The sequence below is a fragment of the Pseudomonas sp. FP2300 genome (assembly GCF_030687595.1).
Lineage (GTDB): Bacteria > Pseudomonadota > Gammaproteobacteria > Pseudomonadales > Pseudomonadaceae > Aquipseudomonas > Aquipseudomonas bijieensis.
In genome coordinates this window covers 6,578,230-6,634,409 of the sequence record NZ_CP117440.1, presented here as the reverse complement: position 1 = coordinate 6,634,409, position 56,180 = coordinate 6,578,230, and the positions used below count along the sequence as shown (strand labels likewise).

52 protein-coding genes and 4 pseudogenes (2 of these 56 only partly in view) are annotated in these 56,180 nt (G+C 61.8%); 33 read left to right on the top strand and 23 right to left on the bottom strand.

Annotated features, from left to right (window positions below):
• Positions 1-766, bottom strand: the 5' portion of a protein-coding gene (locus PSH86_RS29675) for a phospholipase D family protein (protein WP_109752707.1). It extends 800 nt beyond the left edge of the window; only the first 766 of its 1,566 coding nucleotides appear in the window; it begins with the start codon at positions 764-766; the stop codon falls past the left edge of the window.
• 61 nt (positions 767-827) lie between these two features.
• Positions 828-2,261: a PLP-dependent aminotransferase family protein gene (locus PSH86_RS29670; RefSeq protein ID WP_109752706.1), complete on the bottom strand. Its 1,434-nt coding sequence runs from the start codon at positions 2,259-2,261 to the stop codon at positions 828-830.
• A 179-nt stretch (positions 2,262-2,440) separates the two neighbouring features.
• Here PSH86_RS29670 and PSH86_RS29665 point away from each other — a divergent pair, with 179 nt between their 5' ends.
• The gene (locus PSH86_RS29665) at positions 2,441-2,686 is read left to right on the top strand and encodes a DUF1127 domain-containing protein (protein ID WP_134926397.1); all 246 of its coding nucleotides are present in this window, start codon (positions 2,441-2,443) and stop codon (positions 2,684-2,686) included.
• A gap of 133 nt (positions 2,687-2,819) precedes the next feature.
• Here the strand turns inward: PSH86_RS29665 and PSH86_RS29660 are convergent, their stop codons facing one another.
• On the bottom strand, positions 2,820-4,133 hold the full coding sequence (locus PSH86_RS29660; RefSeq protein ID WP_109752704.1) for an FAD-binding oxidoreductase: 1,314 nt from the start codon (positions 4,131-4,133) through the stop codon (positions 2,820-2,822).
• Between the two features lie 145 nt (positions 4,134-4,278).
• Here PSH86_RS29660 and PSH86_RS29655 point away from each other — a divergent pair, with 145 nt between their 5' ends.
• Positions 4,279-4,632, top strand: a complete 354-nt coding sequence (locus PSH86_RS29655) for a YkgJ family cysteine cluster protein (protein WP_109752703.1) — start codon at positions 4,279-4,281, stop codon at positions 4,630-4,632.
• Between the two features lie 120 nt (positions 4,633-4,752).
• On the opposite strand, the gene PSH86_RS29650 is transcribed toward PSH86_RS29655, so the two are convergent.
• Positions 4,753-5,241, bottom strand: coding sequence for an Lrp/AsnC ligand binding domain-containing protein (locus PSH86_RS29650; RefSeq protein WP_003206849.1), 489 nt, complete (start codon positions 5,239-5,241; stop codon positions 4,753-4,755).
• A 155-nt stretch (positions 5,242-5,396) separates the two neighbouring features.
• Here PSH86_RS29650 and dadA point away from each other — a divergent pair, with 155 nt between their 5' ends.
• From dadA to PSH86_RS29620, 6 genes are all read left to right on the top strand, one after another.
• Positions 5,397-6,701, top strand: a complete 1,305-nt coding sequence (dadA, locus tag PSH86_RS29645; protein ID WP_305486768.1) for a D-amino acid dehydrogenase — start codon at positions 5,397-5,399, stop codon at positions 6,699-6,701.
• Positions 6,673-7,026 carry a RidA family protein gene (locus PSH86_RS29640; protein ID WP_109752699.1) on the top strand — a complete coding sequence of 118 codons (354 nt, stop codon included), beginning with the start codon at positions 6,673-6,675 and terminating at the stop codon, positions 7,024-7,026. The genes dadA and PSH86_RS29640 overlap by 29 nt, the downstream gene beginning before the upstream one ends.
• A 95-nt stretch (positions 7,027-7,121) precedes the next feature.
• Positions 7,122-8,195: an alanine racemase gene (alr, locus tag PSH86_RS29635; protein ID WP_116833740.1), complete on the top strand. Its 1,074-nt coding sequence runs from the start codon at positions 7,122-7,124 to the stop codon at positions 8,193-8,195.
• A gap of 128 nt (positions 8,196-8,323) precedes the next feature.
• Positions 8,324-8,872, top strand: a complete 549-nt coding sequence (locus tag PSH86_RS29630) for a cupin domain-containing protein (protein ID WP_109752694.1) — start codon at positions 8,324-8,326, stop codon at positions 8,870-8,872.
• A gap of 182 nt (positions 8,873-9,054) precedes the next feature.
• Positions 9,055-9,468, top strand: a complete 414-nt coding sequence (locus PSH86_RS29625; RefSeq protein WP_003206840.1) for a cytochrome c5 family protein — start codon at positions 9,055-9,057, stop codon at positions 9,466-9,468.
• Between the two features lie 136 nt (positions 9,469-9,604).
• Positions 9,605-11,527, top strand: coding sequence for an acetyl-CoA hydrolase/transferase C-terminal domain-containing protein (locus tag PSH86_RS29620; RefSeq protein WP_232199868.1), 1,923 nt, complete (start codon positions 9,605-9,607; stop codon positions 11,525-11,527).
• A gap of 108 nt (positions 11,528-11,635) precedes the next feature.
• On the opposite strand, the gene PSH86_RS29615 is transcribed toward PSH86_RS29620, so the two are convergent.
• Positions 11,636-12,208: a xanthine phosphoribosyltransferase gene (locus tag PSH86_RS29615; protein ID WP_109752690.1), complete on the bottom strand. Its 573-nt coding sequence runs from the start codon at positions 12,206-12,208 to the stop codon at positions 11,636-11,638.
• A 69-nt stretch (positions 12,209-12,277) separates the two neighbouring features.
• Complete coding sequence (gene rep, locus PSH86_RS29610; protein ID WP_109752688.1) at positions 12,278-14,287, bottom strand: DNA helicase Rep; 2,010 nt, start codon at positions 14,285-14,287, stop codon at positions 12,278-12,280.
• Positions 14,288-14,559: 272 nt separating this feature from the next.
• Here rep and PSH86_RS29605 point away from each other — a divergent pair, with 272 nt between their 5' ends.
• Positions 14,560-16,230, top strand: coding sequence for a bifunctional diguanylate cyclase/phosphodiesterase (locus PSH86_RS29605; RefSeq protein ID WP_109752686.1), 1,671 nt, complete (start codon positions 14,560-14,562; stop codon positions 16,228-16,230).
• Between the two features lie 108 nt (positions 16,231-16,338).
• On the opposite strand, the gene PSH86_RS29600 is transcribed toward PSH86_RS29605, so the two are convergent.
• Positions 16,339-17,733 carry a NorM family multidrug efflux MATE transporter gene (locus PSH86_RS29600; protein WP_212801616.1) on the bottom strand — a complete coding sequence of 465 codons (1,395 nt, stop codon included), beginning with the start codon at positions 17,731-17,733 and terminating at the stop codon, positions 16,339-16,341.
• A 158-nt stretch (positions 17,734-17,891) separates the two neighbouring features.
• Here PSH86_RS29600 and PSH86_RS29595 point away from each other — a divergent pair, with 158 nt between their 5' ends.
• From PSH86_RS29595 to PSH86_RS29585, 4 genes and pseudogenes are all read left to right on the top strand, one after another.
• Positions 17,892-18,812, top strand: coding sequence for a LysR substrate-binding domain-containing protein (locus PSH86_RS29595; RefSeq protein WP_109752684.1), 921 nt, complete (start codon positions 17,892-17,894; stop codon positions 18,810-18,812).
• Between the two features lie 187 nt (positions 18,813-18,999).
• Positions 19,000-20,073 (top strand): annotated as a pseudogene (locus PSH86_RS30780) (Cache 3/Cache 2 fusion domain-containing protein); the annotation flags it as partial.
• A gap of 42 nt (positions 20,074-20,115) precedes the next feature.
• Entirely contained in the window at positions 20,116-20,976 is an 861-nt protein-coding gene (locus PSH86_RS30775) for a methyl-accepting chemotaxis protein (RefSeq protein WP_370873841.1), read from the top strand.
• A 426-nt stretch (positions 20,977-21,402) separates the two neighbouring features.
• On the top strand, positions 21,403-22,617 hold the full coding sequence (locus PSH86_RS29585; RefSeq protein WP_305486761.1) for an aldose 1-epimerase family protein: 1,215 nt from the start codon (positions 21,403-21,405) through the stop codon (positions 22,615-22,617).
• A 6-nt stretch (positions 22,618-22,623) separates the two neighbouring features.
• Here PSH86_RS29585 and PSH86_RS29580 read toward each other — a convergent pair whose 3' ends face one another.
• Positions 22,624-24,117: a YifB family Mg chelatase-like AAA ATPase gene (locus PSH86_RS29580; RefSeq protein ID WP_116833738.1), complete on the bottom strand. Its 1,494-nt coding sequence runs from the start codon at positions 24,115-24,117 to the stop codon at positions 22,624-22,626.
• A gap of 261 nt (positions 24,118-24,378) precedes the next feature.
• On the opposite strand from PSH86_RS29580, the gene PSH86_RS29575 reads away from it, so the two are divergent.
• Positions 24,379-25,650, top strand: a complete 1,272-nt coding sequence (locus PSH86_RS29575) for a sensor histidine kinase (RefSeq protein ID WP_116833737.1) — start codon at positions 24,379-24,381, stop codon at positions 25,648-25,650.
• 7 nt (positions 25,651-25,657) lie between these two features.
• On the opposite strand, the gene PSH86_RS29570 is transcribed toward PSH86_RS29575, so the two are convergent.
• Genes PSH86_RS29570 through PSH86_RS29560 form a run of 3 tightly spaced genes read right to left on the bottom strand, consistent with a single transcriptional unit; the run spans position 25,658 to position 29,265 of the window.
• On the bottom strand, positions 25,658-27,292 hold the full coding sequence (locus tag PSH86_RS29570) for a GMC family oxidoreductase (RefSeq protein WP_109752674.1): 1,635 nt from the start codon (positions 27,290-27,292) through the stop codon (positions 25,658-25,660).
• Complete coding sequence (locus tag PSH86_RS29565) at positions 27,289-27,837, bottom strand: sugar dehydrogenase complex small subunit (protein WP_109752672.1); 549 nt, start codon at positions 27,835-27,837, stop codon at positions 27,289-27,291. Before PSH86_RS29565 ends, PSH86_RS29570 begins: the two co-directional genes overlap by 4 nt.
• Positions 27,838-27,840: 3 nt before the next feature.
• The gene (locus PSH86_RS29560; RefSeq protein ID WP_305486757.1) at positions 27,841-29,265 is read right to left on the bottom strand and encodes a cytochrome c; all 1,425 of its coding nucleotides are present in this window, start codon (positions 29,263-29,265) and stop codon (positions 27,841-27,843) included.
• Positions 29,266-29,550: 285 nt separating this feature from the next.
• Between PSH86_RS29560 and PSH86_RS30770 the strand changes: the two are divergent.
• Positions 29,551-30,423: pseudogene (locus PSH86_RS30770) on the top strand (MCP four helix bundle domain-containing protein); the annotation flags it as partial.
• A 42-nt stretch (positions 30,424-30,465) separates the two neighbouring features.
• A complete protein-coding gene (locus PSH86_RS30765; RefSeq protein WP_370873840.1) occupies positions 30,466-31,329 on the top strand; it encodes a methyl-accepting chemotaxis protein in 864 nt (287 codons plus the stop codon).
• 53 nt (positions 31,330-31,382) lie between these two features.
• Here the strand turns inward: PSH86_RS30765 and PSH86_RS29550 are convergent, their stop codons facing one another.
• Positions 31,383-31,643, bottom strand: a complete 261-nt coding sequence (locus PSH86_RS29550; RefSeq protein ID WP_060740084.1) for an accessory factor UbiK family protein — start codon at positions 31,641-31,643, stop codon at positions 31,383-31,385.
• Positions 31,644-32,056: 413 nt separating this feature from the next.
• Between PSH86_RS29550 and glnK the strand changes: the two genes are divergently transcribed.
• The 4 genes from glnK (at position 32,057) to sutA (ending at position 34,827) form a co-directional block, all read left to right on the top strand.
• Positions 32,057-32,395 carry a P-II family nitrogen regulator gene (gene glnK, locus PSH86_RS29545; protein WP_002555808.1) on the top strand — a complete coding sequence of 113 codons (339 nt, stop codon included), beginning with the start codon at positions 32,057-32,059 and terminating at the stop codon, positions 32,393-32,395.
• A 33-nt stretch (positions 32,396-32,428) separates the two neighbouring features.
• Entirely contained in the window at positions 32,429-33,763 is a 1,335-nt protein-coding gene (locus PSH86_RS29540; protein WP_025216105.1) for an ammonium transporter, read from the top strand.
• A 212-nt stretch (positions 33,764-33,975) separates the two neighbouring features.
• On the top strand, positions 33,976-34,401 hold the full coding sequence (locus PSH86_RS29535; RefSeq protein WP_109752956.1) for a secondary thiamine-phosphate synthase enzyme YjbQ: 426 nt from the start codon (positions 33,976-33,978) through the stop codon (positions 34,399-34,401).
• A 102-nt stretch (positions 34,402-34,503) separates the two neighbouring features.
• Complete coding sequence (sutA, locus tag PSH86_RS29530; protein ID WP_003206813.1) at positions 34,504-34,827, top strand: transcriptional regulator SutA; 324 nt, start codon at positions 34,504-34,506, stop codon at positions 34,825-34,827.
• Positions 34,828-35,023: 196 nt separating this feature from the next.
• Here the strand turns inward: sutA and PSH86_RS29525 are convergent, their stop codons facing one another.
• The 6 genes from PSH86_RS29525 to PSH86_RS29500 are packed head-to-tail and all read right to left on the bottom strand — an operon-like array spanning position 35,024 to position 39,625.
• Positions 35,024-35,728, bottom strand: coding sequence for an HAD family hydrolase (locus PSH86_RS29525; RefSeq protein WP_109752664.1), 705 nt, complete (start codon positions 35,726-35,728; stop codon positions 35,024-35,026).
• Positions 35,725-36,624 (bottom strand): tyrosine recombinase XerC, encoded by a 900-nt coding sequence (gene xerC, locus PSH86_RS29520; RefSeq protein ID WP_109752662.1) that lies wholly within the window; start codon positions 36,622-36,624, stop codon positions 35,725-35,727. Before xerC ends, PSH86_RS29525 begins: the two co-directional genes overlap by 4 nt.
• Before the next feature lie 2 nt (positions 36,625-36,626).
• Entirely contained in the window at positions 36,627-37,349 is a 723-nt protein-coding gene (locus PSH86_RS29515) for a DUF484 family protein (protein WP_109752660.1), read from the bottom strand.
• Between the two features lie 13 nt (positions 37,350-37,362).
• Complete coding sequence (dapF, locus tag PSH86_RS29510; protein WP_109752658.1) at positions 37,363-38,193, bottom strand: diaminopimelate epimerase; 831 nt, start codon at positions 38,191-38,193, stop codon at positions 37,363-37,365.
• A gap of 4 nt (positions 38,194-38,197) precedes the next feature.
• Positions 38,198-39,445 carry a diaminopimelate decarboxylase gene (gene lysA / locus PSH86_RS29505; protein ID WP_109752657.1) on the bottom strand — a complete coding sequence of 416 codons (1,248 nt, stop codon included), beginning with the start codon at positions 39,443-39,445 and terminating at the stop codon, positions 38,198-38,200.
• A gap of 9 nt (positions 39,446-39,454) precedes the next feature.
• A complete protein-coding gene (locus PSH86_RS29500; RefSeq protein ID WP_109752655.1) occupies positions 39,455-39,625 on the bottom strand; it encodes a lipoprotein in 171 nt (56 codons plus the stop codon).
• A 184-nt stretch (positions 39,626-39,809) separates the two neighbouring features.
• On the opposite strand from PSH86_RS29500, the gene cyaY reads away from it, so the two are divergent.
• The 3 genes from cyaY (at position 39,810) to rnk (ending at position 41,085) form a co-directional block, all read left to right on the top strand.
• Positions 39,810-40,142, top strand: coding sequence for an iron donor protein CyaY (gene cyaY, locus PSH86_RS29495; protein WP_109752653.1), 333 nt, complete (start codon positions 39,810-39,812; stop codon positions 40,140-40,142).
• Between the two features lie 4 nt (positions 40,143-40,146).
• Positions 40,147-40,365 carry a DUF1289 domain-containing protein gene (locus PSH86_RS29490; RefSeq protein ID WP_305486743.1) on the top strand — a complete coding sequence of 73 codons (219 nt, stop codon included), beginning with the start codon at positions 40,147-40,149 and terminating at the stop codon, positions 40,363-40,365.
• Between the two features lie 309 nt (positions 40,366-40,674).
• Positions 40,675-41,085, top strand: coding sequence for a nucleoside diphosphate kinase regulator (gene rnk, locus PSH86_RS29485; protein WP_109752647.1), 411 nt, complete (start codon positions 40,675-40,677; stop codon positions 41,083-41,085).
• A gap of 11 nt (positions 41,086-41,096) precedes the next feature.
• Here the strand turns inward: rnk and PSH86_RS29480 are convergent, their stop codons facing one another.
• From PSH86_RS29480 to PSH86_RS29470, 3 genes are all read right to left on the bottom strand, one after another.
• Positions 41,097-43,940 carry a class I adenylate cyclase gene (locus tag PSH86_RS29480; RefSeq protein WP_116833732.1) on the bottom strand — a complete coding sequence of 948 codons (2,844 nt, stop codon included), beginning with the start codon at positions 43,938-43,940 and terminating at the stop codon, positions 41,097-41,099.
• A 167-nt stretch (positions 43,941-44,107) separates the two neighbouring features.
• Complete coding sequence (locus PSH86_RS29475; protein WP_060740096.1) at positions 44,108-44,356, bottom strand: TIGR02647 family protein; 249 nt, start codon at positions 44,354-44,356, stop codon at positions 44,108-44,110.
• Positions 44,357-44,622: 266 nt separating this feature from the next.
• Positions 44,623-44,907, bottom strand: a complete 285-nt coding sequence (locus PSH86_RS29470; RefSeq protein WP_109752643.1) for a hypothetical protein — start codon at positions 44,905-44,907, stop codon at positions 44,623-44,625.
• Between the two features lie 124 nt (positions 44,908-45,031).
• On the opposite strand from PSH86_RS29470, the gene PSH86_RS29465 reads away from it, so the two are divergent.
• On the top strand, positions 45,032-45,691 hold the full coding sequence (locus PSH86_RS29465; RefSeq protein ID WP_109752641.1) for a glutathione S-transferase family protein: 660 nt from the start codon (positions 45,032-45,034) through the stop codon (positions 45,689-45,691).
• Between the two features lie 128 nt (positions 45,692-45,819).
• Here the strand turns inward: PSH86_RS29465 and argH are convergent, their stop codons facing one another.
• Positions 45,820-47,214, bottom strand: a complete 1,395-nt coding sequence (argH, locus tag PSH86_RS29460) for an argininosuccinate lyase (RefSeq protein WP_109752639.1) — start codon at positions 47,212-47,214, stop codon at positions 45,820-45,822.
• A 315-nt stretch (positions 47,215-47,529) separates the two neighbouring features.
• Here argH and PSH86_RS29455 point away from each other — a divergent pair.
• The 8 genes and pseudogenes from PSH86_RS29455 to PSH86_RS29420 all read left to right on the top strand — a co-directional run.
• Positions 47,530-47,679, top strand: a pseudogene (locus tag PSH86_RS29455) (sensor histidine kinase); the annotation flags it as partial.
• Entirely contained in the window at positions 47,676-48,422 is a 747-nt protein-coding gene (locus PSH86_RS29450) for a LytTR family DNA-binding domain-containing protein (protein ID WP_109752637.1), read from the top strand. The pseudogene PSH86_RS29455 and the gene PSH86_RS29450, both read left to right, overlap by 4 nt.
• A 137-nt stretch (positions 48,423-48,559) precedes the next feature.
• Positions 48,560-49,501, top strand: a complete 942-nt coding sequence (gene hemC, locus PSH86_RS29445) for a hydroxymethylbilane synthase (protein WP_109752635.1) — start codon at positions 48,560-48,562, stop codon at positions 49,499-49,501.
• Positions 49,498-50,196, top strand: a pseudogene (locus PSH86_RS29440) (uroporphyrinogen-III synthase); the annotation flags it as partial. The gene hemC and the pseudogene PSH86_RS29440, both read left to right, overlap by 4 nt.
• Before the next feature lie 84 nt (positions 50,197-50,280).
• On the top strand, positions 50,281-51,420 hold the full coding sequence (locus PSH86_RS29435; RefSeq protein WP_305490395.1) for a uroporphyrinogen-III C-methyltransferase: 1,140 nt from the start codon (positions 50,281-50,283) through the stop codon (positions 51,418-51,420).
• Positions 51,417-52,670, top strand: coding sequence for a heme biosynthesis protein HemY (locus PSH86_RS29430; RefSeq protein ID WP_109752631.1), 1,254 nt, complete (start codon positions 51,417-51,419; stop codon positions 52,668-52,670). The genes PSH86_RS29435 and PSH86_RS29430 overlap by 4 nt, the downstream gene beginning before the upstream one ends.
• 302 nt (positions 52,671-52,972) lie before the next feature.
• Positions 52,973-53,515, top strand: a complete 543-nt coding sequence (locus tag PSH86_RS29425; RefSeq protein ID WP_305486733.1) for a disulfide bond formation protein B — start codon at positions 52,973-52,975, stop codon at positions 53,513-53,515.
• Between the two features lie 174 nt (positions 53,516-53,689).
• A complete protein-coding gene (locus PSH86_RS29420; protein WP_003206770.1) occupies positions 53,690-54,148 on the top strand; it encodes an Rsd/AlgQ family anti-sigma factor in 459 nt (152 codons plus the stop codon).
• 61 nt (positions 54,149-54,209) lie between these two features.
• On the opposite strand, the gene PSH86_RS29415 is transcribed toward PSH86_RS29420, so the two are convergent.
• On the bottom strand, positions 54,210-54,875 hold the full coding sequence (locus PSH86_RS29415; protein ID WP_109752626.1) for an FKBP-type peptidyl-prolyl cis-trans isomerase: 666 nt from the start codon (positions 54,873-54,875) through the stop codon (positions 54,210-54,212).
• Positions 54,876-55,066: 191 nt separating this feature from the next.
• Here PSH86_RS29415 and PSH86_RS29410 point away from each other — a divergent pair, with 191 nt between their 5' ends.
• A protein-coding gene (locus PSH86_RS29410; protein WP_305486728.1) for an AlgP family protein crosses the window boundary here: on the top strand, positions 55,067-56,180 show its 5' portion. It continues 53 nt past the right edge of the window; only the first 1,114 of its 1,167 coding nucleotides appear in the window; it begins with the start codon at positions 55,067-55,069; its stop codon lies beyond the right edge, outside the window.

Below are 56,180 nucleotides of genomic sequence, written 5' to 3'. Positions count from 1 at the left end.
GGGACTCTTGCAGGCGCAGGCGGCTGTTGGCCAGGTCCTTGGGCGTGGGGCGAGGAGACAGAAACTGTTCGATGGGCTTGCTCAGGGCGCTGTTCCAATATTGGTCGAAACTGTGCCCCAGTTGTTCGGCTACCGGCCCGACGCCGAGCAGGTCGATGTCGGTAAAGTTCAGGTTGGGTTCGGCGTCGAAATACTCATCGCCCAGATTGCGGCCGCCGACGATGGCCATGCTGTTGTCCGCCAGCCACAGCTTGTTGTGCATCCGTCGATGCTGCAACGACAGGTTGAACAGGCGCCCGAGGCTACGAGTCACGCCGGTGGCGCGGCCCAGGTGCAGGGGGTTGAACAGGCGAATCTGGATCCGCGGGTGCGCGGCGAGGGTCGCGATAATCTGATCCTGGCCGTCGCTGGTGGTGTCGTCCAGCAGGATGCGCACGCGCACGCCCCGGTCGGCGGCCTTGAGCAGTTCATCCACCAGCATCCGCGTGCTGATACCGTCGTGGACGATGTAATACTGCAGGTCCAGGCTGCTTTGGGCATGACGGATCAGCTCGGCCCGGGCGGTGAAGGCTTCGGTGCTGTCGGAGAGCAACCGAAAGCCGGAACGGCCTTCATGGGGCGCGGCTTGGGCCTGGACCGAGCGGCCGAATGAGGATTCGGCGGCTGGCAACGCTTGGGAAGGCTCGCGGCTGATATCAAAACTGGCGCAGCCGCCCAGCAGCGAGGCGACTAACAAAAGCGAAGGCAGGATCGATCTGGATCTCACGTAGGAGCGTTCCGCTTGTTTGCGTTGATCGGCTGTTGGGTACTGCTTCCCTGGATAAAGCTCAGACGACGTCGCGCTGGGTTTCGTTCAACAACGCGATGGCAGCGGCGCCCACTTTGCGTACGGCCTCTTCGATCTGCGCCGTTGGCTTGGCAGCGTAGTTCATCCGCAGACAGTTGCGGTACTTGCCCGATGCCGAAAAGATGCTGCCGACTGCGACCTGCACGCCTCGGTCCAGCAGGACCCGATTGAGCTTCAATGTGTCGAAGCCTTCCGGCAACTCGACCCACAGCATGAAGCTGCCCCGCGGGCGACTGGCACGGGTGCCCGACGGAAAGTAGCGGCTGACCCAATCGATCATCACGTCGCGATTGCGCTGGTATTGCGTGCGCATCCGGCGCAAATGGGGTTCGAAATGTCCGCCCTTGAGAAATTCGGCAATGGCAATCTGCGGCTGTGGCGCGGTGGAGCCGGTGCTGATGTATTTCATGTGCAGCACCCGCTCCAGATACCGGCCCGGCGCGACCCAGCCAATTCGCAGGCCTGGGGCCAGGGTCTTGGAAAAAGAACTGCAGAGCAGGACGCGGCCGTCTTCATCGAAGGACTTGATGGTGCGTGGGCGAGGGTAGGTGTAGGCCAATTCTCCATACACATCATCCTCGATGATCGCCACGTCGAAACGCTGTGCCAGGTTCAGCAGCGCGCGTTTATTAGCGTCGGGCATGATGTAGCCCAGCGGGTTGTTACAGCTGGGGGTCAACTGTATGGCCTTGATGGGCCATTGCTCCAGCGCCAGTTCCAGTGCGTCCAGGCTGATGCCGGTGAGCGGGTCGGTGGGGATCTCCAAAGCCTTCATGCCCAGGCCCTTGAGAGTTTGCATGGCTCCATGAAAGCTGGGTGAGTCCACCGCGACGATATCGCCTTGTTCGCAGGTGGCGCGGATGCTGACCGACAGGGCCTCATGACAGCCGGTGGTGACGATCAAATCGTTGGGGCCCAGTTGGCAGCCGGAATCCAGCGACAGGCGGGCGATCTGTTCGCGCAACGCGAGGTTGCCGTAGATGTTGTCGTAATACAGGCCAGGCATGTCTTGTCGGCGGCTGATCTGCGCCAGGCTGCGTAGCAGCGGTTTCATGGTCGGCGAATTGATATCCGGCATGCCGCGTCCCAGTTGCACCACGTCCGGGCGGGGTACGGCGCGGATCAGTTCCAGCACCTGGTCCCACTGGGAAATATCCACTGGACGCTGGGCCGGACGGCCTACCACCGGCAGGTCTGGCAGTTCGCGACCCACAGGTACGAAATAGCCGGACTTGGGTCTCGGCATTGCCAGCCCGCTGTCTTCCAGCACGCGATAGGCCTGCTGCACCGTACTCAAGCTGACCCCATGTTCCGTGCTCAATGCCCGCACTGAGGGCAGCCGGTCGCCGGGACGGTAGAAGCCCTGTTCGATGCGGGTGCCGAGCAGTTCGGCGAGGTTCACGTAGAGGGTCATGGTGCACTCCCGATGAGATGGACAACTGCAACCGATACAGTTGGGTTGGAAAATGACGATTCAGTGGCGCAGAAACCGAATCTGTATGCTTATAAAATAAATAGGTTGAATCTGTATTGCTTTTGACTGTCCGCGCATCATGAAACCTCTGGCTACCCAAGTAAACAGGAGCGATCAAAATGAACGGCTTGAGCGATGTGCGGCTGACGTTACACAGTCAGGAACTGGCGGCAGGGCAGGAGAATGGGCTGCGCGACGCAATGTTGCGCAATGCGCCGTCCGACCTGAGCCGCTGGGCCCTGTTCTGGCATCGTCTGCATACACGCAAAGCCTTGTTGGAACTTACACCCGAACAGTTGCGTGATATCGGGCTGAGCCGGGAGCAGGCGCGGGAGGAGGGGTTGAAACCGTTCTGGCGGCTTTGAAGCGGTGTGGGGCCTGAGATTGCTATCGCGGGCAAGCCTTGCTCCCACAGATTTGCTTGCTCCCACAGATATGAACGTGACCTGTGGGAGCAAGGCTTGCTCGCGATAGCGTCGTCAGTCGTGGTGAAGCTCTTTAAACCAACTCTTTCAACCGATGCCACAACATCCCCAGTGCCAACAGCGGCGATCGCAGGTGCTTGCCGCCGGGGAAAGTCATGTGCGGGACCCGCGCGAACAGATCGAAGCCACTGCTGTGCTGTCCGCTGATCGCTTCGGCCAACAATTTGCCGGCCAGGTGCGTGGCGTTCACGCCATGGCCGGAATAAGCCTGGGCGTAATACACATTGGGCTGGTCCTTGAGCCGGCCGATCTGCGGCAAACGGTTGGCACCGATGCCGATCATCCCGCCCCATTGATAATCGATTTTCACCTGCGCCAACTGCGGGAATACCTTGAGCATCTTCGGACGCATGTAGGCGCCAATGTCCTGCGGGTCCCGGCCGGAATAGTGGCAGGCCCCGCCGAACAACAGGCGTCGATCCGCCGAAAGCCGGTAGTAGTCCAACGCCACGCGTTGATCGCAGACCGCCATGTTCTGTGGCAATAACGCCTGTGCCTGGGCTTGGCTCAAGGGTTCGGTGGCGATGATGTAGCTGCCGGCCGGCAGCACTTTGCCGCCCAGTTGCGGATTGAGTCCATTGAGGTAGGCGTTGCAGCCCAGTACCAGCGTCTTGGCGCGAACCGAACCCTGCTGGGTGTGCACCTTCACTTCAGGGCCGTAGTCGATACGCGTGACTGCCGATTGCTCGAACAGCCTGACTCCCAGTTGCTGCGCGGCGGCGGCTTCGCCCAGGGCCAGGTTCAGCGGATGCAGATGGCCCGAGCCCATGTCGATCAACCCGCCGACGTAGCGATCCGAACCCACGACGCTGTGCATTTCGTCGGCTTGCAGCAGCCGGGTCTGGTGGCGATAGCCCAGGCTGCGCAGCTCTTCGGCATCTTCGGCGAAGCCTTCCAGGTCGCTGGGCTTGTTGGCGAGGTCGCAGTAACCCCAAGTGAGGTCGCAAGGAATCTGAAAACGCTCGACACGTTGTCGGACGATTTCCACGGCCTCAAGGCCCATGAGCTTCATCTGGCGTACGCCGTCGGCACCAATGATCGGCTCGAACTGATCGAGACCATGGCCGACGCCGCGAATCAGTTGACCGCCGTTACGCCCGCTGGCGCCCCAGCCGATCCTGTGCGCCTCTAGCAGCACTACGCTCAGGCCGCGCTCGGCCAGTTCGATCGCCGTGTTCAACCCGGAAAACCCACCACCCACGACGCAGACATCCGTCACCAACTCCCCCTGCAATACCGGATGGTCCGGTTGCGGCAGGCTGCTGGCGGCGTAATAAGAGGCGGCGTGCGCGTGGCTCGGGACAGGTTGCTGAACACGGGCGTTCATGTGCGTAATCCTGATTATTGTGTTTGAGAAATTTTACGGAGCATAAGCCGGGGATTCCTCCCTGGGCAACACCGGTCGGTTGGCGCTGTCTGGCCCGTGGCTTTTAAGGCAAAATCCCGGACCATCTTTCCCGGTAGCCGCCTCGATGAGCTGCAACAGTCAAAAAATCCGCACGCTTCGCCAGCAGATTCCCACGTTCGAGTGCGTGCCGGGCTGCCATGACTGCTGTGGTCCGGTGACCACCTCGCCCGAGGAAATGGCCCGCTTGCCCCGCAAGACTCGCGCCGAACAGGACGCGGCCATGGACGCGCTCGACTGCGTGCACTTGGGCCCCAACGGTTGCACCGTGTATGACGAGCGACCGCTGATCTGTCGGCTGTTCGGCACCACGGCGACCCTGCCATGCCCCAATGGGCGGCGGCCGGTGGAACTGATTCATCCGCGGGTCGAGCAGCAGATTCATGAATACATGGCCAGCAACCGGCAGGTGTTGGTCTAGCAGGCAGCGATACCGAGTCGCGGCCTTCGCGAGCAAGCCCGCTCCCACAATGGATCTCTGTGTGGGGGCGAGCCTGCTCGCGAAAGCGGCCGTCCAGATAACCATTGCCTTAAGCCAGGCTCAATCCGGAATCGGCAGGTTCAAGCTCTCCTTCACCTCTTCCATGACGATATAGCTCTTGGATTCGCGCACATGGGGCAGCTTGAGCAGGATGTCTCCCAGTAGCTTGCGGTACGAAGCCATCTCGGAAATCCGTGCTTTCACCAGATAATCGAAATCCCCTGACACCAGGTGACATTCCAGCACGTGAGGCAGCTTCAGCACTGCGCGCCGGAATTCTTCGAACGTATCGCCGGATTTGTAATCGAGGCTGATCTCGACAAACACCAGCAGGCTACCCTTCAAATGTTGCGGGTTGAGCCGGGCGTTGTAGCCCATGATGATGCCCTCGCGCTCCAGGCGCCGTACCCGCTCGGTGCAAGGCGTGGTGGAAAGGCCGACCTTTTCTCCCAGCTCGGTGAAGGAGATTCGTCCGTCCGCCTGAAGGATGCGCAGGATGTTGCGGTCGATCTTGTCCAGCTCGCGTTTGGTCTGGGTGTTGGTACGCACAGGGGATGCGCCTCCGTAAAAAGGGTTATTGCCGAGAATTCTCGCCAAATATAGGCATTTATATAGTGAAAAGCACTGGCTAATCTTTCTTACACTGCGCCCATCTGAGCTATGTACAACAAACGTCAGCGGTTATCCGCGATGAGGGCATCAACATGCGCGTTCTGGTATTGGGTAGCGGCGTCATCGGTACCGTCAGTGCTTACTATCTGGCCCGGGCCGGATTCGAAGTGGTGGTGGTCGACCGTCAGCCAGCGCCTGCGATGGAAACCAGTTTCGCCAATGCCGGCCAGGTGTCGCCGGGGTATGCCTCGCCGTGGGCCGCGCCGGGCGTACCGCTCAAGGCCATCAAATGGCTGCTGCAGCGCCATGCGCCGCTGGCGATCAAGGCCACTGCCGACATTGACCAATACCTGTGGATGGCACAGATGCTGCGCAATTGCACCGCCAGCCGCTATGCCATCAACAAGGAGCGCATGGTGCGCCTGTCCGAGTACAGCCGTGATTGCCTGGACGAGCTGCGCGCCGAAACCGGCATTGCCTACGAAGGCCGCAGCCTGGGGACCACACAGTTGTTCCGCACCCAGGCCCAGCTCGATGGCGCGGCGAAAGACATCGCGGTGTTGAAAGAGTCCGGTGTACCGTTCGAAGTGCTCGACCGTGCGGGCATCGCCCGGGTCGAACCGGCCCTGGCCAATGTCACCGACATCCTGGCTGGCGCCTTGCGCCTGCCCAACGACCAGACTGGCGATTGCCAGATGTTCACCACGCGCCTGGCGGAAATGGCGACGAAGCTGGGTGTGCAATTTCGCTTCGGCCAGGATATCCAGCGCCTGGACTTCGCCGGTGACCGCATCAACGGTGTCTGGATCGACGGCAAGCTGGAAACCGCCGACCGCTATGTGCTCGCCCTGGGCAGCTATTCGCCGCAATTGCTCAAGCCCCTCGGGATCCGCGCACCGGTGTATCCGCTCAAGGGTTACTCCCTGACCGTGCCGATCACCAATCCGGCGATGGCGCCGACTTCGACCATCCTCGACGAAACCTACAAGGTCGCGATCACCCGGTTCGACAACCGCATTCGGGTGGGCGGCATGGCGGAAATCGCCGGTTTTGACCTGTCTCTCAACCCGCGTCGGCGCGAAACCCTGGAGATGATCGTCAACGACCTTTATCCTCAGGGCGGCAATCTGGCCGAGGCGAGTTTCTGGACCGGCCTGCGCCCGACCACCCCGGACGGCACGCCGATCGTGGGTGCCACGTCCTTCAAGAATCTGTTCCTGAACACCGGTCACGGCACCCTCGGGTGGACCATGGCCTGTGGTTCCGGTCGCCTGTTGGCCGACCTGATGGCGAAGAAAAAACCGCAGATCAGCGCCGAAGGCCTCGATATTTCCCGTTATGGCAGCAAACACCAGGAGTCTGCAAAACATGTCAATCCAGCGCCAGCTCACCAATGACCGCATGAGCCAGGTTGTCGTGCACAACGGCACCGTTTACCTGGCGGGGCAGGTCGGCGACGACATGAGCGCCGGTATCGAGCAGCAGACCCGTGAGACCCTGGCCAACATCGAGCGCTTGCTGGACTTGGCCGGGACCGACAAGAACCGTCTGTTGTCGGTGACGATCTACCTGAAAGACATCGAGGCGCACTTCGAAGGCATGAACGCCGTCTGGGACAAATGGTTGCCCAAAGGCGTCGCCCCGGCCCGCGCCACGGTGCAAGCCAAGCTGTGCGAGCCGGAGATTCTGGTGGAGCTGTCCGTCGTGGCTGCGCTGCCGTAATACCGGCCAAACGATCCCTCTCCCGGCGCTGTTGGTGGTTATGCTGTCAGCCGGCGCCGGTTTTTTATTCAATGACCGCCTAGAAGTCTGCCGCCATGCGTCCAGCCCGTGCCCTGATCGACCTTCAAGCCCTGCGTCACAATTACCAATTGGCCCGCGAAGTCACCGGGGCCAAGGCCTTGGCGGTGATCAAGGCCGACGCCTACGGGCACGGTGCGGTGCGTTGCGCCGAGGCGCTGCAGGAAACGGCGGACGGGTTCGCCGTGGCCTGCATCGAAGAAGCCCTGGAACTGCGGGCCGCCGGGATCCGTGGGCCGATCCTGCTGCTGGAAGGGTTCTTCGAAGCCGATGAACTGCCGCTGATCGTCGAGCACGATTTCTGGTGCGTGGTGCATTCGTTGTGGCAGCTCGAAGCGATTGAAAAAGCCGCGCTGAGCCAGCCGATCACTGTCTGGCTCAAGCTCGATTCGGGCATGCACCGGGTTGGCCTGCATCCGGCGGACTACCAGGCCGCCTACCGTCGTCTGCTCGCCAGTGGCAAGGTGGCGAAGATTGTCTTGATGAGCCACTTCGCCCGTGCCGATGAACTGCACGACCCCAGCAGCACCGAGCAACTGGCGATATTCGACAAAGCCCGCCAGGGCCTGGTGGCGCAGATCAGCCTGCGCAACTCACCAGCGGTGCTGGGCTGGCCGCAGATACCCAGTGACTGGGTGCGCCCGGGCATCATGCTCTACGGTGCCACGCCCTTTGACGAGCCCAATGCCGTCGCCTCGCGCCTGCAACCGGTGATGACCCTGGAGTCGAAGATCATCAGTGTGCGCGAATTGCCCGCCGGCGAACCGGTGGGCTATGGTGCCCGTTTTGTGACCACGCAACCGACCCGGGTTGGCGTGGTCGCCATGGGCTATGCCGACGGCTACCCACGCCAGGCCCCCACCGGTACTCCGGTGCTGGTGGAGGGGCAGCGCAGCCAGTTGGTCGGGCGGGTGTCGATGGACATGCTGGCTGTCGACTTGACCCATATCCCCCAGGCCGGGCTCGGCTCGACTGTGGAGTTGTGGGGCAAGAACATCCTCGCCAGTGACGTCGCCAAGGCCGCCGACACGATTCCCTATCAGATTTTCTGCAATCTGCGGCGGGTGCCACGGCTCTATTCCGGGCATTGACGCACGGCGCGCGCTACCGAAAGTCGCTTCACCGCACAGGATTCGGGTCAAAGTGTTGTAAATACTGAACGCTGTCGCCATGATAACGCTCACTTTCCACACAACCTGATTCCCTGGAGGCTCCAGCATTGGACGTCGGTGAACGACTGCAAGCCATTCGTAAACTCAAAGGCCTTTCCCAGCGTGAACTCGCCAAGCGCGCGGGCGTCACCAACAGCACTATTTCGATGATCGAGAAGAACAGCGTCAGCCCCTCGATCAGCTCGCTGCGTAAGGTCCTTGGCGGGATTCCCATGTCCATGGTCGAGTTTTTCTCCGAAGAAATCCTTCAGGAGAAACCGACCCAGATCGTCTACAAAGCCAACGAACTGATCGACATCTCCGACGGCGCCGTGACCATGAAGCTGGTGGGCAGGGCACACCCGAGCCGGGCGATTGCCTTTCTCAACGAAATCTATCCGCCGGGCGCCGACACGGGTGAAGAGATGCTCACCCATGAGGGCGAGGAAACCGGGATCCTGGTGGAAGGGCGGCTGGAGCTGGTGGTCGGTGTCGAGACCTTCGTACTCGAAGCTGGCGACAGCTACTATTTCGAAAGCACCAAGCCCCACCGTTTCCGTAATCCGTTCGATGTGCCGGCGCGACTGATCAGCGCAGCCACACCGGCCAATTTCTAGAAAAAGGGCGCCAGGCCCGCCGGGCAAAGGCACACGGAGAATGTGCCGACATTGCAAACAAGACCCTTACGACTTTGGGGTTGTTTCAGTGTGACGGGCTTACCGCTATACTTGCGCCCGCCTGCAAACCGTGGCCGCAGGCGTGACTAGCCACCATTGAGGGTGTACGCGTGAACCTAATTATGAAAATGCTGGCTGCACCAGCAACCGTATTGGCCCTATGGGCAGTCAGTGCCCAAGCGGCGACCACCGACGAAATCGCCAAGCGCCTTGAACCGGTCGGCCAGGTCTGCGTTCAGGGGAAAGAATGCAAGGGCATGGAAGTTGCCACTGCCGCTGGCGGCGCGGGTGGTGCCAAGAAGCCGGCTGATGTGATTGCGAAACACTGCAACGCTTGCCATGGCACGGGCCTGCTGGGTGCGCCGAAAATCGGTGACAAGGCTGCCTGGAAAGAGCGCGCCGATCACCAGGGCGGTCTCGACGGCATCCTGGCCAAGGCCATCACCGGCATTAACTCCATGCCGCCAAAAGGCACCTGCGCCGATTGCTCGGATGACGACCTCAAGGGCGCCATCAAAGAGATGTCTGGCCTGTAATACGCCGACATCCTTCACAAAAAAGCCGCTTACGAGCGGCTTTTTTGCGTCCGCTGTTTTGCCAGGGCTGTTCATCGCAACCAAGACGCGGCAAGCTCGGTCCAACCCACATTCATGGAATGTCCAGGAGGGTCCGATGGTGCAGTTGTGTTCAATCGAACAGGCGGTGGATGACGTGCTCCAGCGCCTGCCCGCGCATATTCACCTCGGCATGCCCCTGGGGCTGGGCAAACCCAATCTGTTCGCCAACGCGTTGTACCGGCGCATCGCCCAACTGCCCGAGCGACAGCTGACGATCTACACCGCCCTGAGCCTGGGCCGGCCGAACCTGGGCGATGGTTTGCAGAAGCGCTTCCTCGAACCCTTTATCGAACGGGTCTTCGGTGATTACCCCGAACTGGATTACCTGGCCGACCTGCACCACGACAGCCTGCCGGCCAATATACGGGTCGAGCAGTTCTTCATGCAGCCCGGCAGCCTGTTGCACAGCGCGTCGGCCCAGCAGAACTACGTCAGCAGCAACTACAGCCACGCGGCCCGGGACATCAACGCGGCCGGCTTGAACCTGGTGGCGCAGTTGCTGGCGAGCGACCCACAGCACCCGGATCGCCTGAGCCTGAGCTGCAACCCGGACATCACCCTGGATCTGCTGCCGATGATCGCCAAGCGCCGGGCGGCCGGGGAGACCATCCTCCTGGTCGGCCAGGTACATAACGATTTGCCCTACATGCCGGGCGACGCGGAAGTCGGCATCGACACTTTCGACCTGCTGATCGACGAGAAGGACAATCACACATTGTTCTCTACACCGAACATGCCGGTGGGCTTCCAGGATCATCTGATCGGCCTGCACGCCAGTACCCTGGTGCGCGACGGCGGAACGCTGCAGATCGGCATCGGCTCCATGGGTGATGCATTGACGGCGGCCCTGCTGGCGCGCCAGGCCGATAACGCTGGTTACCAGGCGTTGCTGGCGGACCTGAACCTTAGCCAGTGGGCGCAACTGATCGAGCGCGAGGGCGGCGTCGAGCCGTTTGCCAAAGGGCTGTACGGTTGCAGCGAAATGTTCGTCAACGGTTTGCTGGTACTGGCCGAGGCGGGGATCATCCGGCGCAAGGTCTACCCCGACGAACCGACCCAGGAACGGGCCAACGCCGGGACCCTGGACGAGGCGGCGCAACCTGACGGCATCTGCATACACGGCGGATTCTTCCTCGGCCCGCAAAGTTTTTACGACCGTCTGCGCGAGTTGCCGCAAAGCCGTCGTCTCGAATTCAACATGACCCGCATCAGTTACATCAACGAGTTGTATGGCCAGGAGCAACTCAAGCGCCTGCAGCGCCTCGATGCCCGTTTCATCAACACGGTCTTCACCATGACCCTGCTGGGGGCCGGGGTGGCCGATCAGTTGGAAGATGGGCGGGTGCTCAGCGGCGTGGGCGGGCAGTACAACTTCGTCGCCCAGGGTCATGCGCTGGAGGGCGGGCGTTCGATCCTGCTCCTTCGCAGTTGGCGTGAGGCCGGAGGCGAGATCAGCTCGAACATCGTCTGGGAGTACGGCCATTGCACGATTCCCCGGCACCTGCGCGACATTGTGGTGACCGAGTACGGCATTGCCGACCTGCGGGGCAAGACCGATGCCGCGGTGATCGAGGCGCTACTGAACATCAGCGATTCACGTTTCCAGCCGGGATTGATCGAACAGGCGCAAAAAGCCGGCAAGTTGCCGAAGGATTTCCGTCTCGACCCACGATTCGCGGACAACACCTCGGAACGTTTACAGGCCATCCAGGCGCGGCACCCGAATCTATTTCCGGAGTACCCGCTCGGGTGTGATTTCGACGCGATAGAGCGGGACCTGTTGCGGGCACTGAACTGGCTCAAGAGCAAGTTCAAGCTCACCGAGATTCTGGAGTTGGGCAAGGCGGCGCTGGATGCGCCGCAGCCCTGGGAGTTTGCCGGGCATCTGGAGCGGATGCAGTTGACCAATCCCGAAGGACTGAAGGAGGAGTTGTTCCAGCGGTTGTTGCTTGCCGGGCTCAAGGCCACCGCGCCTTAACGGTGCGCACATTCCACTGTGGGAGCGAGCCTGCTCGCGATAGCGGTCTGTCGGGCACATTGATGTGACAGACAAATCGCTATCGCGAGCAGGCTCGCTCCCACAAGGTTATTCGATGAAGGTGACGACACCGTCCGCCAGGGACTTCACCCGAGCCAACGATTCAACACGGTAGCCCTGGGCATCCAGTTCCGCGCGCCCCCCCTGGAACGACTTCTCGATCACGATCCCCAGCCCGGCCACGGTGGCGCCGGCCTGCTTGATGATGGAGATCAGCGCCTGGGAGGCTTTGCCGTTGGCGAGGAAGTCATCGATGATCAGCACCCGGTCGCTGCTGGTCAGGTGGCGCGGGCTGATGGCGACGGTGCTTTCGGTTTTCTTGGTGAACGAATACACGGTGGCCGACAGCAGGTTCTCCGTCAGGGTCAGGGACTGTTGCTTGCGAGCGAAGATCACCGGCACGCCGAGGTTCAGCCCGGTCATGATCGCCGGGGCAATGCCCGAGGCTTCGATGGTGACGATCTTGGTGATGCCCGAGTCCTTGAACAGCGCCGCGAATTCATCGCCGATCAGCTTCATCAACTGCGGGTCGATCTGGTGGTTGAGGAACGCGTCGACTTTCAGAACCTGGTCGGAAAGCACGATGCCTTGCTCGCGAATTTTCTGGTGCAGGGCTTCCATGAAGCCTCCTCTGGTGACGTCTTCAGCGTCTGGATTGGGTAAAAAGCGTGGTGGAAAAAGTAGTCGATTCTAGCGCTTTAACATCGCGCGTATATCCGCCAGGGCGCTGTTGCCGCGCACGACTTTGACTTCCGTCGGCGTGTCGTCGTTGCCTTCCCAGGCCAGGTCGTCCGGCGGCAGTTCATCGAGAAAGCGGCTCGGGGCGCAGTCGATCACTTCGCCGTATTGCTTGCGCTTGGCGGCGAAGGTGAAGGCCAGTGTCTGGCGCGCCCGGGTAATCCCGACGTAGGCCAGGCGCCGTTCTTCTTCGATGGTGTCGGCCTCGATGCTGGAGCGGTGTGGCAGGATCTCCTCTTCCATGCCCATGATGAACACATAGGGGAACTCCAGGCCCTTGGAGGCGTGCAGCGTCATCATTTGCACGCCTTCGGCGCCGTCTTCCTCTTCCTGCTGGCGCTCGAGCATGTCCCGCAGTACGAGTTTGCCGATGGCGTCCTCGACCGTCATGTCGCCGTCTTCGTCTTTTTCCAGGGTGTTCTTCAACGCCTCGATCAGGAACCAGACGTTGCCCATGCGGTAATCGGCAGCCTTGTCGCTGGAGCTGTTGGTGCGCAGCCAGTTCTCGTAGTCGATGTCCATCACCATGCTGCGCAGTGCCGAGATCGGATCTTCCCCGGCGCACTGCTCGCGGACCTTGTCCATGAAGCGCTTGAAGCGCGCCAGGCGATCGGTGAAGCGGCTGTCCAGATGCTCGCCCAGGCCGATTTCGTCGGTGGCGGCGTACATCGAGATCTTGCGCTCGGTGGCGTAGTTACCGAGCTTTTCCAGGGTGGTCGAACCGATTTCCCGGCGCGGCACGTTGATCACCCGCAGGAAGGCGTTGTCGTCGTCCGGGTTCACGATCAGGCGGAAGTAGGCCATCAGGTCCTTCACTTCCTGGCGTCCGAAAAAGCTGTTGCCCCCCGACAGGCGATAAGGGATCTGGTGATGCTGCAGCTTCAGCTCGATCAGCTTGGCCTGGTAGTTGCCGCGATACAGGATCGCAAAATCGCTGTACGGCCGGTCGGTGCGCAGGTGCAGGCTGAGGATTTCCATGGCCACGCGCTCGGCTTCGGCGTCTTCGTTGCGGCAACGGATCACGCGGATCTCGTCACCGTGGCCCATTTCGCTCCACAGTTGCTTTTCGAACTCGTGGGGGTTGTTGGAAATCAGCACGTTGGCACAGCGCAGGATGCGGCTGGTGGAGCGGTAGTTCTGCTCCAGCATCACCACTTTGAGCGATGGATAGTCTTCCTTGAGCAGCATCAGGTTTTCCGGCCGCGCGCCGCGCCAGGCATAGATCGACTGGTCGTCGTCGCCTACCACGGTGAACTGGTTGCGTTTGCCGATCAGTAGCTTCACCAGCAGGTACTGGCTGGCGTTGGTGTCCTGGTATTCGTCCACCAGCAGGTAGCGGACCTTGTTCTGCCATTTTTCGAGGATGTCGGCGTGGTCCTGGAACAGCTTGACCGGCAACAGGATCAGGTCGTCGAAATCCACCGCGTTGAACGCCTTGAGCGTGCGCTGGTAGTGGGTGTAGACGATGGCGGCGGTCTGCTCCTTGGGGTTGCGGGCGTTTTCCAGGGCTTCTGGCGGCAGGATCAGGTCGTTTTTCCAGGCGCCGATCATGTTCTTGATCTCGTCCACGCCGTCGTCGCCCGAGTATTCCTTCTGCATGATGTCGGTCATCAGGGCCTTGACATCGGTCTCGTCGAAAATCGAGAAGCCCGGTTTGTAGCCCAGTCGCGCGTGTTCCTTGCGGATGATGTTCAGGCCCAGGTTGTGGAAGGTACAAACCGTCAAGCCACGGCCCTCACCGGCGCGCAGCAGGCCGCCGACCCGCTCCTTCATTTCCCGGGCGGCCTTGTTGGTGAAGGTCATGGCGACGATGTACTGGGCGCGGATGCCACAATTCTGGATCAGGTGCGCGATCTTGCGGGTGATTACGCTGGTCTTGCCGGAGCCTGCGCCGGCGAGCACCAAAAGAGGGCCGCCGACATAGTTCACGGCTTCTTGCTGCCGGGGATTGAGTCGGGACATGACAGAGTCAGGGATTCGTTTGCGAAATGGGCCGGCATTTTAACAGGCTCAGAGAATTGTGCTGCTCTGTCCGACTTGTGACGCACACCGCATTGTCATTTGCCGCTTCTGCTACTTTCACGCAGGATGTGGGGCCAATTGCGTCCAGCACAGGATTTCGAGTGGAAAAAACCACCGAAAGCGCGTGTTTGAGAACCATTGGCATTGGTCATTGCCCATCGGCGCGTCATAATGCCCGGCGCCTACCACCTTGCAGAGTCTAGGGAGTCAGCTTGTCAACGCCTGTCGAACCCTTGCGTTTGCTGTTATTGGCCCAAGAGCCTGCGTGGTCAGCAATATTGCGCGAGTGCCTGGCGCCCATGGGGCCCTCGGTCGTGTTGATCAGCGCCCCGAGCTGGGAGTCAGTCAGCAGCCTGTTCGAAGATAACCGCAACGCGGTACTGCTGACCGTTGCGGCGTTACAACCGGCGCCGGGCCGTTGCAGCCTGCCCACTATCCTGTTGCTTGAGCACGAACCGGCGCTGGCCCCCGACGGCGTCAGCGACTGGTTGGTGCGTGATGCCCTCGACACCGCGACCCTGCGTCGTTGCCTGCGCCATGTGCGCGAACGTGGCGTGCTGGAAAACACCTTGCAGCGCCTTGCCGAACAGGACCCGTTGACGGGCATTGCCAATCGCCAGGGTTTCCAGACGCTGCTGGCGGCACGTCTGGCGGAAAACGATGGCCGGGGCCTGGCCCTCGGTCACCTGGACCTGGACAACTTCCGTCACGCCAACGACGCCCTTGGCCATCAGGCCGGTGATCGCTTGATCCTGCAAGTGGTGTCGCGACTCAAGAGCTCGCTCGAGGCCGGCGATCAATTGGCGCGCTTGGGCAGCGATGAATTCGCCCTGCTGATCGACACCCGCCGCGCGCCACAACGGGCCGAGTGGATGGCCGAGCGCATTACCGAAGCCTTGGCCGAGCCCTATTGGGTGGACGGTGAAAGCCTGCTGATCGGTTGCAGCCTGGGCGTTGCCCACGCTCGTGCCCAGGCCGGCGCCGATCCGCTGATGTGGCACGCCCACATCGCCATGCAGCAGGCCAAGAGCACCCAGGGCTGCACCTTTCATATCTTCAACGAGCGCATCAACCGCAACGCCCGCAGCCTCGCCGACCTGGAAAGCGAACTGCGCCGGGCACTGCGCCGTGACGAGTTGGAGCTGCATTACCAGCCACGGCTGAACCTCGATGGCGGCCACATTGTCGGCCTCGAAGCGTTGGTGCGCTGGCGTCATGGCGAACGCGGATTGTTGCCACCGAGTGAGTTCGTGCCGCTGGCCGAACAGAGCGGCCTGATCGTGCCACTGGGCTACTGGGTGATTTCCCGGGCGCTGCGGGACATGCAGGCCCTGCGCGAACGGGGGCTGGCGCCGTTGCACATGGCAGTCAACCTGTCGTTCCGGCAGTTCCAGGACAGCCAGTTGCTGCCGACCCTGAGCCGACTGATTGCCGAACGGGGGGTCGAGGCGCAATGGCTGGAATTCGAACTCACCGAAACCGCCGTCATGCGCCGCAGCGAGCTAGTCAAGCAGACCATGGATGCCCTGGGTCGCCTGGGGGTGCGCTTCTCCCTGGACGACTTCGGCACCGGGTTCTCCTCGTTCGTGCACCTCAACAGCCTGCCCATCGCCTTGCTCAAGATCGACAAGAGCTTCGTCGGCGGCATGGAGCAGCGCGAAGAGAATCGCAAGCTGGTGCACGCCATGATCAACCTGGCCCACAACCTCAACCTGGAGGTGGTGGCTGAAGGCGTGGAAACCCGGGAGCAACTGGACCTGCTGCGCGGCTTTGGTTGCGACCAGGTACAGGGCTTCCTGATCAGCAAGCCGTTGCCGCTGCCTGAATTGGTTGAATACCTGACATTCGATGGCAATCAGCAGTCCACACTGGAAATGAGCTAATACAAATTCCTGTGGGAGCGAGCCTGCTCGCGATAGCGGTAGACCAGTCGGCAGCTATATTGACTGACACATCGCCATCGCGAGCAGGCTCGCTCCCACAAGGGATGCTCATTCAGTCTGAACGACCTCGAAACGTTGCTGCCCAGGCTCACTGCGAATCATCCGTTTCATTTTCCATTCAAACGCCGCTGTCAGGCTCACGGCCGCGCAGGCCAGCCCCAGGGCCAGGCCCCACCAGACGCCGGTCGGCCCCCAGTTGAGGTGAAACGCCATCCACCACGCCGCCGGCGCGCCAATCAGCCAATAGCACCCCAGGCCTACCAGGAAGGTGGTCTTGGCGTCCTTGAGTCCGCGGATGCAGCCCATGGCAATGGTTTGCGTGCCGTCGAACAGCTCGAACCATGCCGCCACGGCCAGCAGGCTCACGGCCAGGTTGATCACGTCGCGGAACGCCGGGTCGTCGTGGTCCAGGAACAGGCCGACCAATTGATGGGGCAGCAACCAGAACACCATGGCGAACGCCAGCATGGCCGCCGCGCCAAAGCCAATCCCGACCCGACCGGCCAGGCGCGCCATCGGCAACTGCCCGGCGCCGTAGTGTTGGCCGATGCGCATGGTGATGGCGTAGGACATCCCCGCCGGCACCATGAACGCCACCGAGACGATTTGCAGGGCGATCTGGTGGGCGGCCAACGGTGTGCTGCCCATGGTGCCCATGCACAGCGCGGCGAACGCAAACAGCCCGACTTCCACCGCGTACGTGCCGCCAATCGGCAGGCCCAGGCGCCACAGTTCCTTGAGGTATTGGCGATTGGGCCGCGACAGGCCGTCGAGCAGGGGGTAGGCACGGTAGGCCGGGTGCCGATGGATGTGCCAGGCCAGTGCCAGGGCCATGCAGTTGGCGACGATGGCCGTGACCAGGCCGATCCCCATCAAGCCGAGTTTCGGCAGGCCGAACATGCCGGTGATGAGCGCGTAGTTGAGCAGGAAGTTGGCCACCGTGCCGCCGAGGCTGATCACCATGACCGGTGTGGCCCGGCCAATGGCGCTGGTGAAGCCGCGCAGGGCCATGAAGCTCAGATAGCCGGGCAGGGCGAACGGCAGCGCCAGCAGGAACTGTCCGGCGGAGAGTACGTTGGTTTCGGTCTGGCCGAACATCAGCAGTACGGGCTTGAGGTTCCACAGCAGCAACCCGGCCATCAGCGCCATCAGCCAGGCCAGCCACAGCCCGGCCTGGGTCAGCCGGGTCGCGCCTTCGACATCGCCCGCGCCCTGGCGGATCGCGACCAGGGTGCCCACCGCGGCGATCACGCCAATGCAGAAGATCGACACGAACGAATAGGTGGCCGCCCCGAGCCCGCCGCCGGCCAGGGCTTCGGGGCTCAGGCGCGCCATCATCACGGTGTCGGTGAGCACCATCAGCATGTGCGCCAACTGTGAGGCAATCAACGGCCCCGCCAGCCGCAGGATGGCCCAGAGTTCGGTACGCACAGGATGCCGCATGATCATCACGCTCCATGTTCAAACAAGGCAGTAAAGCGACGATTCTCGGCGCTCTCGGCCGATTGCACAAAAGGATAAAAAAGATCGCTGGCATGATTAAAACTCATGCTGGATGGGTTTCTGGTAGGGTTGGCAAACAACGCCATGGAGCTTTTGCGATGTCTCGTCGTCTTCCGCCTCTTTATGCGCTGCGGGCATTCGAAGCCGCGGCGCGCTACAGCTCGTTCACCCGGGCCGCTGAAGAGCTGTCGATCACCCAGAGCGCGGTCAGCCGGCACATTCGCACGCTGGAAGATCACTTTGCCTGCCGGCTGTTCCAGCGCAGCGGGCGCAACCTGCAACTGACCGAGGCGGCGCGGTTGCTGTTGCCGGGGGTACGTGAGGGCTTCATGGCGCTGGAGCGGGCCTGTCATACCTTGCATGGCGAGGATGGCATCCTGCGCATGAAAGCGCCTTCCACACTGACCATGCGCTGGTTGTTGGCGCGCCTGAGTCGCTTCCGGCATTTGCAGCCCGGCAACGAGGTGCAGCTGACCAGTGCCTGGATGGACATCGACTCGGTGGACTTCAACGTCGAGCCCTTCGATTGCGCCGTATTGCTGGGCAACGGGCACTTTCCCGCCGACTGGGAGGCCAGTTTGCTGTTTCCCGAGGAGTTGATCCCGGTGGGCGCGCCGAACCTGTTGAATGACCAGCCCTGGGATGTGGCGCGGTTGGCCAGCGCTGAATTGCTGCACCCCACGCCGGATCGCCGGGACTGGCGCAACTGGCTGCAACGCATGGGCCTGTCCGACAAGGTTTCGCTCAAGGGGGGACAGGTGTTCGATACCCTGGAGCTGGGCATGATCGCGGCGGCACGCGGCTATGGTGTTTCCATGGGCGACCTGCTGATGGTGGCCGAGGATGTCGCCCAGGGGCGCCTGAGCTTGCCATGGCCGACCGCAGTCGCCAGCGGTGAACACTATTACCTGGTCTGGCCAAAAACCCGTCCGGGTGGTGAACGTTTGCGCCGGCTCAGCGACTTCCTTCAGGGTGAAGTAAAGGCCATGCAATTACCCGACGTCGAGCGCCTGGGCTGAAACGTTGTAGTTGGCGTGATAGCCGCTTGGCATTAATCCTTGCGAACCGCTCAAGTATTTGGCTTTGCCGCCGAATCCGTGAGCATGGAACCTTCGTGCAGAAAGGGCCAACTTTCACCTCACCCGAATAGAATGCCGAGCGTGCGAGCGTGATCAGGATGATCCGGTCTCTCGGCCAGGAGCCGTCATGTCTCAACCCCGTGCCCGGATCGCCTCACAGCTAGGCCTTGCCCTCGCTGTGATATTGGCGATCGTGATCTCCGGCAGTACCGTTTTCGCCCTGCGTTCGCTGGACACTGCCAACCTCGCCACCCGTGAAGAGCACCTGGCCAGCGAAGCGCGTCTGATGGCCGATCAGCTCAATACGTTCCACAGTACCTTGCGCGAGAGTACTCAACGGTTGGCCGGCCTGTTCGAAAAGCGCTTCAGCGCCGGCCTGAGCGTGCATCCGGACCAGCCGGTGACGGTGGCGGGCGTACAAACCCCCGGCTTGAGCCTGGGCGGCGAAGTGTTGAACAACAACTTCAAGGAAGTGGATGACTTCAAAGCGATGACCGCCGGGGTTGCCACGGTTTTCGTGCGCAGCGGCGACGATTTCATCCGCGTCAGTACCTCAGTCAGCAAACAGGACGGTACGCGGGCCATCGGTACCGTGCTCGACCGTGCCGGCCCTGCCTACGGTCCGGTGATCAGCGGGCAGAGCTACATCGGTCGAGCCCTGCTTTTCGGACGCTTCTACATGTCGCAGTACACGCCCGTACGCGACAGCAGCGGCAAGATCATTGCCGTGTTGTACGTAGGCTTCGACTACACCGACGCGCAGAATGCGCAGTTCGAGAACCTCAAGCGCTTCCGCATCGGCCAGACCGGTTCGCTGGCCTTGCTGGATGAACAGAACAAATGGCTGGTGCCGCCGGCCGGCGTGCAGGCGCTGGACCAGGCGAGCGCGACCATCGTTGGGCTGGTCAAGAAACCGGGCAAGGGGGCGTTCTGGACCGATACCGCCGAAGATTTCTACAGCGTTGCCGTACCGTTCGAGGGCGGGCCGTGGGCGGTGGTGGCGAGCATGCCGAAAGCCGAGATCCGCGCCGTGACCTGGAGCGTCGGTACTCAGCTGGCCATTGGCAGCCTGCTGGCGATGTTGTTGGCGGTGGGCTCGGCGATGTGGCTGTTGCGCAGCAAACTGGCGCCACTCGGCGATCTGGTTCGCCAGGCCGAAGCCTTGGGCGCTGGCGACCTGAGCGTGCGCTTGAATGTGTCGAGTCATGATGAGATCGGTCAGTTGGCCCGTGCCTTCAACCAGATGAGCCAGGCCTTGTCGACCATGGTCGAGCACATCCGCAAGGCCTCCCAGGAGGTCAACAGCCGCGCCCAGGCGCTGTCCGGATTGTCCAGTGGGGCGTATGAAGGCATGGAGCAGCAGTCCGGCGAAATCACCAGCATGGCCGGCGCGGTGGAAGAGTTCAGTGCGACCTCATTGAACATTGCCGACAACATGGGCAACACCGAGCGCCTGGCCCAGGAAAACGCCCAGCAAACCCGCATTGGCCGGACCTCTATGGATGAAGCGTCGTCGTCCCTGGAACAGATCGCCGGTGCGCTGAACAGCACCGCCACGGTCATCAATACCTTGGGCCAGCGTTCGCAGGAAATCGGCGGTATCGTTGGCGTTATCACCTCGATCGCCGAGCAGACCAACCTGCTGGCCTTGAACGCCGCCATCGAAGCCGCCCGCGCAGGCGAGCAGGGCCGTGGTTTTGCCGTGGTGGCCGATGAAGTCCGCAGCCTGGCATCTCGCACCCGCCAGGCCACCGACGAAATTTCCAGCATGATCAACAGCATCCAGCAGGAAACCGGCAATGCCATCAGCACGATGGAGCAGGGCAACCTGTTGATGCAGGAAGGCCTGTCGCGTAACGCCAACGTGGCCTCGGCCCTGGCGCGCATCGACGAGCAAAGTCGCTCGGCCGGCCAGCAATTTGCGGCGATTACCACCGCCACCCAGGAACAAAGCAGTACTGCGACCTTGCTCAGCAGTAACCTGCAAAGCATCGCCATGGCCAACAGCGAACAGCGGCAAGTGGTCTCGAACCTGGCACTCACCGCCAAGGAACTGGAAAAACTGGCCCAGGACCTGCGCCAAGAGGTCGATCGGTTCCGCTGAGGCTTCCAGCACCGCCGTCACGAGCAAGCTCACCCACAACCCCTGTGGGAGCGAGCTTGCTCGCGATTGGGCGAGCATTTATCACCGTCCTCTCAGCCCACCACAGCACCTCAAGCCAACCCATCCCCTGTGGCGAGGGAGCTTGCTCCCGCTCGGCTGCGCAGCAGTCGTAAAACCAGACAACGCGGTTTGCCTGCCAGCATGCTGGGGGCCTGCTGCGCAGGCCAGCGGGAGCAAGCTCCCTCGCCACAGGTTGTCCGGCTGACATCCTCTCAACCTGACCCACCGCCATCGCGAGCAAGCTCGCTCCCACAGAACTGCCGATCCTGTAGCGTGCCTTTTTTAAGGGTATTGCTGTTTTTAAGCTTGCTGAAACGTTTCTTCAAGACTATAAAAACCGCACAACTCCAATAAAAGGTCGCGTCCATGACTCCGCTCAAACTCCTCGTTACCCTTGGCGCCTTGGGCGCTGCCTCCCATGCGATGGCGTGGGATTACGTCCTGCTGGATACCGATAAAGCCGCCCAACCCTGGCAAATCACCAGCCAGCAACTCGGCGTGAACACCGGCAAGCCCTTTTCCGTGACGATGCGCACCTTGCATGGTGGCCGGCAGGAAGGCGTCAGTGTGGTCGACATCGACAACGGCACCCTGAAGCTTTCAGTCGTCCCGACCCGTGGCATGAATGTGCTGCAGGCGTCGGTCGGTGACGTGCGCATGGGCTGGGACTCGCCCGTCAAGGAAGTGGTCAACCCGGCGTTCATCGAGCTCAACGGCCGAGGCGGGTTGGGGTGGCTCGAAGGCTTCAACGAACTGGTCACCCGCTGCGGCTACGAATGGGTCGGGCATCCCGGCATGGACAATGGCGAGCTGCTGACCCTGCATGGTCGCGCCGCCAATATTCCGGCCAACAAAGTCACCTTGCACATCGATGAAAAACCGCCCTATGCCATCACCCTGCGGGGCGAGTTGAAGGAGCAGGCGTTCAAGAAGGTCGATTTCTCGGTGCAGACCGAACTGGTCACCGAGCCCGGCAGTGTGACGTTCGCGCTCAACGACACGCTGACCAACAACGGCGATTACCCTAAGGAATACCAAGCGCTCTACCACAGCAATTTCAGCACGCCGTTCCTGGAGCAGGGCGCTCGTTTCGCGGCACCGGTCAAGCAGGTCTCGCCGTTCAACGACAAGGCCAAGGGCGACTTGCCCGATTGGCAAACCTACCGGGCCCCGACCAAGGATTACGACGAAACCGTCTATAACGTCGTGCCCTACGCCGACGCCAAGGGCGACACCCTTACCGTGCTGCACAACAAGGCCGGCAGCCTCGGGGTATCGGTGGGCTTCAACACCAGCACGCTTCCCGTGTTCTCCCTGTGGAAAAACACCGATACCCAGGGCCAGGGCTACGTGACCGGGCTGGAGCCAGGCACCAGTTTTTCCTATAACCGCCGGTATCAGCGACCACTGGGCCTGGTTCCCATGATCGCGCCGAAAGAGCACAAGCAGTTCCAGATCCACTACAGCCTGCTGGCGGATAAGGGCGCCGTGGATAAAGCCCTCAAACGCATCGATGAAATCCAGGGTGGCCGGGAAACCGAGGTGCGGGGTACGCCGCTGGTGGACCTGAGCAAGCCGTGACGCACTTCAGGGCGTAGCGGGCCGATACTGCAACGCCTCGGCCAAGTGCTCCCGACTGATCCGATCCACCCGCTCAAGGTCTGCCAACGTACGGGCGACCTTGAGCAGGCGGTGGGCGGCGCGCAGCGACAGGGTCAGTCGTTCGCAAGCGGTTTCCAGCCAGGTTTCATCGAGTGCGGATAGTTTGCAATGCCGACGCAAGCCCGGCAGATCCAGGAATGCGTTGGCACAGCCCTGGCGTTTTTGCTGGCGTTCCCGGGCTTCGGCCACGTGCTCGGCGACGGTGGCCGTATCGGCACCGGGTTCGCTTTTGGGATTCAACGCCGTGGCCTCGCGGGCGACCGTCAGGTGCAGGTCGATGCGGTCCAGCAGGGGGCCGGAGAGCTTATTGCGGTAGCGCTGCACCATGTCTGGCGTACAGGAGCAACGGCCGCTGGGCTCGCCTAGGTATCCACAGGGGCAGGGATTCATTGCTGCCACCAACTGGAAACGCGCCGGGAAGCGGACTCGGTCGCGGGCACGAGAAACCACGATGTGCCCAGACTCCAGCGGCTCCCTCAAGACCTCCAGCACCCGGCGGTCGAACTCTGGCAGTTCATCTAAAAACAACACGCCATGGTGGGCGAGGGTGATCTCCCCTGGCTGCGGTTTTGACCCGCCACCCACCAGCGCGGGACCGGAAGCCGAGTGGTGGGGCTGGCGAAACGGCCGTTGCGGCCAATGGCTCAACGGCACGCAACTGGCCACCGACTGGATGGCCGCGACCTCCAGGGCCTCACTTTCCGCCAACGGCGGTAACAGCCCCGGCAAACGGCTCGCCAGCAGTGTCTTGCCGGTGCCCGGTGGCCCGCTGAACAGCAGGTTATGAGCTCCCGCGGCGGCGATCAGCAGTGCCCGCTTGGCCCCGGCCTGGCCTTGCACTTCATTCAGGTCGGGGTAGGGTTTGCTGGCCGAGAGCAGTCCATTGGAAACGAAAGGCTCGACCGGCGTGTGACCGTTGAAATGCGCCACCGCTTCGAGCAGATGATCCACGGCGATCACCTTCAGCCCGGAGGCCAGGCAGGCTTCCTCGGCATTGGCCCGTGGCACCACCAGCATGCGCCCGGCCTTGCGCGCCGCCAGTGCCGCGGGTAACACCCCGCGCACCGGACGCACCGCGCCGGACAATGCCAGCTCACCGAGGCATTCCACATCGTCAAGCGTCAGGGTTGGCACCTGCACGCTGGCCGACAGGATCCCCAAGGCAATGGCCAGGTCGAAGCGCCCGCCGTCCTTTGGCAGATCTGCCGGAGCCAGGTTCAGGGTGATGCGCCGCGCCGGGAAATTCAGCCCCGAATTGATGATCGCGCTGCGCACCCGATCCTTGCTTTCCTTTACCGCCGCCTCTGGCAGACCCACCATCGTCAGCGATGGCAAGCCGTTGGCCAAGTGAACTTCAACGGTAACGGCAGGAGCCTCGACCCCGACTTGGGCACGGCTGTGGACAATGGCGAGCGACATGAATCGTTCCTTGAGTGAAGGGGGCGCCGCGTCCTGCGGCTCTCGAAGGTTAGTCGTGGGGATGAACGTGGGCGCGGAAATTGAGGGAGGAAAATTTGGCAGGATGTTGCGACAGTCAGTGACAGTCGAGGGGCGGCAAGCGCGATACGATTCAGCAAATGCCATCCTTCACCCGCCCAAGCGAAATGCCCGGGACCGGCCTAGACTCCGATTTGCCTAGTCGGCACTTGGCTGTATCAACGGCACAGGGAGGAAGTGGCCATGAACGATCTGCTGGCTCTGTTAACCGACAAGCGTTTCATGCCCCACGGGCATTGCTATATGTGGCGTCCGGACCTGCTGTGGACCAATGTGATCGCCGACGGCTTGATCACTTTGTCCTACGTCACCATTCCCTTCACCCTCCTGTACTTTATCCACAAGCGCAAGGATGTGCCGTTCGATTGGATGCTGGCGGCCTTTGGCGTGTTTATCCTGGCCTGCGGCACCAGCCATGTGATGGAGATCCTGACTATCTGGCAGCCCTATTACTGGCTGTCGGCGCTGGTCAAGGTGATCACCGCGATTGCCTCCGTGATTACCGCCATCCTGCTGGTCCGGTTGGTGCCGGCGGCGCTGAAGATTCCCAGCCCGCAGCAATTGGCCAAGGTCAACGACGAGTTGCGCGAGGCGCAGGCCGAACTGGTCACCACCGCCCGCCGGGCCGGCATGGCGGAGATCGCCACCAACGTGCTGCACAACGTGGGCAATGTGCTCAATAGCGTCAACGTGTCAGCCCAGGTCCTGTACGAGAAGGTGCATACATCCAAGGGCCCAGGAGTAGCCAAGGTCGTCCAACTGATGAGGGAGCATCCCGATGACCTCGGCGATTTCATCAGCAGCGACCCTAAAGGTCGCGCGCTACCCGACTATCTCGACAAACTGGCCGATGCGCTGGCCATCGAACAGCAGGCGATGATCGCCGAGTTGGCGCAGTTGACCCGCAGAATCGACCATATCAAGGAAATCGTCGCCACCCAGCAGTCCTACGCCGGCAACTCCAGCGTATTGGAGCCGGGCTCGCTGCGAGAGTTGGTCGAGGATGTCGTACGCATTTGCGATGTATCCCTGACCCGCCACCACATCACGCTGATCAAGGAATTCATCGATATCCCGCAAATGCCGCTGGACAAGCACCGAGTGCTGCAGATCCTGGTCAATCTGATCAACAATGCCAAGCAGGCGCTGGACGCGGGTACGAATCGGCCGCCGCAGATCATCCTGCGCCTGAAGGTCGTTGACGATGGGCGCGTGCGGGTCGAGGTCGAGGACAACGGCGAGGGGATTGCGCAGGACAACCTGGCGCGGGTGTTCGAGCACGGCTTCACCACGCGTGTCGACGGCCACGGCTTTGGTTTGCACAGCTGCATTCTGGCGGCGCACGAGATGGGGGGCGATCTGACCGCGCAGAGTGCCGGGCCGGGCAGCGGCGCGCTGTTTAGCCTGGAGCTGCCGCTGACCCCGGCCCCCTCTCAGCGGGCGGCGGAGGGTTGAACAGGCTTTACACCTCCCTCAGCAATTGATCGGCGATCCGTATGCTCAGTGCGGCCCCTGTCAGCGTGGGGTTCACGCAGGATGATGACGGCATCACGCTGGTCCCGGCGATAAACAGATTGGCGTGGTCGTGGCTGCGGCAGTCGCGGTCGACCACCGAGTTTTTCGGATCGTTACCCATGATGGTGGTGCCCATGATGTGCTGACGGTTCTGGAAGTTGACGTCGGTGCTGAGGATGTCGGCGTCGAGCAGGTGGGCGAACTGCTTGAGGTCCTCCAAGGCCTTTTCCTTGCCCGCGTGCCAGTAGTCGGGAACGCTGTAGTAGATCTCCGGCACCGGCAGGCCAATCGCGTCGAAGCGGGTCTTGCTCGGAGTGACGCGGTTTTCCGGCAGCGGCAGGGTTTCGAAGTCCACTGCCCAGTTCAAGGAGCGCGCCGACTGCAGGCGGATCTGTTCGTCGAGCTTGGAGCCCAGCACGCCCTTGGCGATCAGGTTGGTGGTGATCTGCGAGGTGGGCACCGTGTTGCGCACCTTGATCTTGTAGCTCGGGTAATCCTTGCGGAAGGCGCCGTCGCGGCTGTTCAGGTAGACCAGCAACTGGGTCGGTCCCTCGCCGGGCCACATGTCCTCCTTGGTCATCACGTTCATGCTCACGCCGGTGTGGTCCATCAGGTTGCGGCCGACCTGGTCGGAGGTGTTGGCGATGCCGTTGGGGTATCGCTCGGACGTGGACATCAGCAACAGCTTCGGCGATTCGATGCCATAGGCCGCCAGCACGAAGTAGCGGGCGGTCAGGCGATGCTGGGTCTTGTCCGGGCGCATGTACCAGATCGCGGTGATCTTGCCGTCGTCACCGGCCTCGATCCGGTACACCACCGAGTTGTCCAGGACCTTGGCGCCATGGCGCTCGGCCTCGTCGATGTGCATCGAACCGTCGTACTTGGCGGCAATCGGGCAGACCGGGTTGCAGTTGTTGTTGCCCGCGCACGGCGGACGCTTGCCATAGGGGCGGGTGGCGCGTCCGTTGGGTTCGAGGATCGGGTTGTAGCCGCCCTTGCTCAACAGGCTCGAGAGACGCTTGAACATGTAGCTGGGCTTGAGGCCTTCCATCGGGTAAGGGATCGAGCGCGGTGGATAGGCCGCGCCACCCTGGCCGCTTTCATCCTGGCCGTCGACCCCGGACACACCCAGCTCGGTCTCGGCGCGGGCGTAGAAAGGCTCCAATTCGTCATAGCTGATTGGCCAGTCACGCCCGCGCCCGTAGAGGGCGTTGAGGCGGAAGTCGTTGGGCAGCATGCGCCACAGCGAGGAACCGAAGTGCCAGGTGGTGCCGCCGACCACCCGCAGGTAGGAGGTGTTGTACTTCACCGGGCCGACCTGCTGCAGGTAGTCGCCATAGGTGGAAGGTGCGTGGGGCAAGCTTGGATAGGGCGAACCGGCGCCTTGCAGCTTGGCATTGGCCAGTGAGAGCTTGACCGGCGCATTGCGGAAGGTTTCGACGATGTCGCGGCGGTTCACCCGCGGGCCCGCTTCGAGAACGATCACGGACTTGTTCGACTTGGCCAGCTCGCTGGCAATCAAGCCACCCATCACGCCGGAGCCGATGACGACCACATCGGCGTCGTAAACAACGCTGCTCATAGTTTGAAATCCTGCGTGTCGGCTGGCTTGGCGCCCCAGGAGTCGGGGCCGCCACCGTAGGTTGGAATGATGAGAATGCCGTGGGTCGGGCGATACATCAGCGCCTCGGAGTAACTGATCAGTTCGGCATCGGCGAGCTCGCCGACGATGCCCAGGTACCAGGCCGAAATGATGCTGGTGGCCGTCGCTTTCAACGATGGGTCCGGGTTGGCCTGGGCCAGGTATTCATCCACATGCTTGAAGCCCTGCCCGTCGACCAGTTGCCTGAGGGCGCCGACATTGCCACTGAAGTTCGGTGCGCGCCGGCTCAGGGCGCGGTAGTAGCGCGCCGCCAGGACCGGGTTGACCGGACGGCTGACCAGGAATTGCGACAGGGCGATAAAGTCCTGGTCGCCCTCGGCCATCACCGATTGCCAGGGGCCGAGGCCTCCGACCAAGGCCACCAGGCCCAGGGTGACCGACCCGCGCAGCAGGCCGCGGCGGGATAGGTGGTTGGTGGGGGTAGATGAAACGGGCATGTGTTTGTCGGTCATTGAAGTGTCCATTGCTCAGGCCTCCTGCAGCCGGCGACGAGCCTTGAGCCTGTAAAGCCCCAGGAGGATCAGCAGGCCGAGCACAACCAGTGCCGGTACGCTGTAGCGTGCCAGCACTGCGATGGGGGCCTTGGGTCCGCCTTCGCGAACCTGTGCCACATCGGCGGCAGTCACGTTCAATCCGGCGTTGCCGTAGCGGGACACGACGTAGTTGCTGACGTCGGCGATCTGCTGGTCGTCGAGACGATCGGTGAACAGCGCACCGGGACCGAAGCCCGGCATGTCGATTGCCACGCCGTCGACTTCGCGATGCACGCCGTAGACGATCGTCGCGATCAGGTTGTCGCGGCGGCTGGTCGCGGTGTTGTGGAACAGTGACGGATATTCACGGGTGCCCTCGCCGTTGGCCTGGTGACAGTTGGCGCAGGTGCCGCTGAAGATGTGCCAGCCCGGATTGTCCTGCGGCTTGCCGCCACGCAGGCTGAGTTCGTCGTTCGAGGCCTGACCGAAGGTATGGCGGGCCTGTTGCTCGCCGGTAGCGATCGGTGGGGTCTGCAGCAGATAGGCCGCGATGGCCTTGAGGTCATCTTCGCCAAGGTACTGCAGGCTGTTCTCGACCGCTTCGGCCATGGGGCCGGCCGCCTGTGCCTTGCCCCCTACATGACCGGTGCGCAGGTAGGCAACGAGCTCATCGCTCGACCAGGCACCGATCCCACTGGTCTTGTCCGAGGTGATGTTGGGTGCATACCAGGCGCCCAGTGAACCGCCGGAAAGCGCCTTGGCGTTATCCGCTGCCATCAGGGCATTGCGCGGGGTATGGCAGGTGTCGCAATGGGCCAGTGCGTTGACCAGGTAGTCACCGCGATTGACCTGCGCGGACTTGCCCGGATCCGCTTCGAAGCGTTTCTGGCTATGGAACAGGGCGTTCCAGCCGAGCATCGAGGCGCGGATATTGAACGGAAAGTCGAGTTCGGTCTTGGGACTGGGCGTATCCACCGGCGTGACTTCATCCATGAAGTACTGGTACAGGGCGGCAACGTCGCTGTCGGTCATCTTTGCGTAGGAGGTGTAGGGCATCGCCGGGTACAGGTGGGTGCCGTCCGGGGTCACGCCGTCGCGCACGGCGCGGGCGAAGTCTGCCTGAGTGTATTGGCCGATGCCGGCGGTCTTGGAAGGGGTGATGTTCGTTGAGTAGATGACGCCCATTGGCGAGTTGAGTGGATAACCGCCGACAAAGGGCTTGCCGCCGAGGGTGCTATGGCAGGCCACGCAATCGGCGGCCACTGCCAGTCGCTTGCCGGGCGAGGCGCTGGTATCGAGCGTTTCGCCATGGGCTGCCAGGCTGATCGTTATCAGGGCCAGGCACTCTGCAAGCTTCTTCCTCACGGGTTTGGCCTTGCGCACACCGGGCAATGGCTGACCCATCCTCTGCGGATGCATGTGTAACTCCTCACGGTGGGGCTTCGATGCACGTTCTTAGGTTCATTTCATAGAAATGGCCTAAGTCATACGATGTCTTATGTTGTGATCAATGTGTCACATGATGTAACATTTCTCAAGAAATATGGCTATAAGCCATCATTTAATTTTTTCATTAAATGTCTCTATCTCAAGTATTTCAGAAGATATTTGGCCTATGGCGTTGTGAGCGCAATGGGCAAAAAAGCGAGGAGGTCGCTCCATCAAGTTTGAAGGCGAGCAGGGAATTTAGCTTGTACGTTTGTGATGTTGTACGACGTCTTGCTCGAGGTTTATATCAGCGGCGATGGAGTCTGGACACAGGCCCTTTACCTGGCGTTACGCGGGGCAGGGAAATGCACACATAGCAGGGCTGCTGGACCAGCATCCCGTGAGGATCCACCGATGAACTGGCTCAATGACGCAAAATTATCAACCAAACTGATCACCTCGTTTTTCCTCTGCGCCCTGATCACGCTCGCCGTGGGCATGCTTGGCGTCAGTGGGGTTTCCGCACTGTCGACACGTTTGCAGGGGGTGTTCAACAACAACCTGGTCTCGGTCGCCAATACGTCGCAGACCAAGACCAAGGCGGTCGGCCAGACGCGCGACATGTACCGACTGTATGTCGCTACCGCCGGCAATGCTCCGCAGAGCATGAAGGATGAGTTTCTCGCTTCGATGAAAGCCAATCAGTTGGCCAGCGAAAAGGCTTTCGCCGATTACCGCAAAGGCAACCTGGCTGAAGACGAGCGCATCGCTGGCGACCAGATGGCCCGGGATTGGCCGGTCTACCAGGCCATGGTGCAGCAGTACGTGGCGATGATGGCGGCTGGCGACCTGGAGAACGGTCGCACCCTGTTGCTGGGTGACCTGCAGAAGACTTATCGCAAGGTGATGGACCAGTTGACCATCATGATCGACTCCAATGACCGTCAGATCAGCGAAGACGCCAAGGCCGCCACGCAGCAGGAGGCGACGGCCAAGACCGTGCTGTACAGCGGCATTGTCGTGGCGTTTATCGCCGCGCTGCTGTTGGGCATGTTTATCAGTCGCCTGATCAGTCGACCGATTGCCGTGGCGGTCGATTGCGCACAACGCATCGCCCAGGGCGATCTCACTCAGCACATCACCAGCAACAGTCGCGATGAGGCCGGCCAGTTGCTCAAGGCCTTGGGCGATATGCAGACGAGTTTGAAGGCCACCATCCAGCAGATTGCCAACGCTTCGGACCAATTGGCGTCTGCCGCCGAGGAGCTGACGGCGGTCACCGATGATGGCAGTCGTGCCTTGATCCGGCAGAATGACGAAATCCAGCAGGCCGCTACCGCCGTGACCGAAATGACTTCAGCGGTCGAGGAGGTGGCCCGCAACGCGGTCTCCACTTCACAGGCTTCGCAATCGACCAGCACACAGGCCAGCGAGGGACGTGATCAGGCCCGTAGCGCGGTGCAGGCGATCGACACTGCGACCCAGGAAATCACCTCGTCCACCGGCCTGGTCAGGGATCTTGCCGTTCAGGTACGCGATATTGGCAAGGTGCTGGATGTGATCCGCGGGATCGCTGAACAAACCAACCTGTTGGCGCTCAACGCGGCCATCGAGGCGGCTCGCGCCGGGGAGCAGGGCCGCGGTTTTGCCGTGGTGGCCGATGAGGTTCGCGCCCTGGCGGCACGCACCCAGGCGTCAACCGGTGAAATCGAGAGCATGATCCACGCGGTGCAGGACCGTGCCGACAGCGCGGTCGATGCCATGGGCAAGAGCCAGGCGCTGGTGACCGAGACCCAGAGCCTGGCCCGGGCCACGGGCGAGGCGCTGGAGCAGATCGCCGACGGCATCTCGCAGATCAATGACCGTAACCTGGTGATTGCCACGGCTTCCGAGGAGCAGGCCCATGTGGCCCGGGAGGTTGATCGCAACCTGGTGAATATCCAGGATCTCTCGACCCAGACCGCCGCTGGGGCGAACCAGACCAACGCTTCGAGTCAGGAGCTGTCCAACCTGGCCCTGTCATTCAATACACTGGTTGGCCGTTTCCGTCTCTGACCCGTCGGGCTGAATACGCCTGGGCTACCGGGCGTATGTCGCCGGCGTGCGGTTTATTCCTGGGCCGGAGCCAGTCGCGCTTCCAACTCCGCGACCTTGGCCTCCAGGCTTTCGAGCCGCGCCCGAGTCCGGGCCAGCACGACCATCTGGCTGTCGAATTCTTCCCGGCTCACCAGGTCCAGTTTGCTGAACCCGCTTTGCAGCAGAGCCTTGAACTGGCTTTCGATTTCGCTCTTGGGCAGCGGCGTGTCACCACTCAAGATACGGGAGGCGTGGCCGCTCAGGGCGTCGAGGAGGTCTTTGGGCGCAAGCATATGCAGTGTCCTGAAAACAATGGCGGGCAGTGTACCACGCAGTGTCTATAGTCAATTTGCAAGCAAGGATGCACGCTTTTCGCGCACGAGGCCGGGCATCGTCGCACTGTTGTTGTGCGTATCGCTGCGGTTCGTGGGGCGGAGCAAGCGGGCACGGTGGGTAAGAGACTGAAATCAGAGGGTTTGGGTACAGATGGCAAGGTTTCTGCTTAGAGGCTGATGACCCATGCACTGATGCAGTCGCTGTGACGAATGCAGTGCAGCAGGCGGAACGGGGAGTTTCGTCAGGATCGGTTAACTGGCACCTGTCGGGCAACTTGGGCCGACGATGCGTTACAAAGCCAGGCACTGCGCTTAGACTTGAGTCGGGTTTGTTTTCCTGGGGCAAGTCCACCAATTCGGGAGAAAGTTTCATGAAGCTAGTCACTGCCATCATCAAGCCGTTCAAGTTGGACGACGTGCGCGAGTCGTTGTCCGAGATCGGCGTGCAGGGCATTACCGTTACTGAGGTCAAAGGCTTCGGTCGGCAGAAAGGTCACACCGAGCTGTATCGCGGCGCGGAATACGTGGTCGATTTCCTGCCCAAGGTGAAGATTGATGTCGCCATTGACGACAAGGATCTTGACCGGGTGATCGAGGCAATCACCAAGGCCGCCAACACCGGCAAGATCGGTGACGGGAAGATCTTTGTGGTCAATCTGGAACAGGCTATCCGCATCCGTACCGGCGAAACCGATACCGACGCCATCTAAGCCGCCAAACCCAACGCCCCAGGAGAAAACAATATGACTCTGCGTAAATTCGCAGGGCTAGGAGCCCTGTTGTCCTTCGCAATGCCAGGCCTGGCCATGGCAGAAGAAGCGGCAGCCCCAGTCCTGAACTCCGGCGACACCGCTTGGATGCTCACGGCCACGATTCTTGTACTGTTCATGACCATTCCCGGCCTGGCACTGTTCTACGGTGGCATGGTCCGGTCGAAAAACCTTCTTTCCGTGATGATGCAGTGCTTTGCCATTACCGGTCTGATCAGCGTCCTGTGGGTCATCTATGGCTACAGCATCGCGTTCGACACCACCGGCATGGAGCAGGGCGTCGTCAACTTCAACTCCTTTGTCGGCGGCCTGGGCAAAGCGTTCCTGGCAGGCGTCACCCCGTCCAGCCTGACCGGCCCGGCGGCGCTGTTCCCTGAAGCAGTGTTCATTACCTTCCAGATGACTTTCGCCATCATCACTCCAGCGCTGATCGTCGGTGCGTTTGCCGAGCGGATGAAGTTCTCCGCCATGCTGGTTTTCATGGGCGTATGGTTCACCCTGGTGTATGCACCGATCGCCCACATGGTCTGGTCCGGTAACGGCGGCCTGCTGTGGGACTGGGGCGTGCTGGACTTCGCTGGCGGCACCGTGGTGCACATCAACGCCGGTATCGCCGGCCTGGTGGCGTGCCTGGTACTGGGCAAGCGCAAAGGCTTCCCGACCACGCCGATGGCGCCGCATAACCTGGGCTATACCCTGATGGGCGCGGCGATGCTGTGGGTTGGCTGGTTCGGCTTCAACGCCGGTTCCGCAGTCGCTGCCAACGGCACCGCCGGCATGGCGATGCTGGTGACCCAGATCGCTACCGCCGCCGCGGCGCTGGGCTGGATGTTTGCCGAGTGGATCACCCACGGCAAGCCAAGCGCACTGGGCATCGCCTCGGGCGTGGTGGCCGGCCTGGTTGCAATCACCCCGGCTGCCGGCACCGTGGGCCCGATGGGCGCCCTGGTCATCGGCCTGGCGGCGGGCGTGGTGTGCTTCTTCTGCGCCACCACCCTCAAGCGCAAACTCGGCTACGACGACTCCCTGGACGCCTTCGGCGTGCACGGCATTGGCGGTATCCTCGGCGCGATCCTGACCGGTGTGTTCGCGGCACCGGCACTGGGTGGCTTCGGCACCGTGACCGATATCGGTGCGCAAGTGTGGATTCAATTCAAGGGCGTGGCTTTCACCGTGGTCTACACCGCGATCGTCACCTTCATCATTCTCAAGGTGCTGGACGCCGTCATGGGGCTGCGTGTCTCCGAGGAAGAAGAGGCCGTGGGCCTGGACCTGGCCCAACACAACGAACGTGGCTACAACCTGTAAGCACACGCAATAAAAAATGCCCGGTTCGCCGGGCATTTTTTTGTCTGGAATTTGTCACTGCTCACAGGACGCGGCGGTTTTCCCGACGCCTTTTGTTGTGGATGCGACATGGGGTTTTGTACCGCCAAAGGCTTACATCGAAGCAAGAATATTAGGCCCTTTGTTTTTTCCCAGAGCGCGCTAGAATGCGCGCCGAACGTGCGGAGATCTGTATGTGGCAACAGACGCTGATAACCCTGCGGGCAAGGCCCCGGGGCTTTCATCTGGTGACGGACGAATTGCTTGCCGGCCTGCCTGAACTCCAGGCGTGTCGTGTCGGTCTGTTGCATCTGTGGCTGCAGCATACCTCGGCTTCGTTGACCATCAACGAGAACGCCGATTCGGCGGTACGTCGAGACTTCGAACGATTTTTCAATCGGCTGATCCCACAAGGAACCGCCGACTATGAGCACAACGACGAAGGCCTGGACGACCTCCCGGCGCACTTCAAGGCCAGTGTGCTCGGTTGCCAGCTCAGCCTGCCGGTCACGGCAGGACGGTTGGCATTGGGTACCTGGCAAGGTGTTTATCTGGGCGAGCACCGTGATCACGGCGGTGCTCGTAAAGTCCTCGCCACCTTGTACGGTGAAGGGGCATAACCGCTGATTGCCGGCGGATGTTGAATTTTTTCTGGCAGCCTTCGAACAGATGGCGAAGCTGGGCTATAACTAATCTGCTTTTCGCAAGTCATGAGGTAGAACATGAGCGACGATGATCTGGAAAACGACGACCTCGAAGTGGGCGACGAAGACGAGACCGAAGAAGGCCTTGAAGCGGCGGCTGAAGACGTAGCCGACGATGATGGGGCCGATGTTCCGGTTCCTACCGCCAAAGGCAAGGCCAAGGCCGCGGTGTCGGTCGACGAGTTGCCGAGCGTAGAGGCCAAGAACAAGGAGCGTGATGCGCTCGCCAAGGCCATGGAGGAATTCCTGGCCAGGGGCGGTAAGGTGCAGGAAGTGGAGGCCAACGTGGTCGCTGATCCGCCCAAGAAGCCGGACAACAAGTACGGCAGCCGCCCTATCTGAGCTTCTGCTTCTTGCTTGCTGAAAAAGCCCGCCGTCGCTGCGGGCTTTTTCATGGGCCAGATAAAGTCTCGGACCTGTGGGAGCGAGCCTGCTCGCGATAGCGGTGGGTCTGCTGGTATTGATGTTGGATGTGCCGCCGCCATCGCGAGCAGGCTCGCTCCCGCAAAGGGGGGTTGGCGGCTACAGAGTAGTGGGTTCAGGGTTGGCTATGCCAACCTGCCAGCAACCCCGGCAGTTCGGTCAGGCTGCGAATCTCCGCATCTGGCGCATGGTCGGCCTCCCAGGCCTTGCCCGTCGGGTTGAACCACACCGCGCGCAGGCCGGCCTGTTGGGCGCCGGCGATGTCATCGCCCGGGTGATCGCCAATGTGCACGGCGGTCTGCGCCGTGGCGCCGCCGCGTTGCAGGGCTTCGTGGAACAGTCGGGCGTCAGGCTTGGCGATGCCAATGTCTTCGGCGCACAAGGCGAACTTGAAATAGTCCGCCAGCCCCAGGCGCCGCACGTCGGCATTGCCATTGGTGACCACGCCAAGGGCGAAATGATTGGCCAGGATCTCCAGGGTGGGCTGCACCTCGGGGAAAACCTCCAGTTGATGACGGGCATGCAGGAACGTCTCGAATGCCTCGTCCGCCAGCTCAGACGCTTGCCACTGATCGTAGCCGGCCTCTTGCAGTGCGCGGAACAGCACCCGTCGGCGCAATGCACTGATGCGATGCTTCAGGCCGGGCTCTTCGCGCAAGACTTGCTCGCGAATCGAAAAAAGATGCTCCACCGGTACGCCGCCCAGGTTCGGTGCGTTGTCGGTCAGCCATTGGCGGAGTACGGCTTCGGCGCTGGCGATCACCGGGGCGGTATCCCACAGGGTGTCGTCCAGGTCGAAAGTGATGAGCTCGATGGTCATGATTCGTCGCCCTTGATGCGTTTGGCCCTGGGGTGGGCACTGTCATAGACCGTCGCCAGGTGCTGGAAGTCCAGATGGGTATAGATCTGTGTGGTCTTGATGTCCGAGTGGCCGAGCAACTCCTGGACGGCGCGCAGGTCCTGGGACGATTCCAAAAGATGGCTGGCGAAGGAGTGCCTGAGCATATGTGGGTGCAGGTTCTGTCCCAGCTCGCGTTCACCGGCGGCCTTGACCCGCAACTGAATCGCCCGCGGGCCCAGGCGCCGCCCTTGTTGGCTGACGAAGACCGCGTCGTCGGCGGGGTTGGTCAGCGCCCGCAGCGCCAGCCACTGCTCCAGGGCTTCGCGGGCCTTGCGGCCGACGGGCAGCAGGCGTGTCTTGCTGCCCTTGCCGAGCACCTGGACCATGCCATCGGCCAGGTCCAGTTGATCCAGGTTAAGCCCCGTCAGTTCCGAAAGCCGCAGGCCGGAAGAATAGAACAGCTCGAGAATCGCCTGGTCGCGTCGTGCCAGGAAGTCATCCTCGACGGCGCCTTCAAGCAATTGCAGGGCGCGGTCGGTATCGAGGGTCTTGGGCAGCCGGCGTTCGCCCTTGGGCGGCGCCAGGCCGGTGGCCGGGTCGTGATCGCACAAGCCTTCGCGGTTGAGGTAGTGATACAGGCCACGCACCGCCGACAACAGCCGCGCCAGGCTGCGGGAGGATTGCCCCTGTTGATGCAGGCGGGCGACCAGGCTGCGCAAGCGCTGGATGTCCAGGGCCGCCCAGCTGCCGATGTTCTGCTTCTGGCACCAGCCCAGGACTTTTTCCAGGTCGCGGCGATAAGCCGACAGCGTGTGGGGCGACACCTGGCGCTCACTGCGCAGGTGTTCGCAGTAGGCGTCCAGTTGCCGTTCCATCATCAGCGTACCGAGCGCAGCGAACCGGCGACCCTTGGCAGCACCCGGCCGGTGACTTCGGCGATGTAGCTCAAGAACAGCGTGCCCACCGAACTCTTGTAGTGCTGCGGATCGCGGCTGGCGATGGCCAGCACGCCGTGCACGCCCTGGTGGGCGATGGCGACGACGGCGGTGGAGCCGATCTGCTTGCGTTGTTCTTCGCCGAACAGGAAGTCCAGCTCATGCTCGCGCAGGCTACCGCTGACGCTTTTGTTTTCCGTGAGCAGGCCGCCGATGGCTGTCTGCGCTTCGGCGTGGGTTACCCAGCGGCCCACCGGCATGGCGTTGTCGCCAAACAGGATCAGGCTGACGAAGGGCACCTGGAAATCCTGGCGCAGGCTGTCTTCGACACTCATGACCAGGTCTTCGAGGGTGCTGGCGTCCATCAGGGCCAGGATCAGCCGACGGGTCTTGTCGAAAAGCCGGTCGTTGTCCCGGGCCACGTCCATCAGGTGCGAAAGACGATGGCGCATTTCGATGTTGCGCTCGCGCAGGATTTTCATCTGGTGTTCCACCAGCGACACGGTATCGCCGCGCCGGTGGGGGATGCGCATCGTCGCAAGCAGTTCTTCGTGCTCGACGAAGAAATCCGGATGAGCCTCCAGATAGGCCGCCACGGCCGCGGCTTCTGGAAGGCTGGGGGATTCGTCGGGCTGTGGGGCTGGAACCTGTGGCTGGTCGGTCATGGGTTTGGCTCACTCAAAGACGAACTTGTCCTTCGTATACGCGCACTGCCGGGCCGGTCATCATCACCGGTTGGCCAGGGCCCGCCCATTCGATGGACAGGCGCCCGCCGGGCAGGTCGATCAACAATGGCGAATCCATCCACCCCTGACTGATCGCAGCGACTGCAGCGGCACAGGCGCCGGTACCGCAGGCCTGGGTTTCCCCGGCGCCGCGTTCCCAGACGCGCAATTGTGCACGATGGCGGTCGATGACTTGCAGAAAACCGACGTTCACCCGTGCGGGGAAGCGCGGATGATGCTCGATTTTCGGCCCCAGCTCATGCACCGGGGCACTGTTGATATCGGCCACTCGCAGCACGGCGTGGGGGTTGCCCATGGAGATCGCCGCCAGTTCCACCGGGGTGCCGTCGACGTCCACCTGATAGCTCAACGCTTGGGCCGGTGCCTGGAAGGGGATGTCTGCTGGCACCAGGCGCGGAGCGCCCATGTTGACGCCGATCTGGCCGTCGCTGCGCACATCCAGCTCGATGATGCCGCTCTTGGTCTCGACGCGGATATGTCGCTTGGCGGTCAGGCGCTTGTCCAGCACGAAGCGGGCGAAGCAGCGCGCGCCGTTGCCGCATTGTTCCACTTCCGAGCCGTCGGCATTGAAGATCCGATAACGGAAATCCACGTCCGGGTTGTTGGGCGCCTCGACGATCAGCAACTGGTCGAAACCGATGCCGGTGTGCCGGTCACCCCATTGCTTGGCATGCTTGGGCAGGATGTGCGCGTGCTGGCTGACCAGGTCGAGGACCATGAAGTCATTGCCCAGGCCGTGCATCTTGGTAAAACGCAGCAGCATGGTTTTACTCCGGCAGCAGGCTTTCGCCGGCAAACAACTCGGCTACCGTCTCGCGGCGACGCACTTCGAATGCCTGATCACCGTCCACCAGCACCTCGGCGCAGCGGCCGCGGGTGTTGTAGTTGGAACTCATGACAAACCCGTAGGCACCGGCCGAATGCACGGCCAGCAGATCGCCTTCTTCCAGTGCCAGCTCCCGGCCCTTGGCCAGGAAGTCGCCGGTTTCGCAGATCGGCCCGACGATGTCATAGCTGCGGGTCGCGGTGTCGCGAGGGCGCACGGCGGTGACGTCCATCCAGGCCTGGTACAGCGCTGGGCGGATCAGGTCGTTCATCGCCGCATCGACGATGGCGAAATCCTTGTGCTCGGTGTGCTTGAGGTACTCGACCTGGGTCAGCAGCACGCCGGCGTTGGCCACGATGTAGCGGCCCGGTTCGAACATCAGCGCCAGGTCACGGCCTTCCAGACGCTCGCGCACGGCCTTGATGTAGTCGGCCACCAGTGGCGGCTCTTCATCGCGATAGCGCACGCCGACACCGCCGCCCAGGTCGATGTGACGCAGGTAGATGCCGCAATCGCCGAGGCGGTCGACCAGCGCCAGCAGGCGGTCGAGGGCGTCGATGAACGGTTCCAGGGTGGTCAGTTGCGAACCGATGTGGCAATCGACGCCCAGTACTTCCAGATTCGGCAGTTGAGCGGCGCGCACGTACACGTCTTCGGCGTCGGCGATGGCGATACCGAACTTGTTTTCCTTGAGACCGGTGGAAATGTACGGGTGGGTGCCAGCATCGACGTCCGGGTTCACGCGCAGGGAGACCGGTGCGCGAACACCCAGCTCGGCGGCGACGATTTGCAGGCGCTCGAGCTCATCGGTGGATTCGATGTTAAAGCAGTGCACGCCCACTTCCAGGGCGCGGCGCATGTCTTCGCGGGTCTTGCCGACACCGGAGAACACGATCTTGTCGGCGCTACCGCCAGCGGCCAGCACACGCTCGAGCTCGCCACCGGAGACGATGTCGAAACCGGCACCCAGGCGCGCCAGGACATTGAGCACGCCCAGGTTGGAGTTGGCCTTGACGGCGAAACACACCAGGTGCGGCATGCCGTCGAGGGCATCGGCGAACGTCCGGTACTGGGCCTCGATGTGGGCACGGGAATAGACGTAGGTCGGCGTGCCGAAACGTTCGGCGATCGCGGACAGGGCAACCCCTTCCGCGAACAGCTCCCCGCCACGGTAGTTAAAAGCGTCCATGGCGTTCCCTTAGTAAGTGGTGTGGGTGTCGTGCGCGTGGGATTTGGCTTGCGACGACTTGGCCTGCTCTTCAGGGGACTTGCTGTCATCAGGCAGGTACAGCGGACCTTTTTGACCACAGGCTGTCACGAGGCAGGCAACCGCGACGAGCGCAGCAAGGGAAGAGATCAGGCGCTTCATGGCGAAATCCTTGAAAATGCTTTAATTGCGCCGGAGTATACCGGCCACCCGGCAGCTTGCCTATGCAACGGGCCGCCCGTCCGGCGGCACTGTGGTCGCTGATCGGTATATCCTTTGCATTCGCCGGGCGGCGTCCGTATCTTGCGGCGCTTGAGCATGAGCAGACATTTTCGAGGTTGCCGCAATGAGTTTGACTGAAGCCCGTTTCCACGACCTGGTCGATGCGACCCAGCAAACGCTGGAGGATGTGTTCGATGACAGTGGCCTGGACATTGACCTGGAAATCTCCGCCGGTGTACTCACCGTCAAGTTCGAAAACGGCAGCCAATTGATCTTCAGTCGCCAGGAGCCGTTGCGGCAGTTGTGGCTGGCGGCGGTGTCCGGTGGCTTCCATTTCGACTACGACGAGGAAAGCGAGCGCTGGATGTGCGACAAGAGCGAAGAACAATTGGGCGAGATGCTCGAGCGCATCGTCGATCAGCAGGCTGGCGTGAAACTCGATTTCGAAGGCCTGTGACGGCGTGAGCCAGACAGCCCAGGCGCGCCCAGCCAAGCCGCTCTACAGTAATGTCAGCCCCGCGGTGTCTTCGCCGTGTACCGGCGTGTGCAAGCTGGATGAACAGAAGTTCTGCCTCGGTTGTTTGCGCCACGTGGAACATATCCGCGAATGGCGCTCGGCCGACGACGAGCGGCGGCGGGTGATCTGTGCCGAGGCGGCTAAACGCAAATCCCTGGTGTGATCATTGTGGCGAGGGACGGGAAGTGTCGCATCGCCCCGCTGTGTGGGAGCAAGGCTTGCCCGCGATGGAGGCGACGCGGTCTTTCAGAAGTCGAGGCGCCTGTTTCGCGAGCAAGCTTTGCTCCCACACTCCCCTCGCCACAGTAACTCTGCCCCCTCATGACAATGGGCAGATCCTGCCTGACTTGTTTATTTATTGAGCTGTGATAGTGTCCGGCTACGCCTCAACCCATCGAGGCTCGTGAAAACCCCGTCTTTTTGTGGCGGGGTTTTGCTTTTTTTGTGCAGAAGAAAGGAGTCTGCCTGGATCATGACCGCACCTTCCATCACCCTTACCCGCCTGGACGTACAGCGTCTGGAACGCCTGATCGACAGTCTTGATGAAACGCTGCCGGGCGTGATTGCGTTGCAAGCTGAACTGGATCGCGCCGAGAACGTGGTGGGCCACGAAGAAGTACCTGCCGATGTCGTGACCATGAACTCGCGTGTGCACTGTCGCGAAGAAAGCAACGGCAAGGATTATCACCTGACCTTGGTCTATCCACAGGACGCCAATGCCGACGAAGGCCGGATCTCGATCCTGGCACCGGTGGGCAGTGCATTGCTGGGCCTGAAGGTCGGCCAGCACATCGACTGGCCGGCTCCGGGTGGCAAGACGCTGAAGCTGACGTTGCTGGAGGTCGAGTACCAGCCTGAAGCCGGCGGTGATTTCCACCTCTGAGTGCCGGTGCTTCAGACCAAGGCCAGCGCCTCGTTCAGCGCGCGTTCCAGGTCGGCCTTGTAGCGCAGGTACAAATTGCTTGAGCAGGACCCGTCGCCCACCAGGCCCGAGAGGTCCAGGTCGGTGATGTAGCAGCGATAGCGCTGGGCTTCGCGGCGCTGTTCAACGATCTCCCTGGCGACCACGCGGAACAGTTGGTCGCCATGTTCCAGTTCGGAAAACTCCTGCTGATCGCAGTACAGAGTGACATGCACCTGCCCGTGCGCCGCTTTGCCGATGATCGCCTGGACGTCATAGAACGGCTTGTTGACCGGTGTCTGGGGCGCTTGCCGCGCTTCGATCCGCCGCGCCCGGCCGTTGCCTGAGGGCAGTAACTGGTAATACAGGGTTTCCAGGGTCAGCGGTTGGGCGGCGTCCAGCGGCAGCAGGGCGTCGCGACGGTACAGCACCGATTGCAAGAAACGCTGCAAAGGCACCAGCAGGCTTTGTTCGTCGTGATAAGGCACATGTTGCTGCCACAGCGCGTTGAATTCATCGAGCACGTACAGATCGGCTTCGTCCTCGCTGACGCGATAGAACACCTGGATGCACTCGGGCTGCCCCATGGGCAGGATCAGCGCCAGGTCATGGTCTTCCAGGGCCATCGGGTCCAGTTGCAAGGGGCTGTAGGCCGTCAGTTCCTCGCCCAGGTAATCCATCAGCGCCGACAAGCTGCCCAGTGCCACGTGATTGACCTGGCCGGGCACCAGCTCCAGCACGTGATAGTGCTGCTGGACCTGAAGCAGGTAGCGGTGATTGAGCCTGCTCAACAGCAGGGTCTGCGCCGTTTCGATGACTTCTTCGACGCGCCGGGCAATGAATTGGGCGCGGTTGTGGCAGAAGCAGCGCACCTGCAAGCGTGGCTGGCGCTGGGTGACGGGCAGGTCGTTGAGGTAATCGCGCAGGCAGTCGAGCAGGGCGTGTTCGCCGTCGAAACGGTTGACCAGCACCTCATTCCAACTGTTGAGCGTGACCTGGTCGAGGGTCAGCACCAGGTTCTCGCGGACCCCGGCATAGCTCAGGGAGTCGGTGCGCTCGGTAGTCATCAGGATATTCAGGTCGCGGTGGTGCTTGAGCGGATCGACGCCGACGTTCACCAGGATCAGCACTTCGCTGGGCACGCTGGCGCGCAGCAGTTGTGCTTCGTCCACCGTGGTCAGGGGCAGGGCGATGGTCTGTTGCAGGCTGCCCAGCAGGTTGAATAGTTCGAACTCGCTCAGGTCGCTGTCGCCGGGGTGCAGCGCCAGGCGTGTGCTGCTGTCGATCACGCCGTTGCGATGGCACCAGGTCAGCAGTTCCAGCAACTCGCGGCAGCGCTTGATCGGCGCGAAGTTCTCCCACTCCAGGGCGTTGAGGCTGCCGTTGTACAAGCCCCACTGGTTCTGCCCCGGTTCTTTCTTGTTCGGCGACTGCACCAGTGTCAGGGTATCTTCGGCCAAGTCCGGCGCAATGCCGGGGTTGATGAACTCGACCTTGTCGGCCTTGCGCTCGAAGGCGGCATACAACCGCCGGCCAAGCACATTGAGATCGCGCTTGTTGATCAGGCTGACGGTTTTTTCGGTACGGGCGAACTGGGTCAAGAAGCGGTAGCTGTGGGTGAGTTCGTTGACCAGTGCCCGCCGCTCGTGGCTGACCTGACGGACTTTCCATTGGCTGCGGCTGTCCAGCAGCGCCAGTTGCCGTTGGTCCCAGCCCCATTCCCGGGCCAGTCGTTCGAGCAGTACCCGCTGCCAGCCGCTGCTGCGCGCCTGGCCGGTGAGCTTGCGATTGACCTTCAGGTACAGCGCGCGGCGGATCAACTCCAGGCGTTCGGGTTCGCCACGGGCATTGAGGTATTCCTCGATGCGACGGTAAACCAGCATGTACGGGTCCAGCTCCTCCAGGTCCAGGCGATTGGCAAACACGGCTTGCTTGAAGCGCAGGCTCAGGCAGCGCACGTTCGGGTGTTCGCTGGCATAGACCTCGGTCAGCAGCAGCTTGAGCACGGACTTGTAGGGCGACTCGATACCTTTGAAGAGCTGCCAGAGCCCGGCACCGACGAATTCACCCGGCGGAATGTAGGCCAGGTGCCCCAAGTCCAATGTTTCATCCGCGCGAATGAAACGCTTGGACATCAGCGTATGGGTGTACTGCTCGTAATTCTCTTCTTCATAGACCGGCACCAGCCACCAGATCGGCGTGCGCCCGGCCAGCCAGATCGCGGTGCGGTAGAACTCGTCCAGCAGCAGGTAATGCTGGGTGGTGCCGCAATCGTCGGAGCTGAGCTGGTTGTCCCGCTCGCCCCGCACGAAGCGCGCCGGGTCGATCAGGAAAAAGTGGGCTTCGGCGCCCTGGGTCGCGGCCCAGATCTCCAGCAACTGACATTTCTTGCGCAGCTCGGCCAGTTCATCGTCGCTCAGGTCCGGCCCGTGGCACACCCACACGTCCATGTCGCTCTGGTCGGCCTGGGCCAGGGTGCCGAGGCTGCCCATCAGGAACAGGCCAAGGATCGGTCGCGGTGGATTGCTGCCGTGCCGGGGCTTGTAGGAAAACGAGCGGGTCAGCCGCTGGGCTTCGGCAAGGACATTGGCGTCAGGCTCGTAGTTCGACAGCCCGGCAGGGGTACTGCCGGAAACGTAGCCGGGCAGCAGCGGGTGGTTGACGTGAAAAAACAGCGGCAGCAACGTCAACACGCCTTGCTGGCGCGGCGACAGGCCTTCGAGGGCGCGCTCCATCCGCACGGTGTTGAGCTTGAGGAAACGTGCGCGCAACTGGCTCAAGACCTTGCGGTCGATTCCCTCGTCCAGATCGGGGCGTATTTCGTGATTGCGGGTCATGTCTGCTCAAACCGGCTCGCGGCGTCGAACGTGGGGTGATGGCAGGTTAGCGCCCGGTCTTGGGAATACTTAAGCTGAAAACAGGATTTTGATGCCGGTTTTTTACGCCGGGCGCCAGTGCGCCTGCGGAAATCCCGTAGAGGAGATTTCCGTGGGCGGCAGGGGGATCAGGCGGCTTCTTGTTGAACGCTGAGTATCGTCAGGACGGTTTGGACATTTTGGGCGGCGTCCCGTCCCAGGCTGGTCAGGTAACCACCGTCGGGCTGGGTGATCAGGTCTTTCTCGTACAAGCGTTGGGCAGCGGCAATCGCTTTAGGGGCAGCGGTCTGATGAATTTTCAGGCCTTCCTGGGAACTGTCCAGGTTGAAGAGTGCAAGGATTTCCAGTTCGGCAACCAACTCAGGGGTAAGCGACATAAGGACTCCAGACTTTCTAGGAATTTGGTCGACAGCGTTACTAAGGTGAGCGCACTCGGCCGAGCTGTCCAGTCTTAGAGGCATGCTTTTTTTGTTTTGGGTGAGGGGGGCCAGTGTTCTGTCAGGCAAATACATCCGTGGCGAGGGGATTTATCCCCGCTGGACTGCGCAGCAGGCCCAAAATCGTAATGCGGCCAATTTTTTAGGGCCGCTTCGCGCCCCAGCGGGGATAAATCCCCTCGCCACAGGGTGTGTTTGCCTGTCGTTCAGTTCTTTTCCGGCGGCAACTCAGGCAAGGCGCGCAAGGCGGCTTCGTACCACTCGGTATTAAACGCACGATCCTCTTCCAGGATCGCATCGATCTCCACCGCCAGCACATGGGCCATCAGGTTGAGGATGTCTTCGCGCTCATAACCCACCAGGGTCAACTTATTGAAAGTGGCCTTGGCCGCTGGCGGGTTTTCACTTTCGATCTGGTTTTCGATGGCCTGGATCAGCGTGTTCTCGACGAATTCTTCTTCGTCGCTGTCGATGTCGGTTGGCTCGCTCATGGCCGGCTCCTGTAAGAAAGGCCGCCAGTTTACCTGCATTCAGCGGCGTGATGCGCCTGGCAAGAAATGCCCCGGCGGTCTATAACGCAAGGCTGCCAACCCCGCACGGCCTGGAGGCTTTGTAATGCTCAAGCTTTATGGTTTCTCTGTCAGTAACTACTACAACATGGTCAAGCTGGCGCTGTTGGAGAAGGGCGTGCCCTTCGAAGAAGTGCAGTTCTACGGTAGCCAGACCCCTGAAGCCCTGGCCATCAGCCCCCGCGGCAAGGTGCCAGTGCTGAAGACCGAGCAGGGCTTTATCAACGAGACCAGCGTCATCCTCGAATACATCGAGCAAACCCAACCGGGTAAGGCCCTGCTGCCAGCCGACCCGTTCGAGCGCGCCCAGGTATTGGCCTTGTGCCGGGAAATCGAGTTGTACATCGAGCTGCCGGGACGAGCCTGTTATGGCGAGGCGTTTTTCGGCATGTCGGTCGCCGACGCCATCAAGGAAAAGTCCAGGGCCGAATTGCTGCTGGGGTTCGCCTCGCTCGGCCGCCACGGCAAATTCTCGCCTTATGTGGCAGGGGATAGTCTGAGCATTGCCGATCTGTATTTCTTCTACAGTCTTTCGCTGGCCCTGCAGGTGGGCAAGAAACTCTTCGATATCGATTTGCTCGCGGACATGCCGGCGGCCAAGGCACTGATGGAGCGTTTGGAGCGGAACCCGAACGTGCAGCGGATCGCTGCGGATAGAGAGGCAGCGATGCCGGATTTTTTGGCGAAGATCGCTGCCAAGAAGTGAGTTTTGTGCTGTTTTGAAGTGAGTTATCGCGAGCAGGCTCGCTCCCACATTTGATCTCCATGTTCACAAATCATGTGTTCACTGAAGTTCCACTGTGGGAGCGAGCCTGCTCGCGATGCTTTTGGCTTTTAGCGGCTGGCGAGCAACGCCTGGCCGCGTACCACCGCTGCCTTGACCTGCGCCGGCGCGGTGCCACCGATGTGGTCACGGGCATTGACCGAGCCTTCGAGGGTCAGCACGGCAAACACGTCCTGTTCGATCTGGTCACTGAACTTGCGCAGCTCGTCCAGGCTCATTTCCGCCAGGTCTTTGCCACTGTCCACGCCGTACTTCACGGCATGACCAACGATTTCGTGGCAGTCGCGGAACGGCAGGCCACGGCGCACCAGGTAATCGGCCAGGTCCGTGGCGGTGGAGAAGCCGCGCAGAGCCGCTTCGCGCATCACCGCGTGCTTGGGCTTGATGGCCGGGATCATGTCGGCGAAGGCGCGCAGCGAGTCGCGCAAGGTGTCGGCGGCGTCGAACAGCGGTTCCTTGTCTTCCTGGTTGTCCTTGTTGTAGGCCAGCGGCTGGCCTTTCATCAGGGTCAGCAGGCCCATCAGCGCACCGAACACCCGGCCACTCTTGCCACGCACCAGCTCTGGCACGTCGGGGTTTTTCTTTTGCGGCATGATCGAGCTGCCGGTGCAGAAGCGGTCGGGCAGGTCAATGAACTGGAATTGCGCACTGGTCCACAGCACCAGCTCTTCGGAGAAGCGCGACAGGTGCATCATCGCGATGCTCGCGGCGGCACAGAATTCGATGGCGAAATCGCGGTCCGAGACGTTATCCAGCGAGTTGCCGCCGACGGCGTCGAAGCCCAGCAACTGCGCGGTGTATTCACGATCGATCGGGTATGTGGTGCCGGCCAGCGCGGCGCTGCCCAGGGGCATGCGGTTGGTGCGCTTGCGGCAGTCCACCAGGCGCTCGTAGTCGCGGCTGAGCATTTCGAACCAGGCCAGCATGTGATGCCCAAACGTTACAGGTTGGGCGGTCTGCAGGTGCGTGAAGCCCGGCATGATGCTCTCGGCCTCGCGCTCGGCTTGCTCCAGCAGGCCTTTTTGCAGGCGGGTGATTTCGGCCAGGATAAGGTCGATCTCGTCGCGCAGCCACAGGCGGATGTCGGTGGCGACCTGGTCGTTGCGGCTGCGGCCGGTGTGCAGTTTCTTGCCCGTCACGCCGATGCGGTCGGTCAGGCGCGCTTCGATGTTCATGTGCACGTCTTCAAGGTCGACGCGCCAGTCGAACTGGCCGGCCTCGATTTCCGCCTGGATGGTCTTCAGGCCGTCGATGATGCTGTCGCGCTCGGCATCGGTCAGCACGCCGACCTTGGCCAGCATGGTGGCGTGGGCGATCGAACCCATGATGTCGTGGCGATACAGGCGCTGGTCAAAGTTGACGGAGGCGGTGAAGCGGGCGACGAAGGCGTCGACGGGTTCACTGAAGCGGCCGCCCCAGGACTGATTGGTCTTGTCAGTGCTCATGAATTCGCTCGTGATCGGCTGTGGAGAAATTAGCGGTTAAAGGCTGCGGCGGATGATAGCAGGGTTGCCGGGACTGGCGCTGGCACTGGTCGGCAGGTTTTTCGATAGAACCCTGGGATCCAACAGGGGTTTGGCACAACGATATTTTTCGATTGAGCAATATCGTCGTGGCAACCGTCTACAGTGGACTGTAGGACTTTTGCTTTTCCATCCATGGCGCAGCGGGCGATAGATTAAGAAGGGGGGCTCATATTGGTCAGATCGACAGTTAACAATCCCTACGGCGACGCCGTGCGACAACGGGCCTCGGGCATCGGTCGTCAAGCGCTGGTAAAGATAGGCAACCGCCTCGCGGCACTTTTTGGCCCTCGAGCGAGTCTTAGCGTGGATCGCGGTGACGGATGTCACTTCCCCTGTCTACGCTATCCTTGTGCGAGACTCACGCAGGAATCCAGCGCAATATGAATGTCCTGATCGTTGATGACGAACCACTGGCCCGCGAGCGCCTGAGCCGAATGGTTGGCGAGCTCGAGGGTTACAGTGTCCTGGAGCCGAGCGCCACCAATGGCGAAGAGGCATTGGCCCTTATTGACAGCCACAAGCCGGATATCGTGCTGCTCGACATTCGCATGCCTGGCCTGGACGGCCTGCAGGTCGCGGCGAAGTTGTGCGAACGAGAGTCGCCGCCCGCCGTGGTGTTCTGTACCACCCGGGACGATTTTCCGCCCGAGGTGCTGCAAGCCGGTGCCGTGGGGTACCTGGTCAAGCCGGTGGCGTCCGAGGCGTTGCTCGAGGCCTTGCGCAAGGCCGAGCGGCCCAACCGCGTGCAACTGGCGGCGCTGACCCGTCCCGCCGCCGAAAGCGGCAGCGGCCCGCGCAGCCATATCAGTGCGCGCACCCGCAAAGGCATCGAGCTGATCCCGTTGAACCAGGTCGTCTACTTCATTGCCGACCATAAATACGTGACCTTGCGCCATGAGAGTGGCGAGGTGTTGCTGGATGAGCCACTCAAGGCCCTCGAAGACGAGTTCGGCGAGCGTTTCGTACGCATCCACCGCAACGCCCTCGTGGCCCGCGAGCGTATCGAGCGTTTGCAACGCACCCCCCTTGGGCACTTCCAGCTGTTCCTCAAGGGCCTCAATGGCGATGCGCTGATTGTCAGCCGGCGGCACGTGGCCGGGGTTCGCAAGATGATGCAGCAGCTTTAGCGCGGCGGTCCAAGGCGTTCAACGCGTTTCATTTCCAGGATTTGGCGGCCAGGGAGGCCTTGGGGTCGTGATTCAAATCAAAGCGGTTTTGACTGAGCTGTTATTATCTGCCGTATCTTTTAAGTACGGATTGATCCATGTCCCCTCGCGAGATCCGCATCGCCACCCGTAAAAGCGCCTTGGCCCTGTGGCAGGCCGAATACGTCAAAGCCCGCCTGGAAACGGCCCATCCCGGCCTGATCGTGACCCTGGTGCCCATGGTCAGTCGCGGTGACAAGCTGCTGGACTCGCCGCTGTCGAAGATCGGTGGCAAGGGCCTGTTCGTCAAAGAGCTGGAAACCGCGTTGCTGGACAACGAAGCCGACATCGCCGTGCACTCGATGAAGGACGTGCCCATGGACTTCCCCGAAGGCCTGGGCCTTTTTTGCATCTGCGAACGGGAAGACCCCCGCGATGCGTTCGTCTCCAACACGTTTTCCAGCCTTGAAGCGCTGCCTGCCGGAAGTGTGGTCGGCACTTCCAGCCTGCGTCGCCAGGCACAGTTGCTGACTCGCCGTCCGGACCTGCAAATCCGTTTCCTGCGCGGTAACGTCAACACGCGCCTGGCCAAGCTCGATGCCGGTGAGTACGACGCGATCATCCTCGCCGCCGCCGGCCTGATTCGCCTGGGCTTTGAAGATCGCATCACCTCGGCCATCAGCGTCGATGACAGTCTGCCGGCCGGTGGACAAGGGGCGGTGGGCATCGAGTGCCGCAGCGCCGACAGCGAAATCCACGCCCTGCTGGCACCGCTGCACCATGCAGACACCGCCACGCGAGTGTTCGCCGAGCGCGCCCTCAACAAACATCTCAATGGCGGTTGCCAGGTGCCGATCGCCTGTTACGCCGTGCTGGAAGGCGAACAAGTCTGGTTGCGCGGCCTGGTAGGAGATCCCAACGGTGGCCGGCTGCTCAGCGCCGAAGCCCGGGCGCCGCGCCACGATGCCGAGGCGTTGGGCGTGCGGGTGGCGCAAGACCTGCTGGGCCAGGGCGCAGGCGACATCCTCAAGGCGGTCTACGGCGAGGCCGGCCACACGTGACGGGCTGGCGGCTGCTGCTCACCCGGCCGGCGGACGAGTCGTCGGCGCTGGCGGCTGTCCTGGCCGAAGCGGGAGTCTACAGCAGCAGCCTGCCCTTGCTGGATATCGAGCCGGTCCCGCTGTCCGAGGCCGGGCGAGCGATACTCCAGGCGCTGGACCAATACTGTGCCGTGATCGTGGTCAGCAAACCTGCCGCACGCCTGTGCGTCGAGCTGCTGCGCCAGTACTGGCCCCAGCCTCCAGACCAACCATGGTTCAGTGTGGGCGCCGCCACCGGACAGATCCTCATCGATGCCGGCCTCACGGTTTTTTATCCCGATAACGGCGACGACAGCGAAGCCTTGCTGGAGCACTTGGTCTTGCGCCAGGCTATTGCGCGGCCTGAACCCAAGGTTTTGATTGTGCGGGGCGAAGGCGGGCGTGGCTTGCTGGCAGAGCGTTTGCGCGAGCAAGGTGCTAGTGTCGATTATCTGGAGTTGTACCGCCGCCACTTGCCCAATTACGGCGAAGGGGCGTTGCCGGCGAAAGTTGAAGCGGAACGCTTGAACGCACTGGTGGTCAGCAGTGGGCAGGGCTTCGAGCATCTGCAGCGGCTGGCCGGCGATGCGTGGCCGGCCCTGGCGCGGTTACCGTTGTTTGTTCCAAGCCCAAGGGTTGCCGAGATGGCGCGTGCCGCCGGGGCCCGAACAGTTGTGGATTGCCGTGGCGCCAATGCCGCGGCTTTGCTGGCGGCGCTACGGGAACACTCCGTGCCGTTTTCTAATGCAAAGGATGGATACGTGAGCGAAACAGCCTTGCCAAAAGAAGATCTAGACCAGCCAGCGATCGATGCGCCGGTTGAAACCCCGCCCCCGCCCCCGATGGCGCCGCGGCGCGGCAACGGACTGGCCATTGTTGCCTTGCTGCTCGGGGCCGCCGGCGTAGCCGTAGGCGGTTGGGGCGTGTGGCAGGTGCGTCACCTGCAAACCAATAACCAGCAGCAGTCCGCCCAGGTCCAGGCGCTGAACGATCAGGCCCAGACCCTCAAGCTCAACGAGCAACGCTTGAGCGAGCGTCTGGCGCAATTGCCCCCGGCCGAAGAGCTGGAGGAGCGGCGGCGCCTGGTGGCCCAGTTGCAAGGTGACCAGCAGCGCCTGAACCAGCGCCTGGAAACCGTGCTCGGTGCCAGCCGCAAGGATTGGCGCCTGGCCGAGGCCGAGCACCTGTTGCGCCTGGCCAGCCTGCGTCTTTCGGCCCTGCAAGACATCAACAGTGCCCAGGCGCTGGTCCAGGGTGCTGACGAAATCCTGCGCGAGCAGAACGACCCCGGTTCGTTCGCCGCCCGCGAGCAACTGGCCAAGACCCTCGCCGCGTTGCGCAGTACCGAACAACCGGATCGCACCGGCCTGTTCCTGCAACTGGGTGCTCTGCGCGACCAGGTGCTGCAACTGACCGAGCTGGCCCCCGAGTACAAGGACCGTGGTGAATCCCTGCTGGGCCTGACCGCCGATGGCGATGGCGCCAGTCGTTGGGCGCAGTGGTGGGACCAGATCTCGCGCTATATCCGTATCGACTTCAACGCGGATGAGAATGTTCGTCCGCTGCTGGCCGGGCAAAGCCTTGTGCAAGTGCGCCTGGCCTTGAGCCTGGCGCTGGAGCAGGCACAATGGGCCGCCCTCAATGGTCAGGCGCCGGTATACACCCAGGCGCTGACCGAGGCACGGGACGTGTTGAAGAACATCTTCAACCAGGACAACCCGCAAAGCAAAATCATGCTTGAACGCGTAGGTGAACTGTCCAAGCAACCGGTGACGGTGGTCACCCCGGACCTGACAGGCACGCTGAGCAGCGTCCAGGCTTACCTCGAGCGTCGCAACCTCAATGCCCAGGAATCGGTCAAGCCGCTGCCCGCGCCTGGCGCGCAGGAGGCCACGCCATGAAGCGTCTCTACGTGATTCTGTTCGTGGTCATCGCTGCCGCTGCTTTGCTGGGCGTGGCGATTGCCGAGCATTCGGGTTACGTGCTGGTGGCGTACAAGAACTTCCGTTATGAAGCGGGCCTGTGGGTCACCCTGGCCTTGGTGGCAGTGCTCTGGCTGGTGTGGCGAGGCCTGAGGGCGTTGATCGGCCTGGTGACCACGTCCAGTGGCGTGGTCAACCCGTGGTCGCGGCGCAACCGCAGCCGGCGGGTGCAAGTGGCGATCGAGCACGGTCAGTTGGATCTGGCCGAAGGTCGCTGGGCCAGTGCTCAGCGACACCTGCATCGCGCCGCCGAAGCCGAGCGCCAGCCGCTGCTGTATTACCTCGGTGCCGCCCGCGCGGCCAACGAACAAGGTCTTTACGAACAGAGCGACAGTTTGCTGGAGCGCGCCCTGGAGCGTCAGCCTCAGGCGGAACTGGCCATTGCCCTGACGCACGCGCAACTGCAGACCGATCGCGGTGACACGGACGGCGCCTTGAGCACACTGCAGGCCATGCACGAGCGCCATCCCCATAACGTCCAGGCCCTGCGCCAACTGCAACGCCTGCATCAGCAGCGCGGCGATTGGTCGGCGGTGATCCGGCTGTTACCGGAGTTGCGCAAGGACAAGGTCCTGCCGCCGGCTGAATTGGCTGAACTGGAACGTCGCGCCTGGGGCGAAAACCTCACCCTGGCAGCCCACCGCGAGGAGGACGGCAGCGTCGGTTTGCAGTCGCTCAATCGCGCCTGGCAACAACTGACCTCGGCCCAGCGCCAGGAGCCGGCGCTGGTGCTGGCCTATGCCGAGCAACTGCGCCAGTTGGGCGCGCAGGTCGAGGCCGAAGAGGTGCTGCGAGGTGCGCTCAAGCGTCACTATGACAGCCATCTGGCGCGCCTGTACGGGTTGGTTCGTGGCAGTGATCCGAGCCGCCAGTTGCAAGCGGCCGAAGGTTGGCTCAAGGACCATCCGGCCGATCCAAGCCTGCTGCTGACCCTGGGGCGCCTATGCCTGCAAAACAGCTTGTGGGGCAAGGCGCGGGATTACCTGGAAAACAGTTTGCGCGTACAACGTAATCCCGAAGCCTGTGCCGAACTGGCGCGGTTACTGGCGCAACTGGGGGACGCCGAGCGCAGCAATCAGTTGTTCCAGGAGGGGTTGGGGCTGTTGGATGAGCGTCTGTTGGCCGCACCGTTGCCGGTTCCGATCCCGGCTAAGGTCATGTCCACTTGAGATGAGACATTGCGGTGCCCCCATGGCTGGAAGCAAAGCCTGCTCGCGAAACCGGTGCCTCGGTTTCTGAAAGACTGTGTCGTCTTCATCGCGGGCAAGCCTTGCTCCCATAGGTGATATCTGTTTGTTTCTGGGGCTTTGGCCATGCCTTCAGCAAAGTCCTACAGCTGGGTGCGCTGAATCCTCTTCGACCTGTCGGGAATTCCCTACATCCCTGGTGAAGTGTCTGCGCGGGCCTGCCTTGAAAGGCCCGAGGGCTTTCCTCTACCGTAACTACTTGTCTCTTCTGTTACGGAACCGCCATGTCTTTGGCCAGCTCACGCTTCTTGTTTCTCATGGCTTCCATCGCCGCGGCCCTGGCTTTGGGCATCGCCACTTATCTGGAGTATTCGGTCGGCCTGATGCCTTGCAGCCTGTGTGTCTTGCAGCGGTTGTGCCTGATGCTGTTCCTGGCGAACAACCTCGTGGCATGCGTACACGGTCCAGGGCAACGAGGCAGTCTCCTGTATGGGGCGGCGGGGTTGGTTTTTGTGGTGGTGGGGATGACCCTGGCATGGCGCCAGGTTCTGATACAGAGCCGTTCGTTCGAACCGTTGCCCGACTGTATTGCCCAGCTCAAGCCGACGGATTCCTGGTGGTGCGCGTTGCACCGCGTCCTTGATGGCGCTGTCGATTGCGCCAATATCACCTGGACGCTGTTTGACCTGAGCATCCCCGAATGGAGCCTGTTGTTTTTCCTCGCGGTATCCAGCGCGATGACCTATCTGCTGCTGCGCCTTGTCTGGAGTGCTCTGGTACGACCGCTTCGCGGCGATACGTCGCAGTTGGTCCGGGCCCTGGATTAAACACTTGTATGAACTTTATCTCCTGCGTACCTTGAAGCCATTGTCGTGCGGGCATAATCTGGCCCGCACGTGTTATTGGAATTGTGCCGCTCGATCATGTTGTGTCTGGCTTGTCCCTGATCATCAGGCGTGCACAGGCTGCGAGTGGCATGACTCACAAGGGAAGAAATCACCATGCTCGAAAGTTGTCAGAATGCGCAGGAACGCTGGGGTGGAGTGCATCTGCTGATCGATCGCTGGTTGCAGGAGCGCCACGAATTGGTTCGGGCCTATGATGCCCTCGGCGATAAGCCTGAAGCGCTGAGCGAAAGCCGCAAACCCTTGCAGGAGTTCTGCGGTGTGCTGGTCGACTATGTGTCTGCCGGTCATTTCGAGATCTACGAACAACTGACGGGCGAGGCCAAGGCTTTCAACGACAAGCGTGGCCTGGAGCTCGCCGAGCAGATCTACCCGCGCATCGATGTCATCACCGAAAAGCTGCTGGCGTTCAACGACCTGTGCGATGAAGGCAAGTGCGTCGCGGAAAAATTCAAGGAGCTGGGCGGCTTGCTGCACGAACGTTTCGAGTTGGAAGACTGCCTGATCGAAGTGCTGCACAACGCCCACAAGGAAGAAGCTGCGGTCCAGGCCTGAGAGGGTTTCGCGGTCATGAAAAAACGGTGCGCATTGCGCGCCGTTTTTCGTTGGGCCAGGGTCAGATGGTCGCGCCCAGCAACTCGATTTCAAACACCAGTGGCGTGAACGGCGGGATCACATCTCCTGCCCCTTCGGCGCCATAGGCCAAGGACGAAGGGATCACCAAGCGCCATTTCGCACCTACCGGCATTTGCGGCAGTGCAGTGCGCCAGCCGTCAATCACGCTGTCGAGGTTGAACCACTGCGCCTGGCGGTTGGAGTCGAATACGGTGCCGTCCGGCAATCGACCGGTGTAAAGCACCTGGACTTTGCCGTGAGGGCCGGCCTTCGCGCCGTGGCCTGGCTTGATTTCGGTCAACAGAATGCCGTCGGCGAGTTGCTGGACACCGGGTCGGTTCTTTTCTTCGTTGAGAAATTTCTGCTCCGTTTTCAGCGCGGCTTCAATCTGCGGCGTGGTCGATGGTGCATTCAATTGCGCCTGGTGCTCGGCCAGGATCTGTTCGATGCGTTCATCTTCCAGGGCCAGCGGCTTGCCCAGGTAGGCCTGTTGCAAACCCTCGACCAAGGCTTTGATCTGCAGGTCCGGCACGTCCTGGCGCAGGCGTTCACCGAGGCTGGCGCCCAGGCTATAAGCCAGATCGTGAGCATCGTTTGCGCTGGTTTTTTCAACGGCCTGGACCGTGGAGCAAACCATGCACAGGAATAAAAACAGGTGACGCGACATGTGTGCTCTCCGGCCTCGAATCGAGGAATTATGCCAGTGCCGATCTCTATAAAGGTGGATTGCCTGGACGCTGACGCAGAAGATTTTTCGTCTCTTGCAACGCAACGTCTTATGTAGTGTCAACATGCCCTAGCGGCGGTTGTAGCAGAGGTCTAGTATGAGCCGCACTTACGTCAGTCAGGAGGTAAACCATGTCGGCCACCAAGAAGCCTGTAAACACTCCGTTGCACTTGCTCCAACAACTCTCGGGCAGCTTGCTCGAACATTTGGAAAATGCCTGCTCCCAAGCTCTGGCTGATGCTGAGAAACTGCTCGCCAAGCTGGAAAAACAACGCGGCAAAGCGCAGGAAAAACTGCACAAGTCGCGCACCAAACTGCAAGACGCAGCCACCGCTGGCAAGGCCAAGGCGCAAGCCAAGGCCAAAGATGTCGTGAAAGAACTCGAAGACCTGCTTGATGCCTTGAAGGATCGTCAGTCCGAAACCCGTGCCTACATTCTGCAACTCAAACGCGATGCCCAGGAAAGCCTGAAACTGGCCCAGGGTGTCGGTCGTGTGCAAGAAGCCGCAGGCAAGGCGCTGACACTTCGTGCTGCCAAGCCTGCCGCTGTATCGGCCAAGAAGCCGGTGGCTAAACCCGTTGCGGCAAAAGCACCGGCCAAAGTCGCTGCCAAGCCTGCCGCCAAGGCACCGGCCAAAGCTGCCAGCAAGCCTGCCGCCAAACCCGTCGCTGCCAGTGCTGCAAAACCTGCGGCCAAAAAACCAGTCGTCAAGGCGGCTGCCAAGCCTGCCGCAAAAACCGCGGCCGCTAAACCTGCTGCCGCTAAACCTGCTGCCGCCAAGCCCGCTGTAAAAGCTGCTGCTAAACCTGTTGCTAAACCTGCGGCAAAAGCTGTAGCCAAACCTGTCGCTAAAACCGCCGCCGCCAAACCTGCCGCGACGAAAACCGCTGCCGCTAAACCCGCTGCAAAAGCGGCTGTGAAATCCACTGCCAAACCTGCCGCCGCCAAGCCAGCTGCCAAGCCTGCGGCAACCAAAACGGCTGCTGCCAAGCCTGCTGCGAAAACGGCTGCCAAGCCAGTCGCTGCCAAAGCCCCCGCCAAAGTGGCGGCCAAACCGGCTGCTGCTAAAGCGCCTGCCAAACCAGCTGCCGCGAAGCCGACCGCTGCCAAACCTGCCGCCAAACCTACCGTGAAAAAACCAGCCGCTGCAAAACCCTCGACTGCACCAGCAGCCAAGCCAGCGACGCCGGCTCCGACTGCGGCACCTGCTCCAACCGCCAGCACTCCGGCCGCGGCGCCCAGCC

Excerpts from the sequence above, each read along its gene's own strand:
- PSH86_RS29670 (WP_109752706.1), bottom strand. The coding sequence starts at position 2,261 with ATGACCCTCTACGTGAACCTCGCCGAACTGCTCGGCACCCGCATCGAA.
- PSH86_RS29665 (WP_134926397.1), top strand. The coding sequence starts at position 2,441 with ATGAACGGCTTGAGCGATGTGCGGCTGACGTTACACAGTCAGGAACTG.
- PSH86_RS29660 (WP_109752704.1), bottom strand. The coding sequence starts at position 4,133 with ATGAACGCCCGTGTTCAGCAACCTGTCCCGAGCCACGCGCACGCCGCC.
- PSH86_RS29655 (WP_109752703.1), top strand. The coding sequence starts at position 4,279 with ATGAGCTGCAACAGTCAAAAAATCCGCACGCTTCGCCAGCAGATTCCC.
- dadA (WP_305486768.1), top strand. The coding sequence starts at position 5,397 with ATGCGCGTTCTGGTATTGGGTAGCGGCGTCATCGGTACCGTCAGTGCT.
- PSH86_RS29640 (WP_109752699.1), top strand. The coding sequence starts at position 6,673 with ATGTCAATCCAGCGCCAGCTCACCAATGACCGCATGAGCCAGGTTGTC.
- alr (WP_116833740.1), top strand. The coding sequence starts at position 7,122 with ATGCGTCCAGCCCGTGCCCTGATCGACCTTCAAGCCCTGCGTCACAAT.
- PSH86_RS29625 (WP_003206840.1), top strand. The coding sequence starts at position 9,055 with ATGAAAATGCTGGCTGCACCAGCAACCGTATTGGCCCTATGGGCAGTC.
- PSH86_RS29620 (WP_232199868.1), top strand. The coding sequence starts at position 9,605 with ATGGTGCAGTTGTGTTCAATCGAACAGGCGGTGGATGACGTGCTCCAG.
- PSH86_RS29615 (WP_109752690.1), bottom strand. The coding sequence starts at position 12,208 with ATGGAAGCCCTGCACCAGAAAATTCGCGAGCAAGGCATCGTGCTTTCC.
- rep (WP_109752688.1), bottom strand. The coding sequence starts at position 14,287 with ATGTCCCGACTCAATCCCCGGCAGCAAGAAGCCGTGAACTATGTCGGC.
- PSH86_RS29600 (WP_212801616.1), bottom strand. The coding sequence starts at position 17,733 with ATGCGGCATCCTGTGCGTACCGAACTCTGGGCCATCCTGCGGCTGGCG.
- PSH86_RS29595 (WP_109752684.1), top strand. The coding sequence starts at position 17,892 with ATGTCTCGTCGTCTTCCGCCTCTTTATGCGCTGCGGGCATTCGAAGCC.
- PSH86_RS30775 (WP_370873841.1), top strand. The coding sequence starts at position 20,116 with ATGAGCCAGGCCTTGTCGACCATGGTCGAGCACATCCGCAAGGCCTCC.
- PSH86_RS29585 (WP_305486761.1), top strand. The coding sequence starts at position 21,403 with ATGACTCCGCTCAAACTCCTCGTTACCCTTGGCGCCTTGGGCGCTGCC.
- PSH86_RS29580 (WP_116833738.1), bottom strand. The coding sequence starts at position 24,117 with ATGTCGCTCGCCATTGTCCACAGCCGTGCCCAAGTCGGGGTCGAGGCT.
- PSH86_RS29575 (WP_116833737.1), top strand. The coding sequence starts at position 24,379 with ATGAACGATCTGCTGGCTCTGTTAACCGACAAGCGTTTCATGCCCCAC.
- PSH86_RS29570 (WP_109752674.1), bottom strand. The coding sequence starts at position 27,292 with ATGAGCAGCGTTGTTTACGACGCCGATGTGGTCGTCATCGGCTCCGGC.
- PSH86_RS29565 (WP_109752672.1), bottom strand. The coding sequence starts at position 27,837 with ATGGACACTTCAATGACCGACAAACACATGCCCGTTTCATCTACCCCC.
- PSH86_RS29560 (WP_305486757.1), bottom strand. The coding sequence starts at position 29,265 with ATGCATCCGCAGAGGATGGGTCAGCCATTGCCCGGTGTGCGCAAGGCC.
- PSH86_RS30765 (WP_370873840.1), top strand. The coding sequence starts at position 30,466 with ATGCAGACGAGTTTGAAGGCCACCATCCAGCAGATTGCCAACGCTTCG.
- PSH86_RS29550 (WP_060740084.1), bottom strand. The coding sequence starts at position 31,643 with ATGCTTGCGCCCAAAGACCTCCTCGACGCCCTGAGCGGCCACGCCTCC.
- glnK (WP_002555808.1), top strand. The coding sequence starts at position 32,057 with ATGAAGCTAGTCACTGCCATCATCAAGCCGTTCAAGTTGGACGACGTG.
- PSH86_RS29540 (WP_025216105.1), top strand. The coding sequence starts at position 32,429 with ATGACTCTGCGTAAATTCGCAGGGCTAGGAGCCCTGTTGTCCTTCGCA.
- PSH86_RS29535 (WP_109752956.1), top strand. The coding sequence starts at position 33,976 with ATGTGGCAACAGACGCTGATAACCCTGCGGGCAAGGCCCCGGGGCTTT.
- sutA (WP_003206813.1), top strand. The coding sequence starts at position 34,504 with ATGAGCGACGATGATCTGGAAAACGACGACCTCGAAGTGGGCGACGAA.
- PSH86_RS29525 (WP_109752664.1), bottom strand. The coding sequence starts at position 35,728 with ATGACCATCGAGCTCATCACTTTCGACCTGGACGACACCCTGTGGGAT.
- xerC (WP_109752662.1), bottom strand. The coding sequence starts at position 36,624 with ATGGAACGGCAACTGGACGCCTACTGCGAACACCTGCGCAGTGAGCGC.
- PSH86_RS29515 (WP_109752660.1), bottom strand. The coding sequence starts at position 37,349 with ATGACCGACCAGCCACAGGTTCCAGCCCCACAGCCCGACGAATCCCCC.
- dapF (WP_109752658.1), bottom strand. The coding sequence starts at position 38,193 with ATGCTGCTGCGTTTTACCAAGATGCACGGCCTGGGCAATGACTTCATG.
- lysA (WP_109752657.1), bottom strand. The coding sequence starts at position 39,445 with ATGGACGCTTTTAACTACCGTGGCGGGGAGCTGTTCGCGGAAGGGGTT.
- PSH86_RS29500 (WP_109752655.1), bottom strand. The coding sequence starts at position 39,625 with ATGAAGCGCCTGATCTCTTCCCTTGCTGCGCTCGTCGCGGTTGCCTGC.
- cyaY (WP_109752653.1), top strand. The coding sequence starts at position 39,810 with ATGAGTTTGACTGAAGCCCGTTTCCACGACCTGGTCGATGCGACCCAG.
- rnk (WP_109752647.1), top strand. The coding sequence starts at position 40,675 with ATGACCGCACCTTCCATCACCCTTACCCGCCTGGACGTACAGCGTCTG.
- PSH86_RS29480 (WP_116833732.1), bottom strand. The coding sequence starts at position 43,940 with ATGACCCGCAATCACGAAATACGCCCCGATCTGGACGAGGGAATCGAC.
- PSH86_RS29475 (WP_060740096.1), bottom strand. The coding sequence starts at position 44,356 with ATGTCGCTTACCCCTGAGTTGGTTGCCGAACTGGAAATCCTTGCACTC.
- PSH86_RS29470 (WP_109752643.1), bottom strand. The coding sequence starts at position 44,907 with ATGAGCGAGCCAACCGACATCGACAGCGACGAAGAAGAATTCGTCGAG.
- PSH86_RS29465 (WP_109752641.1), top strand. The coding sequence starts at position 45,032 with ATGCTCAAGCTTTATGGTTTCTCTGTCAGTAACTACTACAACATGGTC.
- argH (WP_109752639.1), bottom strand. The coding sequence starts at position 47,214 with ATGAGCACTGACAAGACCAATCAGTCCTGGGGCGGCCGCTTCAGTGAA.
- PSH86_RS29450 (WP_109752637.1), top strand. The coding sequence starts at position 47,676 with ATGAATGTCCTGATCGTTGATGACGAACCACTGGCCCGCGAGCGCCTG.
- hemC (WP_109752635.1), top strand. The coding sequence starts at position 48,560 with ATGTCCCCTCGCGAGATCCGCATCGCCACCCGTAAAAGCGCCTTGGCC.
- PSH86_RS29430 (WP_109752631.1), top strand. The coding sequence starts at position 51,417 with ATGAAGCGTCTCTACGTGATTCTGTTCGTGGTCATCGCTGCCGCTGCT.
- PSH86_RS29425 (WP_305486733.1), top strand. The coding sequence starts at position 52,973 with ATGTCTTTGGCCAGCTCACGCTTCTTGTTTCTCATGGCTTCCATCGCC.
- PSH86_RS29420 (WP_003206770.1), top strand. The coding sequence starts at position 53,690 with ATGCTCGAAAGTTGTCAGAATGCGCAGGAACGCTGGGGTGGAGTGCAT.
- PSH86_RS29415 (WP_109752626.1), bottom strand. The coding sequence starts at position 54,875 with ATGTCGCGTCACCTGTTTTTATTCCTGTGCATGGTTTGCTCCACGGTC.